Raw genomic sequence first — 57,671 nt, 5'->3', positions numbered from 1 at the left:
AGAAATTTGCTCCAGTCATTATGCCCAAGGTGGCATCGCGGCAAGCTTGGATAAAGAGGACTCTGTCGCTGACCATATCGCTGATACCCTAATCGCTGGCGCAGGGTTATGCGAAGCTAATAATACCAGGCGCATTTTAAGTGCCGGGCAACAGGCAGTGCAATGGTTATGTGAGCAAGGCGTGCCTTTTACGCAGATACCGCAAGAAGATAATGCAAAACCTTTCACCAAACTACAAACTGCTGACTTACATTTAACCAAAGAAGGCGGGCATGGTTGCAGGCGGGTTGCACATGCGGATGATGCGACTGGTCGACACATTATGGAAGCCTTGACTATAAAGGCGAAAAACGCTGCCAATATCACTATTTCACCTTATCATGAAGCGCTGAGCCTTTTAACAAACAGTGCCAATCCAAATAAGCAATGCCAAGGGGCGCAAGTTTTTGATCATAATAATCAACGACAACTGACTTTTTATAGTCACGCAGTCGTACTGGCTAGTGGTGGCATGGGTCAATTATTTAAGCGTGCCAGTGCACCAAATGTCTGTGTCGGCGATGGGGTTATGATGGCATGGCAAGCGGGCTGCCGCTTAGCAAATTTAGAATTTATCCAATTTCATCCGACGGGCTTAGCAGTGGCAGACAGTAGTTTTTTAATATCGGAAGCACTACGCGGTGAAGGTGGGCGGCTGACCTGCCCGCAAACCGGTGCGCGCTTTATGTTGGAAATTGATGAACGGGCAGAATTGGCACCACGCGATATCGTCGCTCGCGCCATCGCTGAGCAGATCAGTAATAACGGACTTGGCTACGTACATTTAGATGTCAGTCATTTGCCAGACCAATTTTTACGGGAGCATTTCCCACAGATTTATCAAACATTATTCAACCTCGGAATTGATATGACTAGGGAACCTATCCCCGTTGCCCCGACTGCGCATTATAGTTGCGGTGGCGTGGTTACTGACGCCAATGGTGTAACCGATGTGACAGGGCTTTATGCAGCTGGCGAAGTTGCCTATACAGGTTTGCATGGTGCGAATCGCTTAGCAAGTAATTCACTTTTAGAATGCGTAGTCGTTGGGCGCAATATCGCTGCTGACTTACCGCGATATTTAAAAGCATTAGACAATCTAGATACCGTTGACGTTTATGATAATTTACATTTATCAGCAACTGCCATCTGGACAGCACCAACGCTCAAAGATATTCAAGCTATTAAGCTTCCTTCTTCTCCTACCATTCTATTTAATTTATCTCATTGTGATGACACTGATATCATTACCCATGATTATGCTGGCAAAATAGTCACAGAATTAAAAGTTTTAATGACCTCCTATATGGGTATCACTCGAAATGCCGAATCATTAGAGCAAACATTAATACAGATACTGCAATGGCAACAGTGGCTTGAAAAAACCAGATTAAATCAGTCCAGTATGAGTACTTTAGATGGCACTATCACTGCTAATGAGCTGACACTATTTCAATTAGCACGACAATTACAATTAGCCACGTTGGTTATTCAGTCAGCTTATCAGCGTTATGAGAGTCGCGGTGGTCACTATCGTCAAGACTATCCATATTTGGCATCCACACCTCGAACCAGTGTGATTGCGCCATTATCGAAGTTGAGAGAAGCTGACAAAACAGGCAGCAAAGAGGGTGGCATTGATTGGCTGCTTCAGCCTATAATCGATAACACAGAGGCTAGAGTGGTAAATACAGTTGCTAACATCTAACAGCAATTGGAGGCTACCACTTTAGCCATGAAAAACGGTAATCCACCGTTTTCTATTGACCTCAAAGTGCTAAAAACATGGCTACTGATACGCTGTTTGTGATCGGACTTATGATGGTCGTCAGTGTGACGTGGGGCATGCTTGCCCTACCTCGCTTACGTCAGCGCTTACCGAAAATCTATTTGATCGCCCGCTCATGGTGGCTCATGTTAGCGGCGCTTTGCGCGTGTTATGTTATCGCTAAGATAACGGATAATAGCCAACCCTCACAGCCTCCTACCTACCCCTACCAGTGGCTGCTTATTGCTTTTTTCGTTTTAATTGGTCTGCGTGGCGGCTATGAGATCAAACGCTTATGGTGTCTGCGCAACAAAGCTGTGCTGATTGAGAAACTGCAAGCGCGCGGTTTACAACCCAAGATATTGCCTTTTAGCCAAACCTCTTCCCATTCTACTCAAGCTTATACGCGTCTAAATCTGTTAGACCTAATCTTTAGCTTTGCTTTTATCACACTGATTGTCAGCCTCATTGCCTTACAACAATTAATCTGGCAGCGCGAGCAGTATGGCGTTTTGTTTTTTGTGTTATTCGCCAGTCAATTTAATGATATTGCCCAGTATTTATGTGGACGATTGCTTGGTCACAAGTTGTTTAAGCGTGGTCTTGCCCCAACCATTAGCCCGAATAAAAGTATCGAAGGCGCTCTTTTCGGCAGTATGCTAGCGGCGATATTGGCAACGCTATTAGGCATTTGGCTCACGCCTTTTAACTGGTGGATTTGCTTATTAGCCGCTTACGGCTTAGCGGTCAGTGGTATCGCTGGAGATTTATTAGAATCCGCCTTTAAACGTCAGCATGGGGTGAAAGACACGGGTACGATACTCGCCGGACATGGCGGCGTATTAGACAGAGTAGATAGCTTACTCATTGGCGTGCCGCTATTTACCTTGTTTTATTGGCTGCTTGGGTAACCTATTATCAAGTAGTTTTATCCAACTTACTGCGTAATATCCAATTAAGCACAGGCTTAGGCAAATGATTGAGCGCTCGAGTGATATAACGCATGGAGCGCGGAAATACTGCCAGCTCAACATCATCATCAATGGCTTGCATAACATGCTTAACCGCCGTTTGTGTATTTATTATGAATGGCTTATGACTGGCATCGCCGTCATTCAAATCGCGTAATGCTTGGGTATCGATATAACCTGAGGCGATGCAGTTGACTTGGATATGATACGGCGCAAGTGCCGCTCGATAAGCGCTGGCAGTCGCAATCATGGCGCGTTTGCTTTTGGCATAAAGACTGGCATAAGGATACTCCATGGTACCGGCGATAGAAGCGATACAGATTATGCTCAGTCTAGAATTTTTGTCCATATCCAATAACTGACTTTGACGCTTCATCTGCTCACTTGCCCACCTAAAAACCTGCTCAAATGCTTGCAGATTAATCGTTAGTATTTTATCGCTGTCAGCTTGACTTAGATGATGAATACGCTCATTGGTGTAACTACCCGCGCTATAAATTACTCTTTGAAAACTAATATCTGACAAGTTATCTACCAACGTTTGTGTTTGCGCGCTATCGGTTAAATCACAGCAGTGAGTAACAATGTCAGGATGCTGACTATTGATATGGGCTATCTTCTCTACGCTATGACCAACCACGCTCACTTGCCAGCCAAGCACCTGATGATGCAGCGCCAACGCCAAGCCAAGTCCACTCGTACCGCCGAAAACGATAAGATGCGACGGCTTATGAGCTGAAGTCGACTTTATAAGATTTTTCATAGCTCATGCTGCTGTATATAGTCAGCCGTACGCTGATAGCCATATTGCCATTGCGCCTGCATTTGCTGCACAAAGCCATCATAGTCACTGTGAATGAGTTCAACCGTCATTTGCTTTATATTAAAACGCTTTTGTACATGCTGTCTTGCCAACTGCTGACCATTATCTGCAAAAGGTAACCAATGCAATTGATGGCTATTTCTTTCTGACTTCATAAGTGATGACGTTTCCATTGGCTGATAACCATGCACTTGTGCCAAGCGCTCATTTGGGTCAAAACCAAAAACACGCTGAATCGCAGGTGCAGCAAGATAAGAATCATAACCTGCCTTGGTCTCTGCAAATACCGTCTGTCCCAGTTGACATGCTAGCTCAATAGGAGTGAGATTAATAACGCCACCCAAACACCAGCCGAGCGTTACAATATGCATGGGCGGTAGATAATACATATCTGCCATAGAAACACGAACCGCTGAATTAAATTCCCACTGCTTTACGATATTTACTGACTGATGGATACGCCTATCGGCAAACGTATGCACTGGTGAGTTAAGCATTTGCTCAAAGTGCTCTGATGCTGCCAAACGCGGTGGCGCAAATAATAACTCTTGTAGTTTAAACTCATCGTAAACAGAACTATCAGCAGTAGGCGTTTGATTGCTGGGTTGATTGGGTGCTTGATACAGTCGGCTAGCGATAATGGCTATCTCTGGCACGGCGGTATTAAACGAATTATTATTCTGCTTGGGAGAAAAACAAGACAATTCATCGAGCCATTGCCCCTCGTTATCTATCCGAAACATCGCTAACTGCTGCAACTCATCTAATAGTCGCTCATAGTTATCTGCTTGCTGCTGTTTTTGGCGGTTAGACCGCTGCCGTGACAAGCGCCAACGTTTAAGCGCCTGCGTCATATAACGTATTTTTAAACGTTTATTGGTTTCGTCTGGCGCGACATGTCTGATTGCAGTGATGGCACGGTACAACTCACGGCTGCACATGAGCTCCTGCAAATCCTTGGGGTCAGGCGCTAGATTGACCAAATAAGCCGACAGACTGCCACCGCAAGTGCCGACGATGATATCTGGCGTCAAATCATGAGCAACCAATGCCGAATAACTGCCCAAATAATAGCCAAAACGTGCGCCGCCCCCTGAAAAAAGCTGCACACGCTCATAAGGCTTGGCGCTTTTAATATTTAAAGGCTTGGCACTTTTATCACTCATCTATTATTCATCTATCCCTTTTCAGCATTTGGTGCTGTTTTAATCGCTAGCGACACGGTAAAGATACCAAAACGATCGATACGCATAGCGACTTTCTTAAAGCCAGCATTCTCAACCAATTGATCCATTTCCGCTTGTGAGCGGCAGCGCATCACCCAACTACTACCACGATGATTGTTTAAGGTTTTACTGATAAACTCCTGCTCAGGATGCCACGGCTGATTGGTATAAAGTAAATAACCATCAGATTTTAAACTGTCATAAATGCCTGCCAATGCTGTCGCTGGTAGTGTATTGTCAGAAAATAATTCAAACACGCCAGAAGCAATGGCGATATCAAATTTTTTATCATCAAGGCTTTTATCATTGTCACTTGCCTTCTGTAAATGAGAATAACTGGCAGGGTCAAATGCATCTTTTTGACAAGTGATGAGTCGATTAGCAATCTCTAACTGCTCTGCTTTGGCTTGCAATGCTTGGATATTATGCATCTCGTAATCACGTAGCTCAGCGTGCAACTTGGTAAACTCTGTCAGTAAATCAAAGGCATAAAAGCCATGTCCACTAGCGATATCGAGTAGTTTTGGTTGGTATGGTTTAGTAATGCTCTGGTTTTTGTCTTCAATATCTGCCAGAGCTTCACGTGCTAGCTCCAATATATGCTCACGGCGGATACGAATTCCTTGCCAACCAATATTGCTCAAGTAAAACTTATCGACTGCCTGACCAAATTTATTCTGCCCGCTCGGTTGATTATAATAAACGTGATCGAGTGAGTGCCCCGAATCGAAGCCATGCTCCAGTCCTGTGGCAATCGCGTCGCTGACATGACCAAATTTTTGCATGGCAAATCGAGTAATGGCAAAGCTTGGGTTAAAGGGTTTAATCGCTAAACGGTCAACCTTATCTTTACTGGCACTATTAAGATGAGCCGCGCTTAAATCAGGCGCTTTAACGTCCTTACTGAATACTTGCTCAGCGAAATTAATACAATCCGCGAAGACGTCTGCTTTATTGGTCTCATGAAAGATTGCATGATAACTGTCTGGATATAATTGCCAGCGTTTATCGGTAGCATTAATCGCCTCATAAAAATCGCGTTCAGCTTGCTTATCGACCACGTAATCCTTGCCTGCACATAATACAAACGTCGGTACAGTAATAGCGCTAGCATCATCGAGCAAGCGTTGACCGGTTGCATGAGTATCGATAAGCAGATCAGTTGAAATACTATTAGAAATCAGTGGATCGGCATTATAAGCTTGCTGCGCGTCTTTATCATGGGTTAAGACTTGCGCCTTGACGTAGCTGCTCACGCGTGACATCAGTCCAAGCGCGCGAGCCACCTTTAGCGACGGTATGGCAAATGGCATGTATAAGCGAATACTCAACGCTGGTGTACCCAATATCATGCCGCGAATATTTGGAGCATAATCATGTACCCATGCTGCGGCGAGTACCGCGCCGATACTACTGGCGACGATTAAGGTATCCTCGATAGCAATGCCCGTTTTCCCGATAACCAATTGCACAAAGCCGTCTAGATCGCGCTCAAGCTCGGTGACGCTTTCGGCATGATCCTTGATACCACCCGAGCGCCCATTACCACGCGCATCCCAAGCGAATACTTGATAGCCTGCTGCCGCAAACTGTTGCCCAAGTTCTGCTAGTCGTCCCGAATGCTCGTGACCACGATGTAACAGAATGACTTGACGCAGAGGCTGACTGGCTTTTTTTATACCCTCTAAAGGCATCGTCAGCCAATAACGGTAATAAATCGCCGTGCCATCGTAAGCATTGTAGCAACTTTCACCGCTTATCAATTTGGAAGACGATAAATTGAGCGTATCGCTAACCTGCTCCACTTTTTCATGACTATCGAGAGGGGTGGTCGGCATTATCTTAGGCTCCAAAAAGGAAGTTTTAATAGCAAAATTTGATAAAGGGGCATTTAATGAAGAAAAATTTGATGAAACAGCATCGAAAAATAGCGTATTGGGTTGACCAACATTCTCTTGGCAACCAAGAAGAAAAACTGATTTATGCGATGACTCTGGTATTAACTCAAGAGTTTCTGAGTGATTTGAGCGAAGCGCGGGTGGTTTACGCATCAAGTATAAATCTGCCATATAACGCAGGCGATTCAAGCAGGTTTTTAGTAGCAGCGCCTCTGTCAGTATCAATAGTGGACCCACTTTGATGTGCGATAGCACGGTCGGTACTTTAGTCACCATAAAAGCGCCAAGCAAACCCAGTAAAAAAGCACGATCGCTTTTGCCTAAAGGTCCTTGGTTTGCTCTAATGTCTAATATCGTATTACTAGTGATACCTAGTAACTCAGTGCTGATACTAAGCGCAATCAGACCAATAATATGACGCTGATGGATTGATATACGGTTTGGTAAATTGACTGTCGACGCTTGTAAATTACCATTAGCAATATGCGGAGCTAAACTTGCGATAAGCGCCGTATCAGCCACGATATCACCCACTTCATTAAGCACTGCCCCAAGCCTTGAGGCTTGCCCATGCTCACGCGCCATCATGCCATCGATAGCATTGAGCGCCATACGCACAAACAGTGATGAAGGTAACAGCAACCATAATGCCTGCTGCTCAGTTGCGGGTTTGGCAATCATATAGGCCGTACCAAGGCTCAGTACTACGGCTGACACCGTCACTTGATTGGCAGTCACCTTTTGCTCGACCAACGCATCACTTATTGGGCGCAGCTGATCTTGAAACTGAGACTTGAGCTGATATAGCGACATGAGGCAAGCCAAATATAGTAAGTCTATTAATGTAGCAACAAAAGTTGGTCAGGTAAATACTTAAGCGTTGTTAGCAGTCAAATTATCATGAATGAAATCCTGACTTACGGCTTAGTGATTCACGATTTTATCTTAACGCTCAATAGTTCGTCGTCAAACAGTCGGCTTTTACAAGGAATCTTAGCCGCTCATGGCAGCATTGATCGTTTCATGTGATACAATTTCCAGCTTCTTAAAAACGCCTTTGAAAATGCCGCGAGCCAATCACCATGCAAAGCCTAGTTACCCTTGTTCTGGTATTAATGCCAATGTTTATTGGCTTTGCCATTCCTTCTCATCCAACCATGACAAAGCTTGCAGATAAAGGCTTATCTTATCTGGTATTTATCATCTTAGCGCTGATTGGTATCGAGCTGTCACAAGTTGAAGGACTTGGCAGTCAGATAGGCGAAATTGCCCTTTATGTGACTATATTATCGATATTGACAATTGGCAGTGGTTTATTTGCCCTGATGTTATTTGACCGACTGCGTCCATGGCATGCCAAAAAACCCAGCGTAAAATCTAAAGAACATCGCGTGAGTATCCGTGGTAGCCTCGCTCAAGTTATTTGTGTGGTCATTGGTATGGTGATTGGTTATTTCTTACCGGACAATTATATGCCGCCTGAAAATACCATGACGGTGATGCTGATGATATTAATTTTGTTGGTCGGCATTGGCTTAAAAGGCTCAGGTATTACGCTAAAAGAAGTGCTGCTGAATAAGCGCGGCGTTGAGATGAGTGTCATCTTTACACTAGCTGTATTGGTTGGTGGCTTGATATTTGCGCTGATGTTCAGTGAGGTATCGTGGACCAAAGGCTTGGCACTGGCGTCAGGGTTTGGTTGGTATTCGTTATCAGCGATTGTGATGACCGATGCTTATGGCGCGGTTTGGGGCAGTGTCGCGCTCTTTAATGACTTGGTGCGTGAGTTTTTTGCGTTGATATTTATTCCCGTGTTTATGCGTAAATATCCATCAGCAGCAGTTGGGCTTGGTGGCGCGACCAGTTTGGATTTTACCTTGCCAATTATTCAGCAATCTGGCGGTCTAAAAGTAGTGCCTTTAGCGATTAGTTTTGGCTTTATTATTAATATTGCCTCGCCAGTGCTGATGGTGGTATTTTCAGCGTTGGGGTAAGAATAATTTTTAACGGTTGAAGAAAATCAGTCGTTATTATTCGAACAGTTCACAGTGCTTGGCATATTCACCATATTTTTGCATATCAGAATCATATTCAAGATTCATCAAATCATGAACTTCACTACTCGCCATTAAAGTTGCGCGGCGTTGTTTTGCCTCAATATTTTTAAGATTGAGCTTTTCAAAACTTGGATCTATAAACGCTGTATCTGTAACTATAATCTTATTTGAGCACTCATAAGTACGGATACGCTCAGCATCGATATTATATTGCAACACTAAATTATTCTTAATAATTAGCGCGCGATTGCGTGATAAAGAATCGAAACCAAAAGTCGCTAAAGCATCTTTATCTATTTCACTTGTCGCTGCATGACCGAAAATAAAAACATTGGCTTTTGGGCGATCATTAAGACTTTCTGCTATTTTCACAAATACTGCATCATAGATATCAAATAGCTGACTGCTCATTTGCGAGAAAAACCCATTGAACTCCATTTCAAGTGCCTCGCCTTCCTCAATTATTATTTCACAGCCTTTAGCATCAATTACTACATTGGGTCGCGTTTCAGGGCATTCGTCTATAGCATCAAGCACACCATCGCTATCTGCCTGCATCGTTCTGATATTTTCATATTGAGGCAAGGTTTTAGCCGCTACGATTTCAGTCGTTTGACAGCCTGCTAAACCAATAAATAATGCCAGTAGCAATAAATTTCCATAGTTTCTATTTGTCATTGCTACTCTCTTTTCATTCAGAATAATTTAAGGCTTTATCTGTCATCACTTTCAGTTTTTTTGAAATGTTTAATATATTACTTAACATTACTAATAAGCGCATAGATACGCTGGTTGAGCCAACTGTTTTCGATATCATTTGGCGCAATTGGACGTTCTGATCCATAGTAAAAAGTCTTAATACGATCAGGATCAATATTATATGTCATGGTCATATAATTTTTAACTCCTTCCACGCGGTATCTTGATAATGTTTGATTTGCATTATTGTCTTCACGTTTGGATATATGCCCTTCGATATGCATAACAGCGTCCAAATGATCTTGCATTTTTTTGCCTGCGTTATCTAGCTGTTCATAATACTCACTTTTTATCTCACTGCTATTTTCATCATAATAGGCTCTAGCTTCCATCATAAATTCATTTTCACCAAAAAGTAAGGAATCTGGACACCCTCTTTCATCTATCACTACGTTAAAAGGTGTACCTGGACATTCATCTATAGCATCAAGCACACCATCGCCATCTGAATCAATCTCTGCTTGCATCGTCCTGATATTTTCATCTTTAGGTATCTTTTTAGACGGCGCAGTTGTAGTAGTTTGACAGCCAGCTAAAGCAATAGATGCTGTTAATAATAAAACGCTATAGAATTTCAAAGTAATTCTTCCTTAATGTGGTCCGAAGCTCATTCATATATTAAGTAAAATCTGAATTAAGCCATCGGTAACGCTTTATCCACTCGACAAGCCCTATCATGCCAATCGACCAAAGCCTTTATCGCTACAGACTGTAATTGATGACTGGCTTCCCTGCCAGCAAAACTCTCGACATAATGACAAGCACGATAGCCTTGGGTAAAACGATCATAGTCAACAATCCACTGCTTACGCGCTTTTAACTCATCTTGACGTTGCTCAATGCTATTATCCACATCGGTATTATCAGAGCCAAACCAAAAGTCCTTAGCAGGGATATCTTTAGCCAACTTATTATTTTCAACCTCACTCAGACGCCACGGCTTGGCAGTAATCCGTGCTCGAAAGCACTGCTGCACCTGACATAGACGCACATAATTGGTATCCGCATGGAAATACGCAAACCATTCCGCGACTAACCTATTACTTGGCAATACAACATCGTGAGTGGCGATAATACGAAAACCTGCGGGCGTCTGATATAAACGAAAGGACTCGGTAGGATGATTAGCAATACGTTTTTTGATTAAATCTGTCATATAAGGCAGTAACGAGGCGGCGTCATCGGCATATTTTTGCGCGCGGGCCTTGTCTTTAACACTGGCTTGTTGCCACAAATAAGCAGTCGCACCAATCATAACAGCCAATAACCACAACCATGATAGTCCTAGCCAAGCGATGACACTGGCAATAAGTATAAAGACAATAACAAAAGCCCAAACTTTTATTTTGGTTGTTGGATTGCTTTGATTAATGAGAAAGGCAGGCATAAAGCCATGATGGTTATAATCATAAGGATATTTTTGATGCAATAAATCATCATTATCAACATCAATAATGGCGATATTATCGACGTTAGCGACTTGTGCGCCGTAACTGTTACGCGTAACGATAAGCTTCGTTACTGCTGCACTATTATTCGATAATTTATTTTCTGGAAAATCATGCTCAGAAATAATCTCTTCACGAATAGGAATACTGTTGCCTTCGTTATACTCTTCCCTGCGCTCACGGCGTAAGATATCTTCACCTGCCAGCCAGCGCTTATGCGCCTCACTGACTCGCCATTTAGCATGGGATAGCGCTTCCATTTGGCTGATATCTGACCAACCATAACGTTTGATAGTGGCTTGCTTGGAAGGTTTACTAGACGTTTCTAGCGATTCAAAGCGCTGTTTGTGTTGCGCCCAGTATTTAGGGATAAGCATGAGATTTGCCTTCGAGTAGTTATTTTTATCTTATGGTTATTTATTAATAAATGACAAAAACTAAAACTCGATACACCTGTTTGAGCCTAGGTCATTTTGATGATAATTAGCTTTGTGGTTTTTTAAATCAGTTACTAAGCTATAAACTCTACGATTCATAGATCTGCCTTCCTCGGTGTCAGAAGGTGCAATAGAACCTTTAATACCGCAATCAAGAGTAGTCAGACGACTAGGCTCAATTCTGTGATTTAAAATTAGGTAATTTTTGACAATGAGTGCTCTATTCTTAGCCAGTGAGTTTGATTGCAACATTGAGGTAGAAGCTTTACTGACCTCATCCTTCGAGACATGAGATTCAATTTTTATAGTAGCCGTATCATAGTTATTCATCTGTTCTGCTACTCTATCAAGCTCATCATGATACTGTGGCAATAGCTCACTGCTATCCTTGGTAAAAAAAGCACGATACTCCATCAGTGGAGGCATACCAATAAGACTTGTAATCTCAGGACAACCTCTTTCGTCCACTACCACGTTTTCTGTCGTATTTGGGCATTGATCTAAATCATCAGGCACGCCGTCGCCGTCGCTATCCAAGTTAACCACAACCGTTGGCATGTTGATGGTTTGAGCTTTTTGGTTAGACAAGTCAGGCGTTTGACATGCGGATAGCGTTAAGACGCTGATCAAAACAACAAACGTACTTCTTAATAGCGTATTCATAAATTATTTCTTCTAAAGCTGCTGACAGACTTCTTTATAATACTTCAAAGAATGCTGCTCATCAGGGTAATTCCTAGAATATGCTTTATCAGCTTCTATTACCGCCCCAAAAACTCTTTGATTCAACGATGACATTTCAGCAGCAAGCTTTTCAGTTTCAATATTAGCACCTTCATTATTAACACCAAGCTGAATTTTATCCCTGCAATCAAACGCCAAAATTTTATCAGTAACAATCCCTTGCTCTACTAAATAATCTTTGACTAATTTCACGCGATTACTCGCTAAGCGTCTATTATTAGGCGTGGCGTTAGTGCCTTGACGGTTTTCAGCTTCAGCTTTGGAGATATGGCCTGATAAAATGGTAACTAAGTCAGGATTGTTACGCGTTTTTTCAGCGACCTTTTGTACTTCAGTTAAATAAGCTTCGTTGGTTAGGGTAATACTATCTGAGGTGAAATAGACTCGAATATCCATTACTAGTGACCCAATCAAATTGACCGCCACTGGACAACCATAGGGATCAACCTTGACCCCTTCAGCAGTGTTAGGACAGTTATCAATTTCATCGGGCACGCCGTCATTGTCTGTATCTGCAAGTGGTTCTATCAATACTTTAGGTGTGTTGTCTGCCTTTTTATCTATTGTATTATTTTTAGGTGTAGATTGGCAGGAGGCTAAAATAAAACTAGCTATTACGATGGCTATCGCCATCCATGACTGAGTCTTCATACGCCATCCTTAGTTTAGTTAATAACTTCATTCAAACCTCTAAACCCCACTCGCCTGTTTAGCAAACAAACGCATCAATGGCTTGATTTTGCCAACGCGATACATACCTTCATTACGAATTTGTTGAATAGGACGCATCTGTGCAAGTGACCCTGCAAATAGCCAGTTAAGCGCGGAAAAGCTGTGCATCATTAGACTGTTATGTGGACGGCGCAAACGCTCGTAGCTACGCAACGTTTGATTGCTGCCCCAGCTGGTTCCACCACTACGTTCAAAATCATGTGCCAATTGCTCGCTTAAAGCCTGTACATCGAGCATGCCCAGATTCAACCCTTGACCCGCTAAGGGATGGACGCCATGCGCTGCATCACCGATCAAGACTAGGTTGTCCGCGACGTAGCTTTTCGCTTGTTGCGCGGTCAGTGGAAAGCTAGCGATTGACTCAATCTGAGTGATAGCACCTAGCTCATAGTTACTGGCAGCAGCCAATTTATCAGCAATGACGCGCGCGTCCTCCTCTATCAACGCCAATGCTTGATTGCGCGGCAATGTCCACACGATCGACTGCCAGTGCTCTGGGTTGGCTTTATCTGCATCAGTAATATCAGCAAGCGGTAATAGTGCCAGCGTACCTGTAGGCAGCATTGCTTGGCGCGCAGTCGCTTGATGCGGTTTTTCGGTGTGAATCGCACAGCAAATAGCGGTTTGCTTATAATCAAGTGTATCGAGCCCAATCGCCGCTTGCTGACGCACAAATGAGCCACGACCATCGGCACCAACCAGCAGAGCCGCTGCTATAGCAGTATGATCATCTAAAGTCACACGGTAGCCTTGATCTGCACCTAACCAATCCATGTTTGTGACTTTTTGCCCCGCGATAATGGTTAGATAGTCACTGACATCATCTTCATACAGGCGTTGCCACAATGCATGTTCAATGACGGCAGGCTCAACCATGCTGCCGAGCATTTGCGGTAGCGTAGTATTAGAATGATTATCACCCCTGTCGCCAAATAATAGCTCGCCCATGCCGTTTAGCTGCCACACCTGCATTTGCGAGTAGTCCGCTTTACGCTCTGATGCTGCTATCTTTTGCCATGCGCCCACGCCTTTAAGTAAGTTAATACTGGCAAGACTCAAGGCATAAACGCGCGCATCCCGCTTGCCAAGCACCTGTTGCCATTCTGAGTCATCACGTGCAGGGCGAGCATCAATTAACGTCACGGGCATTTTTGCTTGTGCCAACTGTAAAGCAAGCGTTGCCCCAACAATACCGCTACCGATAATCAGCGTATGATTATTCTTCATAAGTTATTCCTACAGTTAAGTGCAATCGTATAGAACATTGGTCTAGACCGTTAATATACCGTGATATGGCAAACTAAGACTTTAACCCCATAGCATAGTTAGCGACTAGTGGCTTGATATTTGGCAGCTTGTCAAAGGCAACCAAGGCCACATTCCTTGCCAACTTGATGGCTGGGTTAGGATGGGTAAAACCATGTACCACGGCATCACAGAAGCGAATGACGCGTTTTTGATCGCTTAGACGTGCTTTCTCATAGCGTTTTAACAGTTGCGTATCGCCGATGTCTTCGCCTTTTAGCACTTGCGCGCTCATCATTTGTGCCAGCACATGGGCATCGCGCATACAGAGGTTAAAACCTTGACCAGCGACAGGGTGCAAGGTATGAGCAGCATTGCCCATGATGACACAGCGACCCTCTACTTGCTTGTCTGCCAGTACACGTGTCAGTGGATAAGCGCCGCGGCGACCGGCAGCGACAAACGTGCCAGCTCGCTCACCAAAGGCTTGCTGCAATGTCGCTAAGAAATGCGCATCGTCTGCTAAGTATTTATTTTCTTCCCCTTTTGGACAAACCCAAACCACCGAGCGTCTATAGCCTGTCTGATAGTCATCATTGCCATCATTGCCATCGCCTTCTGGATCGGTCAGTGGCAACACCGCCAATGGCCCTGCTGGACTAAAACGCTCAATCGCTACATGCGCGTGTGACTTGTCAGTTTCTACCACACCGACGATAGCGGTTTGCTGATAATCATAAGTCGTCGTGCCAATATTTAATAATTGGCGCACCGTTGAATCGCGACCATCACAAGCGACCAAAACGCTAGCTTGCAATTGCTGCTCATGTTCCTCTTCACCATAATAGTTAAAGCTGAGCGTCACGCCATCGCTTTGTTGGGTCACGGCGCTGACACTGGCATTATCGATCAAAGTGATTAATGGCTCTTGCTGCGCGGCTAATAAAAGCTTACGTCCGAGCCACGCATTTTCCATCACTTGTCCAAATGACTCGACCCGCTCTTCAGCTTTGTTTAATTGTGCACGCCCAAAGCTGCCTTGCTCACTAATCTGCACCGCATCGATACGACAAGCATGACTTTGCAACTCATCCCATAACCCAATCTCTTGATAAATCTGTACTGTACGACGTGACAGTGCTGTATTGCGGCTGTCTAAATAATGGCTGCGATTGCTGTCCTCATTTGGACTGATGGTTGGGTAGCTATTTTTTTCTAATAACGTGCTAGCAATACCATGATGTGCTAGTAACAGTGCAAAGGACAATCCCACATGACCACCACCAGCGATGAGGACTTGCTGCTCAGTAGCTGCCTTTTTGTGTTCAAACTTTTTTTTAGCATTCGATAAATTCACAACAGTATTTTGCATTATTATTCCTAATTTTCATGTCTATTTTACGCTGTTGGGCGCACGCACTATAAGCGATGAATGATCGCTAGAATTATTTTAATTTTTTAGGGCGTATTGAACATTCACACATCGGCATAGCCTTAGTCGAATACGTAATACGCCCTAACCTTCGTCAGCTTTCATCAGCCTTCATCATTTTATTCATATTTTAAACTCAGCGATAAAGCACTATGACATCACCCATAGATTACCACAAATCGCCTCCAACTCTGTCGCCTTAACAGTAGCCAAAACGTATAACTGAAACGCTTGATTTCGTCACGCTCTAAACGTCATTTGCAATGTCATAACCCGCTCAAAAATGGACATAAAAATATCAAAGTCGAAAAGCGGTTGCAATCGTCGTACAAAAACAGTGGCATCTGTTCGACGTATGGCTTGAAATTTAAAATCTATCGACCATAATAAAGGCAAGACCGTTACTTATCACCACTCCTAAAACGAATAATAATTCTACCGTCATTTCTATCTCTATAACGTAAAGCCAAGACCATAACGACCGACCATTTTATCTCTTAAACCCGCAATGCCATCAAAACCAAATCATAGCGTTGGGGTACATAATAAAAGGATAATCGCTTGACTGATTCCATGAGCCGCCGTATAAAGTTTGAATCATTGACACCCGCACAGCTCAAAACCGTGCTTGGTGAATACAACAACCACATGAAATATATCCAACAACGCCTCGATATCAAAATCATGCAGCGTCAAGGTGACTTCTGTTTGAGTGGCGACATATCGAATGTCGAGCGCGGTGAACGTATTATTTATAAACTGGTAGATGAGGCACAGAATACCAAGGACATTAGCGCAGCGGAGCTACATCTTATTATCCAATCGAGCATTTCTCGTGATGAAGATATGGAAGCGGATGAGCAAGAAGCCAAGGATAATGCAGACGCTGAGGCGGACTTAGAATCAGCTCACGAGTTTACGCCAGTTAGCTTACGCACGCGTAAAGGTCGTATCATTCCTCGCGGTGGCAATCAGCAGACCTACGTCCAAAACGTACTGAACTCTGATGTCTCATTCGGTATTGGCCCTGCTGGTACGGGTAAGACCTATTTAGCCGTGGCTTGCGCCGTGGATATGCTTGAGCGTAATGAGATTGAGCGGATTTTATTGGTGCGCCCGGCGGTAGAAGCTGGTGAAAAACTGGGCTTTCTGCCAGGTGACTTGACGCAAAAAATCGATCCCTACTTGCGTCCATTATATGATGCGCTATATGAGATGATCGGCGTTGAAAAAGTGGGCAAGCTGATTGAAAAACAAGTCATCGAAATCGCACCCCTTGCCTATATGCGCGGTCGTACGTTAAACAACTCGTTTGTCATCTTAGATGAAGCGCAAAACACCACGCCTGAACAGATGAAAATGTTTTTGACCCGTTTGGGTTTCGGTTCACGAGCAGTAATTACAGGTGATATTACACAGGTCGATTTGCCACGTGGTCATAAGTCAGGCTTAGCGCAAGCAATGGAAATCTTAAGTGGTATTGAAGAAATTCATATCACCAAGTTTGATTCAAAAGATGTGGTACGTCATCAATTGGTACAGAAAATTGTAGAAGCCTACGATGTTTATGATGAAGAACAAGTAGCGTTAGAAGAAAAGCGTAAGTTTGAGCGCAGAAAAGAGCAAGAGCGTAAACAAGTTATTGCTAATGCTGCAGCCAAGCTATAAACGGTCTAGCCTGCTACTTAATGTTATAAAAATGCAAAGCCGGATTACTGTCAGTAATCCGGCTTTTTACGGCTAAGGGCTTTTTAGCTTTAGTCATAGGTTCTATCAGATGATAAAGCACACCATCTTACAATAAAGTAAAAGGATAATGGCATGAGCCAAGAGAAGGGTAACAACAGTTTTGACAACCATGATGCAAATGAGCGTGCTGGCGATGATGCCAGTTTGGCAGCACTTGATATCAGTGCCACCAGTAGTATTGATGATGACATACTGGACACTTTTTATGATCGTAAGCACTTACAGTCTGTGATGATGGCAGCGTTGGATTATATCGATGAGCGTATCAAAGAAGGTCTAACTCTACCCTATTTTGTAGATATCGATCCTGAGCTGTGGCAAGAGAAATCTAAAGTATTAGACATATACATTACCGATGAAATTGAGGGTCAGGCATTAAATCTGGAAGCACGCGGTAAGGATTATGCGACCAATATTTTATCTTATCCCAGTGATCTGCCAGCCGCAATTATTGAGCTGATGCCAACGCTACCCCTCGGTGAGCTGGTCATCTGTCATGGCGTCATAGTACGTGAGGCCGCAGAGCAAGAAAAGACAACCGCACAGCACATTAGCCATTTACTGATACATGGTGTGCTGCACTTATTGGGTTTTGATCACGAGCTTGGACAAGCCGAGCAAGATGAGATGGAACAGTTTGAAATTGAGATTTTAGCAGGTCTCAGCCTTCCAAACCCTTATACTTAGTTCGAATTTTTAGCGACTAATCTTTGGTCATCGGTAGCTTTTGTGCTTGACTCATCTGATTAATCATCTGATCCAGTCCTTTGACATGGACATTACGCTGCGGGAATGGAATGTCGATTTTTTCATCATCTAAGGCGTATTTGAATTGCTCCAGCAAATCACACTGCATGGTCCACCAGTCAGCATTGGTTGTCCAAATATTGAGCGTCAAGTCTACTGAGTTATCACCCAAATTGGTGACGCGTACGATAGGTTCAGGGTCAGTAAAGGCCAACGGATTATTTTTTGCCAAATTCAACATCACGTTTTTGGCAGTTTTGATATCGGCATCATAGCCAATACCGACCGTGATATCGACACGGCGGTTGGGTAGCGCCGTATAGTTCGTCACGGCTGAAGTCGTAATATCACTATTTGGGATAATGATATCGTGATTGTTTATCGTCGTTAGGTGGGTATTGACCAAAGTGATTTCTGTTACGGTCCCTGTGTAGCTGCTGATTTGCACATAATCGCCGCGCACAAAGGGGCGAAACGTCACAATCATGATGCCAGCGGCAAAGTTAGACAACTGATCTTTTAGTGACAGACCAATGGCTACTGCGGCACCGCCCAATATAGCGACGACTGAGGTGGTCTGTACGCCAACCTTACTCAAGGCAGCTAATGCAACCACGACCAGTAACACTCCGTAGATTAAACGACCTAAAAAGTTCGCAACGGTGTCATCTAAGCGACTACGCAACATCATTTTGTGAGCAACGGTGACTGCCTTTTTGGCAAGCCAGCGACCTACGACGAATATTAATATCGCTAGCGCAACTTTAATGACCAAGCTTAATGCGTTACTGGTTAAGTTGGCAACATCTATTGTAAAACCTAAAAATTCCATACTGACTCTTTATTTTATAGCGGTGTGTGGTATTCGTTTGTTATAAATATTGGTATCTTATCTGTTTGCAGCGTAGCTAACGCTCATCATCTATATATTCAACACGCCCTAATAAGTAACATCCACTTTATCGCTGTAACGATAGGTACGTATCAAACGCAGCTCAACAATATCTTCCATGTCTTTGGTAAATTTACCAAAGGGCGCTGCTTGGCGTACCGATTGCTTTGCTGCTTCATCTAATAATGTGGAGTTGGAGCTTTCAAGCAGACGTATGGCTTTAATATTACCATCACTACTAATGATGACCATAAGGCGCACTTCGCCCGTGATACCTTGTGCCCGTGCCTGCATGGGATAATGCAAATTCCCAATGCGTTCGACATGCTCACGGAAAGTATTAATATAATCAGCCGCGGCACCACGCGTCGTCGAGTTGCTATCGACCGTCACTACTTTTGATTTGGTTGCATAGACTTGCTGACGTTGAGACAGCTGTGTCTCTAAAGTAGCAATTTGTTTACGCAGACGCTCTTCTTGCGCCATCATATCATCTTGTGCTTGCTTGCTATCATTATCAGACTCCACGCTCGCTTGACGCCAGCTTAAGGTGGTACGCAGATAGCTTTCTTGATAATGCTGCTGGCGTACTTGACGCTGCAGGCTAATCACATCTTGCGTCTCACTTATTTGCTCAGCAGACAATGGGCTGATTTGGTCGTTCTCTTGTCTTAATTGCTCCTCCACTGTGCCGCCACCTTCTTGGGAGGCATTAGCAATAAAGTGGGCGTCTTCATTTGGCTGCATGTTGTCGGTTAGCGCTTTTGCCACATCTTGCATCATTGCCGCAGGATCTTTGCCCATCGAAAAGCCAATACCAAAAATAATAATGGCGTGTACGGCCACAGCGATAATGATAGCCACTGGTAAACTAACATCCCGCTTAGGTGCTTGCGCGGAAAAATGATAGCTTTGTGAATCTTTGATATAGGCCACAATGGGTCTCAGCTTATGAATATGAGCTTATAAATACAAGACAGCAAGTAATAAGCGTTATGATAATGGGCAGGATTTATGCTGGCGCTATCATAACATGACATAGAATTCTGTCGCTAGCACAACCGTTGCCGACTCATTTTAATCCGCTCACACATTATTTGTCTCCTTTGGTCAATTTATTGACAAGCTGAACCAGCAAAAATGATATAACACCAATGCGGCTATGTCATCGCTAGACCGTATTTTGAACATATAAGCATTGCCAATTAAATGATTTGCGACAAAACCCATGTGTCCATTTTGAAGCCATCATATTTGTTATATACTGTTTTATAATTTTTGTGTCATTAGGGCGGGTTAAACAGGCGTAAATAGACAGGGCTGATTTAGCAAAAATGCTTGTAATGACCACTCGCCAGCTTTCATTAAAGAACAGTCTGTCATTTTTTAATCAGTCGCTCTTTATGCCATTGAGTCAGCTACCTCCCCTATAATTATAAGGATAATAAGTTTGAGTGATTTTGATAACAGGGATAATTCAGACAATTTTGATGAATTTTTTGAAAATATGGGCTATCGTTTCGACGAATCATTTAGCGATGGTTGGGAGCGCCTTACCCAATCAATCAAACAGATATATCATAGAACGACTGATAAATTCGAAGATGAGTTGTCGCTGCCAGTGGCACAGATCTATGTCAATGATGCGCTGCAGAAGTTCGTCACTGATAATGTAAAAGCCATCTTAGAGCTGCGTGTTGAGATGCATGATGGCTGGTTCCGCTTATACTGTACGGTCGATGCTGGTGGCATTTATGCAGAGGTGGCTAGTAATTTTAGTTTGATTCATGTACAGCTCGATCGTAACGTCCAGCGATTTGTCTTTGGTCAACAGACTTATACTGATGTGCTAAATCTACGTTGTGAGTCGTTTATTAAGCGCCAAGGTATCAAACTGTTTATTTGGTTTTATCACACTATTCTGAAAAAAGATCCTTTAGGCTTTATTCTCTCTTATATCAATATCGCCCGTGCAAAAGACGAGGTTATCTACCTTGATATCAATCGCTGGTTAAAAAAGAACAAAAAAATCATGAGCACTTTGCATAAAGTTCAAGTCAACTATGGCGAGCTTGAAGAAGAGCAAATGATTTTAAAAACTCAAATCAATTATCGTGATTTATTGGCTGCCAGCAGTAACGAAGATATTATCGGCGATGATGATGAGCCTGAGCTGATGCAAGGCCCTATTAACCCCATAGATGATGCGACCGAGCCGAGTCAGGTATAAACCCCTCAGTATACAAATGACGTTTTTTACTTAGCAAAAAAGCGCTGACACTTAGAGACTATTTTTGTCTTTTAGCGTCAGCGCTTTTTTATCAAGCAAATTTTCAATGGCTTCTAAAGCGTGCCGTCATCAATCATGCAACTACCAGTAATTTTCTACCGCAATATTGCCCTCGCCGCGACGATTCATCACCAAACCTAAAGTCTTGAGCGCTTCTTTGGTGTCTTCCACCATGTCTGGATTACCACATAACATGACGTGCGTGCTATCAATATCCAAGGCGATGCCCGCTCGCGCTTGTAGCGTACCATCCAGCAGCAGCTTGGGCAGACGCTCTGTCAGGGCGCCTTCGACAGGTTCACGGGTAACGATGGGAATAAAGATTAGTTTTGCAGGATTGTCAACCAAAGAACCAAAGTCTTCTTGCAAGCTTTCGATCTTTTCAACATAAGCAAGCTCTTCTATCGAGCGCGCACTATAAGCCAATATGATGTGCTCGTAATCTTCCCACGTCTGCAAATCTTGTAACATTGATAAAAATGGTGCCAAGCCCGTTCCAGTCGCGAGCAGCCATAAATCTTTTGGTAAAGGCTTTTGATAACGTGCTAACGTCAAAAAACCAAACGGCATGGTATTAAGCAGCAGCTCATCGCCCACTTCTAAATGCTGCAACTGCGACGTAAATGCACCATCAGGAATTACGATAGAGAAAAATTCTAATACTTCATCAAACGGCGAAGAGACGATGGAATAAGCCCGAAAGATGTCTTCGTTTAGTTTCTCATTCTGTTCTTCATTAGCGGCGGCATTACCTGCTGCACGCTGCTGTTTATAATATTTTAATTGACTGGGATTGACGCCCAAACGCACAAATTGACCCGCAGTAAACTTAAAGCTATCAGGACGGCTGACAGTGAAGCTAAATAGGTTTGGCGTCCACGTGGTCTTACTAAGCACAGTTACTGTCTGAATATTATCACTCATAAGAATTATCGACTCACTTTTTAGTAATCATTATTTTTATCAAGACTTTAAACGATACAAAATAAAAGATGCGCCAAGCTTATCACAAAGCTGGCGCATCTTGGGTTTCTGACCGTAATAACAGATAAGCAGCGGTATCAGCATACCCCTACTTACCCTTTTGCTATTTACCAAATACGTGCCAGACTTGCCCATTCAATCATGCTGTTTGGCAAGATACCAAAGAAGATAATCATCGCAGTTACCGCAATAACCATAATCCCGCCAGTACGCATCGCCCATTGGCTAGAAACGTCAAACTCAATGAACTGTTTAGGACGTTTAAAGAGGGTGAGCATCACGCGCAGATAATAGAATAAGCCGATCGCACTACCCAAGATAATCATCGCTGCCAAGAACCAATTAGTTCCTTGTACCGCTGCCAATATCGCAAATAGCTTGGTAATAAAGCCTGCCGTCAACGGAATACCCGCCAATGACAACATCATAATAGTCATAACCGCAGTCAATACGGGACGACGCCAGAATAGCCCTTGATAATGGGTCAGCTCATCAGCCTCACCAGATAAGCGATAAGGGCTCGACATTAAGGTTACAACGCCAAAGGCACCGATAGAGGTTAATGCATAAACAGCCATATACATACTAGAAATACTATCCGCTGCCGCGCCGATACTGACGATGACAATCAACACATAACCCATATGGGCAATGGATGAATAACCCAATAGGCGTTTGAGGCTCGTTTGACGTACTGCTAATAAGTTACCGATCAAAATAGATAAAGTTGCCATGACCATTAACAGCATTTGCACAGATGGTAATGCTAGCAAAGCAGTATCAATTAAGAAGCGAACCGCAAGCGCCATCATCGCAACTTTTGATACAGATGCTAAGAAAGTCGCGATAGGTGCTGGTGCACCCTCGTACACATCTGGCGTCCACATATGAAAAGGTGCAGCAGACAGTTTAAATGCAATACCAAACATCATCATCGCCGCGCCCAATATCAACAGTGGCGATTCAAAAATATTGCTCAATTCCACACTAATAGGCTTGAAGGCCAATGACCCTACTTCTGCATAAATAAATGCCATACCCATCAATAAGGTGGCTGACGCCGTCGCAGATAGCACTAGGTACTTTAGACCAGACTCTAGCGAGTTTTTACGCATATAGGTGTATGACAGCATACCGTACAGTGGTATAGACAGCATCTCTAAGCTCATAAAGAATGATGCTAGATGCTGAGCACTGACCATCAGCAAAGCACCAATCGTCGATAACAACATGAGCAAATACAGCTCTTCTTTATTATCCTTGAGGTTTGATAAATACGCATAAGACAACGTACAACAAGCCAATGCACAGATAAAAATGATTACCATATTAAACTGAGCAAAGTTATCAATCACGAATAACTGTTCAGCATTTGGTACCATGGTTCCACTATTCACGATGCCAGTCATTTGACCAAGCAAAGTAAATAAACCAATGTTTAAACCAACGACGGTAACGGTACCCGTCACCATATGTGAGCGTTTAACTGCGATGGCAATCATGACTACCAATACCGTAATCACTACGGTAATGATTGGCGCATAAGGCAACAATCCCATCAAATCATTCATCGTAATATCATTCATGACTTAACGTGCCTCCATTGCATCAAGCAGGTGCGATGCATCTACTTGTGTGACTTGACTATAGGTATACGCATTGTTAATCCACTGCATCGCATGACTTGACGTATCAAGGAAAGGCTGTGGATATAACCCAAGCCAGACCAGACCAGCAGCCAACATCAGTAGTAATGATAACTCACGTTTGCCCAAATCTTTGAGTTTGCGCGGTGGTAAACCATGTGATTTGGTTTCTTGTATGGCGACTTCTTGGATGTTGTTTTTACCAAATAACGCGCGATGAATAAGAATAAGCGAGTACAGACCTGCTAGTACCAAACTGAATGTCGCAAAAACCACAAACACAGGATACTGAGCGAACGAACCAAATAAAATCATAAACTCGCCAATGAAATTACCTGTACCTGGAATACCCAGTAACGCTGCGCAGAAGAACATCAATATCGGTGCATAATAACGGAACTGCCCCCACATGCCGCCCATCAAGGTCAAATCACGTGTGTGCAGGCGCTCATACAGCTGACCGGCCATAATGAACAATGCCGCTGAGCTAAGACCATGTGCGAGCATCTGAATCATCAGACCTTGCAAGCTTAATAAAGTACCCGCATAAATTGCTAATACTACAAAACCCATGTGCGAGATACTGGTATAAGCCAGCAGGCGCTTCATATCGGTCTGCATAAAGGCGAGCCATGCCCCATAAAAGATACCAATCGTACCCAAGGTCATGGCAATCGGGGCAAAATCTTGTGATGCTGCTGGGAATAACGGTAAGACAAAACGAATCAAACCATAAGCGGCGGTTTTAATCAAAACCCCTGCCAAATCCACCGAACCTGCCGTTGGTGCTTGCGCATGCGCATCTGGCAACCAGCCATGAAAAGGAATAATCGGCAACTTAACCGCAAAGCCAATAAAGAAGCACAGCATGATCGGATATTCCCAGCCGCCAAGTGACGTACCGAGTAAATCATTATAGTTAAAGCTGACCACGCCTTTTTGAGCGTAGCTGATAATGACCAATATCAAAATACCGACCAGCATAATAAGCCCAGACGCTTGAGTATAAATAAAGAACTTAGTCGCTGCGTATTCCTTGGTTTTGCCAACCACATCATGACCCCAAATCGCGATCAAGAAGTAGATAGGAACCAGCATCATCTCCCAAAAGAAGAAGAACAAGAACAGATCAATGGCTAAGAAAACACCAATGACGCCGCCCAAACTCCACAAAAGGTTGAGATGGAAAAAGCCGACTCGACGCTGAATCTCATTCCACGAACAAGCCACTGCAGCAATACCGAGCAATCCTGTTAACGCCACCATCATCAGTGACAAGCCATCCATCGCTAAATGGAAGCTAATACCAAAGCTCGGTATCCATGGCACACTAAATTCAGCGACCCAAGGCACAGCAGCGTCTGGCGCAATGACTTGCTTACTCATGCCACTAAAGTCGCCGTATTGCCACATCACTAGCGACAATACAAAGGTCAACGTCATACCGATTAGAGCAATCCAGCGCGGCAGACGTTTATTAAATCGCTCGACCAACCAACATAACAACCCGGCAATAAAGGGAATTGCAATTAATGCTGGTAGCATCCACGTTTGTTGTAACTCAATCATCTTATACCACCGTCATCATTACCAGCACTAGTAATACAGCCATGCCCAAGCCAAAGCTTGCAGCGTAACCTCGAAGTGACCCAGTTTGCGTCGCAGATAATACCTTATTACCAGCAGATGCCAGCTTAGGCAAGACGAGCCACGCTTTATCGATAGGGTCGGCTTTAAATAAGCGGCCGATGAACAAAAAGGGTTTTACAAAAATTACATCGTATAGCGCATCAAAACCTAGACCATGATAACACCAGTGATATAGCGCCCCACCAACACGTGAGCGCTTAAAGCGGGTGAGCATGCGACCTTTATCCACCACATATAATAGCGCCGCTATTATTAGACCAGCCAGCATCGCACCCATGGCGATAAACTCAGCCGTATGCTTACCATGCGCTTGACCAGCGACTTCCAATAAATGCCCAACACTCTCTGGCAATACGCCTTGTAATGGCGGGGTAATAAATGCGCCCACTGCCGTTGATAATACCAGCAACACACTAAGTGGTAGCCAATATGACACACCAGATAATTTGTGTGCATGGGTCTTCTCTTCACCAAAGAAGATAATCCAAATCATACGGAAGGTATAAAGCGCGGTTAAGAAAGCACCGAATACACCCATATAGAATAAAACCATGTGACCTGTTGCATAACTCTCCCAAAGAATCGCTTCTTTAGAGTAAAAACCGACCGTGACCCAAGGTATCGCCGCAAGGGCACCGCCACCGACGATATAGCACCAGAATACCAACGGTATCTTTTTACGTAGACCGCCCATCTTAAAGATGTTTTGCTCATGGTGTACCGCAAGGATGACTGCACCTGATGATAAGAATAACAGGGCTTTAAAGAAAGCATGGGTCATCAAATGGAAGATAGCGCCTTGCCACGCGCCAACGCCGAGTGCTAAGAACATATAGCCAATTTGGCTCATGGTTGAATAAGCAAGGATACGTTTGATGTCGGTTTGTGCTAATGCACAGAATCCAGCAACGACCAACGTCAACGCCCCTACGCCGCCGACCCAATATAATAAAATACCAGGCGTCAGCTCAAACAATGGATGTAAGCGAGCGATTAAATAAACACCTGCCGTGACCATCGTTGCCGCGTGAATAAGCGCTGATACTGGCGTCGGACCTGCCATCGCATCAGCAAGCCATGTATGTAATGGCAGCTGCGCTGATTTACCCATCGCGCCGCCAACCAACATCATCGTGGTCAACATCATCGTTGGATTGTTGATATCGAATACTTCTGGCGCACGGGTAATAATCTCTTGAATATTAAGCGTACCAAATTCACGGAATAATAAAAACAGACCAAAGGCTAAGAATACATCACCCACGCGCGTCACCGTAAAGGCTTTCATCGCTGCAAGACCATTGGCGCGGTCATGGTAATAAAAACCGATCAGTAAGTACGAACAGATACCAACGCCTTCCCAGCCAAGATAAAGCAAGAACAAGTTATCTGCCAAGACTAGCAATAACATGCTGGCGACGAACAAGTTCATATAGCTAAAGAAACGGGCAAATCCAGTGTCGCCTTTCATATACCAAGCGGCAAAGAGATGGATTAAAAAGCCAATCCCAGTGATGACACCCGTCATCGTCAGTGCCAAACCATCAAAGCTCAGACCGAAACTTGGGGCAAAATCCCCGACTTGGAACCATATCCAAAGCGGAATCTCTATGACTGTTCCTGCTGGATTATTGGTTAAAAAAGTATAACTAACGATTAGCGTGCATAGTGCTGATAACAGCATACTACCGACACCGACAATCGCTGCCACCTGCTCCGTTAGCTTGTCGCGCATAAAGGCCAAAATCAAAAAGCCAACGAGCGGGAATATAAAAGTTAATGGTAATAAACTCATGACATCATCCTTTCATCTCATTGGCGCTGTCGACATCGAGATGCCCACGCTGATGATAAAACCGCAATAATATTGCTAAACCAATGGCGGCCTCTGCTGCTGCCAAGGTCAAAATAAAGATAAACATAATCTGTCCATCTGGATCAACCCAACGACTACCTGCCACCACAAATGCCAATGCTGTTGCATTCATCATGATCTCAAGGCTCATTAGCATAAATAGGAAGTTACGTCGTACCATGACGCCGCACAGACCAATGGCAAATAAGATACCTGCCAAAATCAGTCCATGGCTCATGGGTATCATACCCAGTACATTCTGCGCCTCAGCAACAGGCTGTACTAAGCCGGCTACCTCGTGGGCAAACGGCACGTTTGACACATCTTGTGCCACGCTCGCTGCTAGTACCATTAGTCTGACTCCTTGCGCGTGACTTTATTCACACCCAGCTGCGTACTTGCATTCATACTTACATAGTCATGCGGGTCAACATCTTTATATTCGTAAGGTTCTGCCATTTTCGCCGCGTCAGCATCTATCGGCATGCCGTGATCATCGTAGTGTTTGATACTTGCGACATTAGCATTAGATCCTTGACTATCGTTACTGTGGTTTGCATTAACAGTAACCTCATCAGCGATAGACTCTTTACCCAAATGATAAGCGGCGACCAAGGCTGCCAATAGTAGCAATGCAGCCACTTCTATCAACATCACATATTTAGTAAATAGCACCGTACCGACTGCTTTGGCAGATATTGTCGAGCCACCAATCATTGCCGCTTCGTCATGACCCATACCAATCATCGCATACAGCACAACCGCGATAATAATCGTTAAGCCTGTCGGTAGCGCCCAAGTGCCCGCATCAAGCCAGCGCTCTTCACGCTCATCATTGCTCATGCCTAAATTAAGCATCATAATAACAAAGACAAATAGCACCATAATAGCACCGGCATAGACGACAATCTCTAACGCACCAGCAAATGGCGCGCCTAGGACAAAAAATATCCCTGCGATTGCCAGTAATGACACAATCATCGATAAGATAGCATGCACTGGATTGGCTTGAGTCACGACGCGCAGACTGGCAAATATGGCCACTGCTGCAAGCGAATAAAACCCAGCCAGTTCAGGATGGTTCAAAATATTCATCATGGTAGCAAGCTCCTTAGATCAATCGGTGCAGCTTCGTTTTGTGCTGCGCCTTTTGGTTTGTCCGCTACCGCCATACCCGTCACACGATAATAGTTATAATCAGGATATTTACCCGGCCCTGAAATGAGCAAATGCTCTTTTTCGTAGACCAAATCTTGGCGTTTATATTCACCCAACTCAAAGTCAGGCGTCATTTGAATGGCTGTCGTTGGACACGCCTCTTCACACAAGCCACAAAAAATACAGCGCGAAAAGTTAATTCGAAAAAACTCTGGATACCAACGACCGTCTTTACGTTCCGCTTTTTGTAAGGAGATACAGCCGACGGGACACGCCACCGCACACAAGTTACAAGCAACACAGCGCTCGTCTCCATCAGGGTCACGCGTTAGGACAATACGTCCACGAAAACGCGGCGGCACAGGTACCGGCACCTCAGGATAAAGGATGGTGTCACGCGGTCTGAGCGCATGACTATTGACCATCCACATGCTGCGGACAATGGTAAATAGTCCAATGACGGTCTTTTTTATGGTAGTAAACATGGGATTATTATCCTTATCAGCTTTACCCTAGTTCATCAATGATGGCTACTAGTGATGACTACAACGTTGGGGAAAAGATCAAAATGACCGCAGCAGTAACCAACAGATTAATCAGCGTTACTGGCAGACAAACTTTCCAGCCAAAGTTCATCACTTGATCATAACGCGGACGCATGAGTGAGCCTCGAGCCAAAATAAACATGGTCATAAAGAACAGCGTTTTAATCATGAACCAAAAAGCTGGTGGAATAAATGGAATATCTAAATTAAACGGCGCAAGCCAACCACCAAAGAATAAGCACGTCATCAAGGCAGAAATCAGTACAACGTTGACATATTCTCCGATAAAGAACATACCAAACTTCATGCCAGAATATTCAACATGATACCCTTCAGCCAGCTCTTGCTCTGCTTCTGGCTGATCAAATGGATGCCTATGCGTAACGGCAACACCAGCAACGACAAAGGTCAAAAAGCCGAAAAACTGCGGAATGATATACCAACCGTCGATTTGCGCTTCGACAATGGCGCGCAAGTTAAATGAGCCTGTTAGGGCAACAACTCCCATCAGTGATAAGCCCAAGAAGACTTCATAACTGATCGTTTGTGCAGCAGAGCGCAAACCACCCAGTAGCGAGAATTTATTGGCTGATGCCCAACCACCGAACATCACTGCATAGACGGCAATACCTGCCATCGCAAAGAAGAACAGAATACCGATGTCCCAATCAGCCACGCCAAGCGTTGGCGAGATAGGAATAATGGCAAATGAGGCCAATGCGGTGAACATCGCGACCGCAGGTGCCAAGGTAAACATAAACTTATCGGTAAAGTTTGGCGTCCAATCTTCTTTAAAGAAGATTTTGAGCATATCCGCGACTAGTTGCAACGAACCAAAGGGTCCGACGCGGTTTGGACCGTAACGATCCTGCCATAAAGCTAGCATGCGGCGCTCATAGACAATCATCATAGCGGCAACCATAACCACGACCAAGAAGATGACCAGTGATTGCCCGACCATAAATAAAATGGACCAAGCATCAAAGCTCATGCTACCAGCCAAGAAGCTTGGCACATCAGGGATAATACGGGTAACTTGCATATTACACCTCCTGTGTGGTGGTCGGTGCTGTGTTCATTTGCGCAGCATCGTTATTGTTCATCATATCGTTAGCCATGCTACCCATCATCGTCACTGTTGCATCCACTTTGCGAACCGACGCTGGCATTGATGGATGAATAATACTCACCTGCCCAACTGGGTAACCGATACAGCCTTCTGCTAAATAACCGACAATCTGTACTGGCAAGGTGATTTGTTGCTTATCAATCTCAATCGCTAAGTAATCGCCATTAGCGATGTTCCAGTCCTTAGCATCATCCATCCCGATACGCCATGCAGCAACAGGCAGTTGCTCCGCAACCACTGGGCTACGTGACGCCATCATAGAGCTGGCATAGATATTATGGATAGGCACCAGTTTGGCTTGTCCTTGCTGCATATCCGTCGTCGTCGCAGACATGGCATCTGGTGCAACATATTGACGTGTTTCTAAACGTGCTAGCTGATCGAACATGCGCACACCTGGATCACCATTTTTCAGATGACCACCGACTTTATCTTGATATTTGTTCCACGCTTGCGGTGAGTTCCAACCTGCCGCATTGGCAAAAGGAATCATCGAGCTTGGCGTTTCTTTACCGCTATAACCTTCCATTGAAAAGGTCAAACCGGTGTCTAAATCTTTTGGCTGCATCGGCTCATGCACAGATATCGGCGCACGCATGGCGGTACGGCCTGAATAACGACGCGGCTGACGAGCAATTTTAAGACCCGTCATACGGTAATCGGCATCAGGAGCAGCATTTTTAATACCAGCAAGCTTAGGATGTGTAGCAATTAATGCATTGATGACGTCATCTAGCTGCGTCCAATCGACATCACGACCTTCGATGCTGCTATGCACGGCATGTAACCAGCGCCAGCCTTCTTTGATACTGCTCATTGGATGGTAGTATTCGTTGTCGTAAACTTGGAAGAAGCGCTGTGCACGACCTTCAGCCGATATCAACGTACCATCCGCTTCAGCAAAGCTTGCTGCTGGCAATACGATATCGACATCTTTATGCCAATCAAGCAGCTGGTGATCTAAGGCAATGACAGTCTTATCGGCTAATAGTTGAGTCAACTTACTGGCATCGATGGCATCTGTTAGCTGATTTTCGGCAACAATCACCACATCAAAATCAGTGGCCAGTAGCTCTTCGACTGATTGACCGCCAAGCATGCAAACACCCATGCTGTTGGCATCGGTAACCGTTAGGTAAATACCTGCTTGTGCCTGATATTTATTGTTTACTTCTTTCAGCTCAAGTTTTTTAGCAGGAGCGCGTTCTACATTGTCTTGCGTTTCTGTATCAACACCGGTTTCAGGTTTGTTTGGCTTGGCAGATAGCTCTTTATCTTCTATTTGCGCTTGCTCATCACGGACTTGAGCATTATACGTGTCCACTTGCTGCTGTTCAGTCGCTTTAATGGCTGAGCGTTTTTGCGTCAATGCTTGAGTAATCTGCGCCGCTGCTTCGATCAACGTGGTAGACGATAAGCTGCTACCCGAGATAACCAACGGCTTATCAGCTTGAATCAAGTCATAAGCGATTTGCTTCGCTAATGCTTGCATACCGTCAGTATCAGCACTAGCATCAGCATTTTGTTCAGCTGTTTGTGGGTCTGTTATGTCTGCTAAATCATTAGCGAAATTGACAATTTCATCAGCCACTTTGAAACCAAGTTTAGTAATATCTTCAGGGGTCGCCACCACACTCACTTTACTGATGTCTTCTAGCTTAGTTTGCACTACATCGATGACATAAACTGGGCTTAACGCATCTTGAGCAATACGTTTAACAGGCTCGGCAAGCCACGGCTGTGTTTGTAGCGCCGCTGCCATTTTTAGGCCTTCGTTTTTTGCCGCTTGGCGTACTGACAGCGCGACACGCGATGAGGTTTGGGTGATATCTTCACCCAATACCAATACCGCATCATAGCTTTCGATAGCAGTCATGCTTGGGTTATAAATACCATCAGTACTCAATACTTCAATGCATTTATTGACCAGTGCTTGCTGCTGATGATTGAGACCTGTTGAAAACTTATCAAAGCCAACCAGATTTTTTAGTGCAAAGTTGGTTTCTAAACTGGCACGAGGTGAGCCAATACCAATGACTTTTTTATCTTTGATACGTTTGATAGTTTCATCGAGTGCATAGTCAATATTGATTTTGACATGCTTATCGTTGATACGCTCAAGCGCTTGGGTTGGACGGTCATCACGATTGACATAGCCATAACCAAAGCGACCACGGTCACATAAGAAATAACGGTTTACTTCACCGTTATAGCGGTTTTCGATACGACGTAATTCGCCGTAACGCTCACCCGGTGAGATGTTACAACCTGCTGAGCAGCCATGGCAGATGCTTGGCGCATACTGCATGTCCCATTTACGGTTGTAGCGCTCAGAATGCGTTTTATCGGTAAAGACACCCGTTGGGCATACTTCCGTTAAGTTACCTGAGAATTCGCTTTCGAACTGGCCATCTTTATCACGACCAAAGTAGACGCGATTGTTTGAGCCGTAAACACCCAAATCTTCGCCGCCTGCGTAGTCTTTATAAAAACGGACACAGCGATAGCAAGCGATACAGCGGTTCATCTCATGCGCGATGAATGGGCCAAGCTCTTGGTTATGATGCGTGCGTTTGGTAAAGCGATAACGACGACGGCTATGACCTGACATATAGGTCATGTCTTGCAAATGGCAATGTCCGCCCTCTTCGCAAGTTGGACAGTCATGTGGATGGTTGGTCATCAGTAACTCAACCATCGACTTGCGGAATGCTTTGGCTTCATCGTCAGTGACAGAGATATACATGTCATCGCCCGGAGCGACCATACATGACATCACAAGACGACCACGACCTGCTTCCATATCTTCTTTATTTTGAAACTGCTTGACCGCGCACTGACGGCACGAGCCTACTGAGCCAAGGGCTGGATGATAACAAAAATACGGCACATCAATGCCGAGTGATAAGCAGGCTTGTAGCAAGTTATCTGCGCTATCTACTTCGACAGTGGTTCCATCAATATGTATGACTGCCATGCCGCTCTCCTTATTTCACTTCTGGCTGTTGATTGGCTGCCGCATCAATGACATCGACACCAACCGCCTGCGCGATCTTTTGATCAAACTCTGGACGGAAATATTTAATCGCACTCATCAGTGGTTCCATCGCACCCGGCGCATGTGCACAGAATGTTTTACCAATCCATAAGTCACGCGTGAGGCCTTCTAGTTTTTCTACATCACCCACTTGCCCTTCACCATCATTAATAGCGGTAAGCAATTTGACACCCCAAGGCAGACCGTCACGGCATGGCGTACACCAACCACAAGATTCACGTTGAAAGAAAATCTCGAGATTACGAACGAGCGGCACCATATCTTGTGCTTCATCCACGACCATAATCAGCCCAGTACCCATACGGCTACCGGCTTTTTGAATGGTGTCAAAATCCACGACCACATCTAAATGCTCAGTGGTTAAAAAGTCAGTAGAAGCACCGCCCGGTAGCCAAGCTTTGAGCGTTTTGCCATCGATCATACCACCCGCTAAATCTTCAATGATTTCGCGTGCCGTATAACCAAACGGTAATTCCCACAGGCCTGGATCGTTAACTAAGCCTGAACAACCGAACAGTTTGGTACCCGGTGTCTGGCTCTTGCCTTTGATATTAGATAATGACTGATACCATTCGACTCCATGGTTTAGAATGGCTGGCATGTTACACAAGGTTTCAACGTTATTGACGACTGTTGGACGACCCCATGCGCCAGAGATTTGCGGGAAAGGTGGTTTGGTACGTGGGTTAGCACGGCGACCCTCCAAGCAATTAATCAGTGCCGTTTCTTCACCACAGATATAGCGGCCAGCGCCAGTATGCACATGCAGATTAAAACTAAAATCTGAGCCTAAAATATTCTTGCCCATGAGATTGTTAGCCAAGCATTCTTCGATGGCAGCGACCAAACGCTGGGCGGCTAAGATATATTCACCGCGGATAAAGATATAACCGTCAGTCGCACCAATCGCATGTGCGGTAATCAACATACCTTCAATCAGTTGAAGCGGTAGACGCTCCATCAATAGACGGTCTTTAAAGGTGCCCGGCTCCATTTCATCAGCATTACAAATGAGATAACGCGGTAGACCATCTGGCGGTGACATAAATGTCCACTTCAAGCCAGCATTAAAACCTGCACCGCCGCGACCTCTGACGTTAGCGGCTTTGATCATGTCACCGACTGCTTTAGGCGATTGACCCAAAGCTTGCTTCAATCCAGTAAAGCCTTTTAACGACTCATAAGTGGCCAAATCTAGTACGGCATCATGATACGCTAGACGCCATGTTAGCGGTTTGGTTTCACTAGTCGCGGTGGCTTTATCACCATAAATTGGAATGCGCTGCTCATTAAGCTGGCTTGGTGCTTTGCCTTGACTACGTTGAGCAATCTGCTCTGAAAGCGTTAATCTCATGCGTATAGCTCCAATAATTGCGTGACTTCTTCAGGCTGAACAGGACCATACGTGTCTTCGTCAATCAACACAGCAGGGCCTTTGTCACAGTTACCTAAGCAGCAAATTGGCAATAGCGTAAAACGACCATCAGCCGTTGTCTGACCATACTCAATACCCAGCTGCGATCTGATTTCAGACGATAACGCCTCATAGCCTGTCAAAAAACAAGCCACTGAATCACAGATAAGGATGACGTGGCGACCGACAGGCTGACGATAAATACGGTTAAAGAAAGTAGCAACCCCGTCCATATCTGACATCGGAATGTCTAGAATATTGGCAATGGCATTCACTTGTGCGTCATCGACCCAGCCGTTGCGCTTTTGCACAATCTTTAGCGCATCGAGCGAAGCAGCACGTGCTTGTGGGTAATGGTGCATAAACTCATGAATAGCCGCAATTTCCTCGCTAGTGAGGATGCTTGCCACATCTACTTTTGGCATTTTGTCGGAAACAATTTTCATAGTCTTCTATCTGTCCTCACTCATCACGCTTTATCAGCTAATAGCGACAGTCTTATAAGTGTCGCTACATGGCAAGATATCAGCATTTTGGTGTGCCATTTGGCAATGATATATTGATAAACGTATTTCTTTAATAACGATAATTTTCTGATCAAAGCATTAGAATAAAGTATTAGCGATCATAGTACTAACGATCACAGTCGGCCATCACGATATCAATCGATGCCAAATACATAATGGCATCAGAGACGAGCGAACCATTAATCACCGATGGCATCTGCTGCAAATGCGCAAATGTCGGCGTACGAATACGGGTACGATAGCTCATCGTCGCCTTATCCGAGGTGATGTAATAGCTGTTGAGACCTTTGGTCGCTTCTACAATCGTCGTACACTCACCCGCTGGCATCACAGGACCCCAAGATACTGAGATAAAGTGATTAATCAAGGTTTCAATATCGTTTAAGGTACGGTCTTTCGGCGGCGGTACGGCGAGTGGATGATCGGCTTTATAAGGGCCTTGTGGCATATTGTCCATACACTGGCGAATAATACGTAACGACTGACGCATCTCTTCGACTTTGACCATACAGCGATCATAAGCGTCACCGTTATAACCGACTGGCACTTCAAAATCGTAATTTTCATAGCCCATGTATGGACGTGCTTTACGCAAATCAAAGTCAACGCCTGTCGCGCGCAGACCAGCGCCCGTCACGCCCCAAGCAAGTGCTTGCTTGGCATTGTACTGAGCAACGCCTTGGGTACGACCTTTTAGCACGCTATTTTGCAATGCCGCTTTGACATATTCGTCCAAGCGTTTTGGCATCCAATCTAAGAACTCACGAACCAGACGCTGCCAGCCACGTGGCAGATCAGCAGCCGTACCGCCGATACGGAACCAAGCAGGATGCATACGATAGCCAGTCACGGCTTCGATGACGTCATAGGCTTTTTGGCGATCGGTAAACATATAGAATACCGGGGTCATGCCGCCCGCATCCTGAATGAACGTACCGACGAATAGTAAGTTATTGGTGATACGGAAAAACTCGCTCATCATCACGCGGATGGTCTCAGCGCGCGGTGGAATCGTAATTCCTGCCAGCTTTTCAACCGACATGATGTACGGTAGCTCATTCATCACACCGCCGAGATAATCGATACGGTCGGTATAAGGAATAAATGAGTGCCAAGTTTGACGCTCAGCCATTTTTTCTGCACCGCGATGGTGATAGCCGATATCAGGGATACAATCGACGACTTCTTCACCATCAAGCTGTAGCACAAGTCTAAAAGCACCGTGAGCAGAAGGATGGTTAGGACCGATGTTCAAGAACATAAAGTCTTCATCACGACCTGAACGCTTCATGCCCCACTCTTCTGGGACAAAACGCAGGTTTTCTTGCTCATATTGTTGCTTGGCGGTATTTAAGAAATACGGAGTAAATTCAGTCGCACGCGCATGATACTCTTTGCGCAGTGGATGACCTTCCCAGTACTTTGGTAATAAAATGCGGGTCAAATGCGGATGACCGGTAAAGACAATACCGAACATGTCCCACACTTCACGCTCATACCAGTTGGCATTTGGCCAAATCTGGGTGGCGCTCGGCACATTGACATCGTCTTCACTCAGCGCGACTTTAATACGTACGTCACTATTACGCTCAAGCGACATGAGGTGATAAAACACCGTAAAGTCACTGCCAGGTAAGCCTTGGCGATGCTGACGTAAACGCTCATCTATCGCTGACAAATCAAATAGCATGACGTATGGCTGGGGCAATTTACGCAGGTATAGAAGAATATCCAGCAAATCAGCACGTGCCACCCAAACCGTTGGAATCTCATCCACAGTGTGCTGCACGACAAACTTACCGGCATACTTCTGCTCCAGCTCGGTGATAACCGCTGGAACAGGCTTAATGTTAGGATCTATGTTTTCGACTACCGTGACCATGAATGATGTATTCCTTCATTAATCATCATTGAGCTATGTTGAGCCTAACCGAGCTATATTAATCATAACTGAACCATGTTAATCATAACTGAACTACGCTAAACATAAGCGAACTACGATGAATATATGCGTACTGAGCACTTTTACGGATTGTGTATGATTGAGCCAAACTAAAACATGATATAGCCAAATAATTGATGCCTAATATGCTGTTTCTCACATGCAGTTTGGCTACAGGCTCGCTGATTAAATACTGTCTGGGCTACGCAAGTTTTTCACAGCGATACGATCTGCTTGCTTACGGTCACGCTCAGGCGTCATTTGTGGCTGATAGATACCCTGATCATTGACATGAATACCTAGCGGGCGACGCTCTTTAGTAATCGACTCTTGCAGCAACATTAAGCCTTGGATCAACGCTTCTGGACGCGGCGGACAACCGGGCACATAGACATCAACAGGAATAATTTTATCCACGCCTTGCACGACCGAATAGATATCATACATACCGCCCGAATTGGCACAGGCACCCATCGAGATAACCCATTTTGGCTCAAGCATTTGCTCATAAAGGCGCTGAATAACCGGTGCCATTTTAACAAAACAAGTACCAGCGACGATCATCACATCCGCCTGACGGGGCGACGCGCGGATAACTTCGGCACCAAAACGTGACAAATCATGAACGGCGGTTAAGGTAGTGGCATATTCGACATAACAGCAAGAGGTACCAAAGTTAAATGGCCAAAGTGAGTGCTTGCGCCCCCAGTTTGCTGTTGAATGGACGAGGTCTTCGAGACGACCCATAAAGACGTTTTTATTCACTTCGTCTTCGATTGGATCATTGACCGTTTGACTGGTCTGTGCAGGGTAGACATCTGCATCAGGGTTGGCTTTTGTTAATGTGTATTTCATAACATACAACCTTTATATTAGGCGAAGCGCAGCAATCATCTTGCTTCCGCTATCGCCTTAACTTCTATTATTAATAAGCGACCATTTTACAGTAACGTGCCACAAGACCGTCAAAAGCGATTAGCGTTTGACTTTGTCTTGTTGCGCAGATGTGGCAAAATCCATGGAAGTCACATTACCAGTAGTATTAATATGATCGATATTTTGCAAGTGACGACGGTTGGTCTCGATATTGTTCGAGACATTAATCTGCCCTGAAGACTGGGCTGGTATCTTGCCAGTTGGATCGACCATCAGCTCATCAACGCCATCAAACTGCGTAATATCTGCCAAATTAAAACCTGCCGGAGCTGCATATAGACGTGGTTGCTTGCGGCGCTTGTCCGATGGTGCCCAATTCATCGCACCCAGACTGAGCTCGTATACCAAGCCTATGATCAAGATGGTAATGAATATCGCGGCAGCGGCGAAGCCCAACCAGCCTGCTTCACGTACTGAAACGGCATAAGCGTATAAATATAGCGCTTCTAAATCAAAGATAACGAAGAAGATTGCCACCAAATAGAATTTGGCAGACAAACGAATACGGGCGTTGCCAGCTCCGACAACACCCGCTTCAAATACTTCTTCTTTTTGTGAGCCTTGAGAGCGACCGCCAAGCAAACGCGGCACAACCAGCATAAAGACCACTAGCCCAATGGCGGCTAAGATAAAAGCAATGGCTGACCAATTAAAAGCAGACATGATAATACGTGCTCCTCACCCAATCGAGTGTCAAGCGCAGCGCGCATACTCACAAACTATAGAGTGGTAATAGCGACTGGCATAACGCAGACGAAAACACAAAGTAACTGCCATTGGGTCTTAATAACTCAATGGCTCATATAGATACTGTGCTGGTAATAACCAATTATCAAGCTTATTGACGACGATGTCAGACATGACCAACTATAGATACTCCGATATATAACGGAGAAAGGCTGGTCGCCTAACGCATCTTCTAACAACGTAAGATCAACGTATTAAATCAATATCATATTCGATAGTTTATTTAATTGATTTAATAGCTCATTACACGTGGTCAACAATGACGAGACAACTGGCATAAATTATTTACGTACTATACGCATATCAGTGCCTAAAAGCTAGTTTTTAACTGTATTGAACGGTCACTTTATAGGTGAAAAAAACATGTTTTTTTTGCCATAAATTATGATATAGACGTTACCTTATATTAAGCCCAAATCCATATTTTTGAATGGACGCTAGTATATATATAGTATAAGTCACGAAAAATTAACGCTTTTTTACTGGGTGCCGATCCTTGAACTCCTCCCCAATGTGACGGTTTTTGCTTTATAATAACCCGCCTAATTGCATGGTAGTATCAGCGGCTGTTTTAACGATGGCTCTCTTGATTAATTGTCACAAAATATTAACGGTCATGATCGTGATTAGCGGATAGGTTGATTAACCTTATCGACGCCATGTTTTGATATTGAGATGATGCAACCAACTATAATGCTATGTTGCCATTTTGCGCTATCGATCTGCCTCATACGTGCTGTTTTTATCTCACTGAGCAACGCTTGATATCAACACTCGCCTTTTTTGCTTTCTTTTTGCTTTTGTCTTACAGGTCACCTTATGAGTCAACTTAATCCCAAACAACAAGAAGCGATGCTCTACGTATCCGGTCCATTACTTGTGCTAGCAGGTGCCGGCTCCGGTAAGACATCGGTGATTACCCGCAAGATTGCGTATCTAATCGAAGAATGCAACATGCCAGCCGAGCGCATTACCGCGGTGACTTTTACCAATAAAGCGGCGCGCGAGATGAAAGCCCGTGTCAGTAAATTGCTGCCGAGTGAAAAAACTCGCGGGCTGACGGTGTCTACCTTTCACCAATTTGGGCTACAGTTTTTGCGTTATGAGTTGATTCATACCCCGCTCAAGGGTAACTTCTCCATTATGGACAGCGACGACAGTAAGCGTTTGCTGATGGAGCTGATGATGCGCGACAATTTAAGCGGCGCTGAAAGTCGTGAATTGGTCGGCAAAGCCATTAAAATGATTTCTGACTGGAAAAACGATCTGATTGAGCCGGATAAGGCGATGGAAACCTTAGACGATCCAGAAGACATGATCTTCGCTACCCTTTATGCCTTATATGAGCGCAATTTGCGTGCTTATAACGCCGTTGATTTCGATGATTTGATTGTCCTGCCGACCAAGATATTACGTGAAAACAGAGAGCTGCGCGATAAATGGCAAAACCGTATTCGTTACTTACTCGTCGATGAATATCAAGATACCAACACCGCCCAGTATGAGATGATTAAATACTTAGTCGGACCGCAAGGGCGTTTTACCGTCGTGGGCGATGACGATCAATCTATCTATGCGTGGCGCGGTGCAAAACCGGAAAACATGGCGCTACTCAAAGAAGATTTCCCAAAACTCAAAATCGTCATGCTTGAGCAAAACTATCGCTCGACCACGCGTATTTTGACCTCTGCCAACGCTGTTATTACCAATAACGAGCATTTATTTGAAAAGAAACTCTGGTCAGATAAAGGTCAAGGCGAAAAAATTCGCATTATTAACTGTCGTAATGATGATGATGAGTCTGAGCGTGTGGCAAAAGAGATTGTCACTCATAAACTGCGTTTCGGTAATGAGTGGGAGCAATATGCCGTTCTTTATCGCAGTAACTTTCAGGCGCGCATGCTAGAGGCGCAGTTGCGTCAACTGCAAGTGCCCTATAAGTTGTCGGGTGGTCAGTCGTTCTTTGCGCGTAGTGAAATCAAAGACATCATGGGCTATCTACGTTTGATTCTGAACCCTGAAGACGACAGTGCGTTTTTACGTATTATCAATACGCCTAAGCGTGGAATGGGGCCAGCAACGCTAGAGAAGTTAGGCTTATTTTCACAAGAGCATAGCATCTCGCTACTCGCTTCTTGTACGCATGCAGGGCTCGCGCATGTTTTACCGTCGAAGGCTTATGGTACGATAAAGGAGTTCGGTGAGTTTATTGAACATTATACGCGTGAGCTCGATCAGCATCCTGACCCTGTGCCTATCGTCCGCCAAATGATTGATGAAACGGGTTATATCGACTTTGTGCGTAGCGACGCCAAAACGCCGCAACAAGAAAAAAACCGTATCGATAATATTGATATGCTCTACACTAGTATTCAATCACTAATTAATCGCGCCGAAGAAGACGAAGATCGCACCATTGATACCATCATTCGTAAGCTGGTGTTGCTGGATATGCTCGAGCAACAGCAAGAAGAAGAAAATACCAACAAGGTTAACTTGATGACCTTGCATGCAGCAAAAGGTTTGGAATTTGATTTTGTGTATATCATGGGGCTTGAGGAAGAAATGCTACCGCACCGCAATTCTATCCTAAGCGAGACGGTCGAAGAAGAACGGCGCTTGATGTATGTGGGCATTACTCGTGCGCGTCGAGAGCTGACATTGACGCTAGCGACTCAGCGCCGTGCGGGCGGTCAGATGCGTGTCACTTCTGAATCGCGCTTTTTAGATGAGTTACCAGAAGAGCATATCGACTGGCCAGCCAAGGTGAAAAAGAAAAAAGCGACTAAAGACCCAGAAGCCGTTGCTGATGAATACTTGGCTAATATTCGCGCTTTATTGGGTAATCGTTAGCGTTAGGCTCAACGCTTGAGAGCATCACCAGTTAGCGACATGAGAAATTAGCACTTATTCGACATTTTAGTGTTTGTTATTATTTATACTTTCTAAAAACTTTGGAACCTTTATGCCTACCCCTATGCCTGATCAGGAACGACCATCTACGCTACAGGGAGATTACAATCCAGCAGAGTATAGCGGCGAATATAAGCTTCTATACCTGCAAAGTTTGGTTGCTGACAAGGCATACGAGGCGATTACTGAGTTTTTAGACAAGCAGTCCAAATATGAGATTGCGAGCCTATTAGAATCGTTCCCTAGCCAAAATCGCTTATTGATTTGGGCACAAGTACCAGAAAACATCAAAGGCGAAGTGCTTGCCGAGTTAGAGTTTGATACACGCCAGCCGCTGTTAGAAAACGTCTCATCGAAAGATATTTCCTTATTTACCCAAGACCTTGATGCGCAAGACATCTCTGAGATTTTAGACACCGTCACCGAAAGTGTGCGTACCTCGGTGATGGCAACCTTGGATGAAGACATCCGAGTGCAGGTCAATAAGCTCGATACCTATGCTGACTGGGAAGTCGGTCGTTACATGGATCCTGACCTCATTCAGATTAGAGATGATATCACTCTTGCAGAAGTACAAAACTGGCTACGAGAAAATGACGATTTGCTCGATGATGAAAGCCAAGAGCTGCTGGTCGTCGATCAAAGCCAACAATTACTCGGGCTGCTCAGTCTGGTCGATTTGATTAAACATGATCAAACTACTTTAGTCTCAGAATTGATTGATAACGCCATCACCATTAATGATCGCTTAGACATCCAAGATGCTGCAGCGATTTTCCGCTCAGAGGACATTCGTTTTGCCCCCGTTATTAATAGCCATGGTGAGTTGGTCGGTCAGTTAAATGGCGAGGACATCATGGAAATTATCCAAGATGATGTCGATAGCACCATGAAAAACCTCGCGGGTGTCAGCCAAGATGAAGAGCTGTTTGCGCCTATTTTAACCAGTGCCAAAAGCCGCAGTATTTGGTTAGGCATTAACCTGTGTACCGCCTTATTAGCGGCGGCTGTGATTGGTCAGTTCGAGGCGGTACTGGCAAAAGTGGTGGCGCTGGCGATACTCATGCCTGTGGTCGCAAGTATGGGCGGTATTGCTGGGTCACAAACTCTGACAGTGGTTATTCGTGGTATGGCAATGGGTCAAATCGGTGGTTCCAACCGTTTATGGTTATTAAATAAAGAGCTGTGGGTTGGCGCGATAAACGGTATCATATGGGCGATAATCATGGCGATTATTGCCCAACTATGGTTTCATGACATTAAAATCAGTGCCGTCATTGGTTTTGCCATTGCCATTAATATGACTGCTGCTAACGTTTCAGGCATTAGTATTCCACTGCTCCTAAAACGCATGAATATTGACCCTGCCCTATCCGCCTCGGTTATCTTAACCACTGTGACGGATATCGTCGGCTTTATGTCATTCTTAGGCTTGGCGAGTGTGTTGATACTATAATCACATAGCCAACGTTCAAACAATATTATTTAGAAACTATCCAACCGTTAAGTGAGTGCGTTATGCAAGCTGTACAAGTTAAAGTATTAAACCCTAAAATTACTGAAGATAAAGCGTTCTCGTTACCGACACGCGCCACTGATGGCAGCGCTGGTATCGACTTGCGCGCTTGTATTGATGAGCCATTGACGATTAAAGCAGGTGCCACGCACTTAATCGGTACTGGTTTGGCGGTTTATATCCAAGATCCTAACTTTGCAGGGATGATTTTACCACGCTCAGGTCTTGGTCATAAGCACGGTATCGTCTTGGGTAATTTGGTTGGCTTGATTGATGCCGATTATCAAGGTGAGCTGATGGTCAGTATTTGGAATCGTAGTAATGAAGACTTTGTGTTGAATCCTGCGGAACGTATGGCACAATATGTCGTCGTACCCGTTGCCCGCCCTGAGTTTGAAGTGGTATCAGAATTTAGTGATACCAGTGCACGCGGTGCAGGCGGCTTTGGACATTCAGGCCGCCAATAATCAGTTATCATTACTGATTTACCATGTTAATTATCTTTTAGTCATCACAAAATCACCATCACGTGAATCACGCCATAAGGAGAGTAAGCGATGCCGTCTTTTGCTGCGCAGCAATGCTTATTTCGTGCTTATGATATTCGTGGTTCACGCCAGCATTTTACCACTTACTTTATTCAAGCATTGGGCAAGGCATTTGCTCAGCTTTATAGTGCCACAGATTGCAACTCAACCGCAGCTCCTGCCAAAGCCTGCCTGCCAAAACCAAGTATTGACCGTAAAAGAACCGTCATTGTGCTTGGTTATGATGTGCGTCTCGGTAGTGATATTATCGCTCAGAGATTGGCTGATATACTGACTGAATATGGCTTACAAGTTATCCAGCTGGGGTTAATTACTACCCCCATGATGGTTTTTTGGGCAGAGCAATATTCTGGTCATGGCATCATCGTTACCGCCAGTCATTCTGCTAAAGACATTTTAGGTATCAAATGGTTGGTCAACCATCAATCTCCGAGCCATGCAGAGATTCAGTTGCTTTGGCAAAAAACACGGTCTACCTATGCTTGCCACCTCAATCACGCTCAAGCACAGGTTGATGCTCAAAATACGCTGAAAAATACAACTGCTAAATCTATTTGTAATCAGCCGTTTAATTTATCTGATACACAAGTCGCGACGACTTATATTGAGGCTATCGCTCAAGTCTTTAAGCAAATCCATCCCGGTAATAAACCACTTCTCAAAGATAACCAACAACCATCTGGCACCCTTGATGTAGTGGTCGTCATAGACTGCATGCATGGGGCGACCAGTAATATCGCCCAGCGTTTATTTGAGCATTTTTGCCAGCAGGTCATCATGATTAATGACACCGCAGATGGCAGTTTTCCCTCTGGCAATCCTGATCCTACTGAACCACACCGTCTTAAACAATTACAGCGAAGTGTGCGTCAACATCAAGCAAATATAGGTATCGCTTTTGATGGCGATGGCGACCGCTTAATGATCGTCGATAATAGCGGTAAAGTTGTCACGCCCGATCACTTGCTATATTTATTAGCACAAGTGGCGCTGACCGAACACCCTGAAACGCTGTGTTCTAAAAGTCCAAGCCATTCACAACTGCCTTTTCAAATCCTTTTTGATATTAAATGCTCCCATCATCTACTGAATCTCTTGTCTGAGCTTGGCGCAACACCTGTGCTCAGTAAAACGGGCAGCAGCTTTATGCGCCGACAGATGCAGCAGTCTGCTGGTCAAATTGTCTTTGCGGGTGAATTGTCAGGGCATTTCATATTTAACGATAGCCGCTTTATTATCTATGATGATGCCATGTACGCAGCCTTGCGATTGCTGCATTGGCTAACGGCTTACGATGCTCACGGTAAAAAATCTCTGACTGATATTACAGAGCAATTGCCTGCTATGGTCAGTACAGCGGATCATTATTTGCCGATGCCTAAAACCCTTAAAAAAGACGATACTATCGTCGAGCAGCTGACTAAATTTTGTCAGTATTTACGCCAACTCGTAGAAGCGACTGTAGCAAAAGATTCTGCTGATCATTGGATAGCTACTAGCCAGCCATCGCTTTGCCGTTGTTCGATGAGTCGGCAATATATGACGTCCAAGCAAGCCAAATGCTTATTGCCAGTGGGGACGAAGCTGAGCTGTATTGATGGCGTGCGTTTAGATTTCGCCCATGGTTTTGGGGTGCTCCGCCAATCAAATACCAGTCACAATCTTACCGCACGCTTTGCTGGTGATAGCATAGAAGACTTACGCGACATCCAAGCAAAATTTGCCGCTTTATGTCGCCCATTTGATAAAAAACTGGCGGAACAAATTGTCGCTATTCCTGCCGAATAGTTTTGAGCAAAATAGTTACCGTCAAAGTAGTTGCTGTCAAATAAAAATATGACTTTTTAATACCATAACTTAGGAGTTTATAATGACGCTTAATTTAGATGATGCCAAAAACACTGCTGAAGTATTGACCACAGCGCTGCCTTATATCCAGCGCTTTGTCGATAAGCTTATCGTGGTCAAATACGGTGGCAATGCGATGACGGACCCTGAGCTTGAGAGCTCATTTGCCCGCGACATCGTTTTGTTAAAAACTGTTGGCATTCATCCCGTGGTCGTGCATGGCGGTGGTCCACAAGTGGATAATTTATTAAAAGAGTTGGGGCGTCAGTCAGACCGTATCGATGGTATGCGCGTCACCGATAAAAGCACCATGGATATTGTCGAGATGGTCTTGGGTGGTAGCGTCAACAAATCTATTGTTAGCTTAATCAACAAGCACGGTGGCCGCGCTATCGGTTTGACGGGTAAAGATGCCAATTTAATCCTAGCCAAAAAACTGATGATGGAAAAAATTGGCGCAGATGGGATTGCTGTGCCCGTCGATTTAGGGTTTGTCGGTGATGTGGTCAGTGTCAACAAAGACGTGATTAACATGCTCATTGCCTCTGACTTTATTCCCGTCATCGCGCCACTTGGGGTCGATAGCGAAGGCAATACGTACAATATCAATGCCGACTTGGTTGCAGGTAAAGTAGCGGAATTTTTACAAGCTGAAAAGCTCATGCTTCTAACCAATATCAAGGGTGTGCTGGGTCGTGACGGCGAAGTCGTGACTGGACTCACGCCAAAGAAAGTCGACAGCCTCATTGAAGACGGCACTATCTCAGGCGGCATGATTCCCAAAATCCAATGTGCACTTGATGCGGTACGTAGCGGCGTAAAAAGCGCGGTGATCGTCGATGGTCGCGTGCCTCATGCCACGCTGTTAGAGATTTTTACCAATGAAGGGGTTGGTACATTAATCAGTCGTGATTTAGGTTCATCATTGGCCGAGTAGCAGGAGTAAATCATGGCATTATGGCTTTGGTGTCTACTTTTTATCTTAGAAAGCCTGTATTGCTGGTGGATTATTGGCTATGGTGGCGCAAAATGGATAGAAGGGTGGAAGTCATTTTTCCTCATTGAGTGGTTTGCTCTAGATTGGAATGCTGAACAAATTCGCTTTTACGTCTTGCTTATATGGCTCGCAAGTGTGATTTGGTTTATTTTAGGTGTTATAAAGCCCGAGCTAAGAGGTTCTTAGCTCGGGCTTTATTGATGGTAGCCGTATTCTTTTACGAAAAAACTTTATCAAAATCAGCTTCATCATAACCGCATAGTAATATATTCTTATTTTTATCAGTCAGTTCACCTTCAACTATCGGACGCTTAATCATGCTGGTATTTTCTAGGAGCAAATCAATGGCGTTATCTAGACTAGCATCAGCCGCTTGCTTTTGACTGTCGTCTAGTTTGCGCCATGTTGTGCCGCGCTTATTGAGCACTTTATCAATGCCTAATTCATCTACCCAACGCTGAACGCTATCTTTATCGATACCTTGTTTTTTATAATCATGAAAATCATAGCTGATACCTAGATCGTCTAGTTTGGTAAAGGCTTTTTTCATGGTGCTGCACGATTTGATACCGTAAATAGTGATGGTCATAAAAACTCCAAATCAATGATCATTATTCTGTTTATTATACCTAAGCCTATGGGTATTTGGTTTATGATAACCAAAACATTAAAAACCCGCTCAAATTTTCGAATTTGTATTCTTCGTCATGCGTAAACGCCCTATCATATCATCGCAATTTTTGCCAAATTACGCTATGCTATGGCATTGTGAAATTTCACCCAATTTATTCGTATTAATCAATCTCGAGCCAACTATGAGCAATACTGTGACATCTGACCAAGCTGAAAACAATCATTATAACCCACAAGCGATAGAAGCGGCGCAACAAGCCAAATGGGCAACTGACAAACGCTTTGAAGTGAGCAATGAGCCAAGCGATAAGCCAAGTCGCTATATGCTGTCGATGTTCCCTTACCCAAGCGGTAAGCTGCATATGGGTCACGTGCGTAACTATACGATTTCTGATGTACTGAGCCGTTACTATCGCCTCAAGGGCTATGAAGTCATGCAGCCTATGGGCTGGGATGGTTTTGGCTTGCCAGCAGAAAACGCGGCAATTGCTAATCAGACGCCACCTGCCAAATGGACGTTTGCCAATATTGACAGCATGCGCGCGCAGCTTAAACTGCTTGGCTTATCAATCGACTGGTCACGTGAATTTGCCACTTGCAGCCCTGAGTATTATCAGTGGGAGCAATGGTTGTTTTTACAGCTATACAAAAAAGGCTTGGTCTACAAAAAACTGTCAACAGTCAACTGGGATCCTGTTGATAATACCGTCTTAGCCAACGAGCAAGTCATCGATGGTAAAGGCTGGCGTAGTGGCGCTGCGGTCGAAAAGCGCGACATCCCAATGTATTACTTTAATATCACCGATTATGCTGACGAATTGCTCGATGATTTGGATCAGTTAGAAGGTCACTGGCCATCAGAAGTATTGACTATGCAGCGTAACTGGATTGGTCGTAGCGCAGGCATGGAAGTACACTTCCCTTATGAGCTTGCTGGCGAGACCAATACGTTAGATGTGTTCACTACTCGCCCTGATACTTTAATGGGTGTGACTTATGTGGCGGTCGCGGCCGAACATCCGCTAGCGCAGTATGCGGCTGAGCATAATGAAGCGATTGCGCAATTCTGTGCGCTTTGCAAAAAAGGCTCAGTTGCAGAAGCAGACCTAGCTAAAGCTGAAAAAATCGGCATGGCTACTGGTCTTACGGTCACGCATCCACTCACTGGCGAAGAAGTGCCAGTATGGGTTGCCAACTATGTGCTCATGAGCTACGGCTCAGGCGCGGTGATGGCTGTCCCTGCTCATGATGAGCGTGATTATGAGTTTGCGATTAAATACAGCTTACCCATCAAACAAGTCATCGATATCCCTGTTGGCTATTTCGATGCGTTAGAAGCAGATGCAAAGGCGAACGATACTGAGATTAATCGTGCTTATACCGAACGCAAGACTTTGGTCAATTCAGGTGAATTTGATGGGTTAGACTTTGAGCAAGCGTTTGAAGCCATGCTGACCAAACTAGAACCACAAGAGCTTGCTAAGAAAAAAATCCAATACCGTCTCCGTGATTGGGGTGTTTCTCGCCAGCGTTATTGGGGCTGTCCTATCCCAATGGTTAACTGTGAGCATTGCGGTACTGTGCCTGTCGAAGAGCAAGATTTGCCCGTTGTCTTGCCGACTGATGTCGTTCCTGATGGTCGCGGAAATCCGTTAAAAAACATTCCAGAGTTTGTCAATACGACATGTCCTAAATGTGGTAATCCTGCTGAGCGCGAAACCGATACCTTTGATACCTTTGTGGAGTCAAGCTGGTACTATGCACGCTTTGCAAGCCCAAATGATGCGCAAAGCATGGTCAATAAATCTGCCGCCAATAAGTGGCTGCCTGTCGATCAATACATCGGCGGTGTTGAGCACGCGGTGATGCATCTACTCTATGCACGCTTCTTCCATAAACTGATGCGTGATGAAGACTTGGTGTCAGGAAATGAGCCGTTTGCTAATTTGATGACGCAAGGCATGGTATTGGCAGGGACATTCTATCGCCTAAATGCGGATGGCAGTACCACCTACTACTTTGCAGAAGACATTGATATCGACTATGACGAACGTGGTCAACCGATTAAAGCCATCTTAAAATCTGATGGGCAGCCCGTGACCATTGGCAAAATCGAAAAAATGTCTAAGTCAAAAAATAACGGTGTCGATCCGCAAATTACCATCGATAAATACGGCGCTGATACCGTTCGTCTCTATACGCTCTTCACCGCACCTGCGGATCAAACGCTAGAATGGTCAGATGATGCGCTCAAAGGCCCTTATAACTTCGTCAAAAAAGTATGGCGTATTGCTACTGAACACATGCAAGCGCTTACTGCCGCGAACCTAAGTATCGAGACGCTGAACAATGAAGCTTTGAGCACTGATGGCTTAAGCAAAGAAGCCAAAAACTTACGCCGTAAAACCCATGAAACCATTGCTAAAATTGATAGTGATTTGGGTGATCGTTTGGCATTGAACACGCCTGTATCAAGTTTGATGGAGCTTGCCAACGAGCTGACTGGCTTTAAGGCCAATAGCAAGCAAGACCTACAGGTACAGCATGAGGCATTGACGGATCTGCTGATTATGCTATCTGTATATGCGCCGCACATTGGTGAACATTTACTTGAGCAATTGGGTTTAGATACCGTTACCTTGAATTATCCAGAAGTTGACAAAAGCGCTCTGGTACAAGACATGATCACGATGGTGGTACAGGTCAATGGTAAAATGCGCGGTAAAATGGACGTAGCCCCAAATAGCGATCCAGAACAGCTAAAAGCACAAGCACGTTCAATGGAAAGTGTGGCAAAATTCTTGACTGGCGACATCAAAAAAGAAATCGTCGTCCCTAATAAGCTGGTAAACATCGTGGTGGTAGGATAGATTTTTTAGGCTCAGTACTTTTTATTAGTTTAATGATTAGTCTGAGCCTTTTTATAATATTAGGATAGCGATTATGTCGTATAAATATCGAGCAGGTCAGTCACCCAAAGCCAGCTTAAGCAAAAAAGACGCTTTTGCTAAAAAATCAAACGGACAAAAACTGGCGGCGGCTTTTCTGACTGCCCTGCCAATGTTTACGCTACTAGGTGCAACGGCAGCTATTAGTGGCTGCGGCTTTCAATTACGTGGCTATGATGCGCCGATGCTGCTTGATGTCGCCAAAACAGCCGTGATTCTCGAAGACAATCGCACCTCATTTCCGCTTAAGCTGCCATTGACAAGACGCCTAAAGACTTTAGGTGTTGATGTCATTGACAACATGACAGCAGCTGATGTTGCGAACAATAACAAACAAGCAAGTGCTGAACCCATTGCCGCTATCACCATCAATAACGTCCGTTTTAAGCGTTATGAGCTGGTCGGTGTCTTGACAGAGATACGCTTGGTACTTTCAGCAGATGTCAGCTATCAGACCATGGAGAATGGCAAACCAATTACGCTAAGCAACCCTATCCAAGTCGAGCGTAGCTATCAATATAATGAAGCATCGGTGAGCACTGATGATCAGCAAGGCGATCAAATTCGTGACTGGCTCTATGACAGTTTGGCACGCCGAATTACTGATCAATATGTCGCCATCTCCCTACCAAAGGTCAGCTCTTCTGGAGTCAGACAATCTGTGCAAAGCGGTAATGGCTCAACATCGATCGCGGTGGTGGTGCCAAACCCATAGTTTATAATGCGCAACACATTCCACGTTTATTTTCATCAATCTGTGTACTTATTACCCTATGCAAGATACCTTTATACAAGCCTACCCAAAGCTACTACAGCCTTCCGTTGCAGTCGCGGGCTTGTGGCTGGCGCATGGTGATGAGCCACTACTCAGTCAATGGCTCATCGATGCCCTGCGACCACATTGGCGCGCGCAGAATTACGCGATTAAGCGTATTGAGCTGATATCAGTCAAGAGCTGGCAAGAAGTATTGTCAGAGCTTGGTAGCCAGTCTTTATTTGATGATGCCAGTGCACTCATCGTGACAGGCAATCATAAGCCCGACAAGGCGGTCATCACTGAGTTAGAACACTTTGCCGTTGAAGCTCAAACAGGGACGCACAGTCATAGTTTATTGTGGCTCACGCCCAAACAAGACAAACGAGCGCAAAGCAGCAAGTGGTTTACGCCATTTGCTCAATATGGTCATGTCATTGATTGCAATTTATATAATGAGCAGCAACGACAGCAGCTACTGCAAATACAAGCTCAGCAGTTTGGTTTACGGCTGTCTCAAGAGGCGTGGCAGCTGCTTATGTCGCATACTGAGCACCATCTGCTAAGCGCTTATCAGACCTTATGGCGGCTCTCCTACTTATTTGCGCCGCAGTTAGTCGCTAAGAATATTGAGGCTAGTCAACAGGCTGATCACTCTACACAACTCCCGAACAATGTTGCCTTAGACATTAAGGATCTACAAGCCGCGTTGGTCAGTGATGCACAATTTAGCGTCTTTGATTTATCGGATGCCATGCTTGCCGGTAACAGCGCGCAAGTCGCTAAAATCATGTTTCAGCTGAAAGCCACCGACGAGCCAACCACCTTGGTATTATGGGCGGTTAGTAAAGACATGCGACAAATTATGCAGTTAATGGATGGGCAAGATCCGCAAGCGCTTGGTATTTGGCGTAGCAAACAAGGGTTGTACCAGCAAGCTTGCCGTCGCCAGTCAAAAGCGCAAACGGCTGAATGGCCTGCCCTGCTTTATAAATGTGACCAAGCCATCAAAGGCCTCGTGCGTCAGCCAGCGTGGGAGTTATTATTGCAAGCAGCGCTTGAGTTATCAGGTAAGCGGCTATTTACTGCACGATAAATAGCAATTTTTCTTAGTATACGTCAACGTCTTCATTACTTGCGTAGTCGATTTTTAATCCCCTCCTATTATGATGGCATCCTATCTAAAATTTAATTTTGATAACTTTCAGCGCAGTGCTTGGTCTCCTTCCATAAAAACCACCTTAACCTTTCGTAAACTAATTTCCGTTCCCTTTTGCAGGTGAAGTCTCTACTATATCTACACTTGATTTAATTGTAATTGGATTGTTGTCATGCGCAAAATAAGCAAAAAGTCTGCTATCAAATGGGGTGTCATCGCCTTAATCATCGTAGCATTAGGGGCTTTGGCCTATACTTTTTTAAAACCAGAAGAAGAAAAACCCAGTTATTTAACCGCACCTGTTGAGGTTGGTGATATCGAAAACAATGTCATGGCATCAGGTAAAGTTAAAGCACTTAATACCGTTGATGTCGGTGCACAGGTTTCTGGTGAGGTCACAAACCTCTATGTAGAAGTGGGTGACGAGGTGAAACAAGGCGATTTGATTGCACAGATTGATCAAGTGACTCAGAAGAACAGCCTGAGCAATGAACAAGCCAGCCTTGAGCAAAGCGAAGCCGCGCTACAAAGTGCGCAAGCAGAATCGTTAAGCAAACAAGCTAGTCTAAAAAGTGCTTATGCTGATCTTGCCAGCCGTCAGTCTGAGCTTAAACAAGCACAGTCTGATTTTGCACGCCTGCAAGGACTACTCGCTATCGATGCGATATCACAACAGGATTACGATACACAGGCAACAAAAGTTCAAACAGCGCAGGCAGCGGTCGCCAATGCACGCGCTGCTATTGATACGGCAAAAGCCGCCATTGCAACAGCCACTGCAAACATTAATAGCCAACAAGCAGCATTACGAAAGTCTCAAACCAATGTCGCAACGGCTCAAGAAGACCTTAGCTATACAACGATTCGCGCACCAATATCAGGTACTGTCGTCTCAGTGACCACAGAGCAAGGCACGACGGTCAATGCCAATCAAACAGCCCCGACCATCGTAACTTTAGCAGATTTGTCTACTGTTAGAATCAACGCACAAATCTCCGAAGCCGATGTTATCAATGTCAATGCTGGTATGCCCGCCTACTTTAATATCATCGGTAATCCAGACCAACAGTATGATGCGACACTGACAGCTATTGAGCCGGCACCTGAGGAAATTAGCAAGACCAGCTCAACCGATTCTGCGATCTACTATGTTGGCTATGTTGAAGTAGCTAACCCTGAGCGATTATTTCGTATTGATATGACCGCCCAGATTTATATCATCATCGATCAAGCCAAAGACGCGTTGCTTGTGCCATCAGCAGCCATACAAGAAAGACCCGCGAGAAATCAAACTGAAGGTCAAGCAAAAACCAGCAAGGTTGTACGCGTACTAAATGATGACGGCACAGTAGAACCTCGCACAGTAGAAGTGGGCATTGATAACCGAGTAAATGCGCAAATTTTAAGTGGTTTAAAAGAAGGTGAGCAAGTCATCATCGGCGAAGGTAGTGCCAATGCTTCAGGTAAAGGTGGTGGTCGTACTCGTATACCTGGTGGTACTCCAAGGATGTAATTAATTCTTTGACTATGTTAACGATAAAAGGGCTTGAGCAACTTAGCCCTTTTCTCACGACACTCACTATCTTTGATTAAAGACATTGCTATGACTATATCTCAATCTACTAAACAGCCGACTGACAGCACTAGTGCTCCGATAGAAACCAACTCACCGAATAATATCAATACTGCAGCTACCGCTGACAAGCCAATTATGGAGCTGTCGGGTATTATTCGAGAGTTTGCTGCCGGCGAGCAAACCATTCGCGTATTGCACGAGGTTAATTTAACGATTAATCAAGGTGAAATGGTTGCGATTATCGGGCAATCTGGCTCTGGTAAGTCTACACTAATGAATATCTTGGGTTGCTTAGATCAGGCGACAGCAGGTGACTATAAGATTTATGGCCAATCAGCAAACAAGCTAGAGGCAGATGAATTGGCTGAGTTACGCCGAGAGCATTTTGGCTTTATCTTTCAGCGCTACCACCTGCTTGGTGACATTAGCGCTAAAGATAACGTTGCCGTCCCTGCCGTATATGCTGGTATGAACACTGAGGCACGAATCAATCGCGCAGAAAAGCTCTTGACTGATCTAGGTCTTGGTGAAAAGGTAAATAATCGTCCTAGCCAGCTCTCAGGCGGCCAACAGCAGCGTGTTTCTGTTGCTCGTGCCTTGATGAATGGTGGCGATGTCATCTTAGCTGATGAGCCAACTGGCGCACTAGATAGCAAATCTGGCGAAGATGTGATGGCGATCTTACATGACCTAAATGCTAAAGGTCATACCATTATTATGGTCACTCATGATCCCAAACTTGCCGCCCAAGCCGAACGGGTTATTGAGCTGAAAGACGGTTACGTCATTGCTGATTATAAAACTGAGCATTATAAACCGACAACTCAACACCCAGAATCTATCCTTGGTGGACATCGTAAAAGTGCCTTCGGCAGCTTTGTGGATCGTTTGCTCGAAGCTTTTAAAATGTCCTTACTTGCCATGCGTGCACACAAGATGCGCACCTTGCTGACCATGTTAGGCATTATCATCGGTATCGCTGCGGTTGTGTCTATCGTTGGTCTTGGTCAAGGCTCTCAGCAGCAAATTCTCGCAAATATTAGCTCGCTAGGAACCAATACTATAACAGTGAATGACGGCTACCCTAGAGGCGACCCGCGACGTAAATATAATGACGACAACCTCACACCAGAAGATGCAGAAGCGGTCAGCAGTCAACCGTATGTTATCAATGTGAGCCCTCAAGTCAATACCAGCTCTAGTGTACGCTATCGCAGCGTGCAGGAAGACTCGACCATCAATGGTGTTGGTGAGTATTATCTAGAGGTCACTGGTGAGACGCTGGCATTAGGTCAAGGTTTCGATTCGCAAAGTATCGACCTTCGCAGTCAAGATATTATTATCGATGACAATGCCAAGAGTGCTTTTTTTGCAAATATAGATAACCCTATCGGAGAAGTCATACTCATCGGTAGTGTGCCTGGACGAGTGGTTGGCGTCCTTGAGGCAAGCGACAGTGGCTTTGGACCAAGTAGCACGACACCCGTCATATATATGCCTTATACCACTGTGATGTCACGTATAACTGGTAGTGCAAATATTGATAGTTTTATAGCACTGTTAGATGATAGTGTCTCATCTAGTGTCGCTGAGTCAGCTATTTCCGACATAATAGAAGGTCGCCATGGTAAAGATGATTTTAATATTATTAACTCAGATTCTATTCGTCAGACCATTGAATCAACGACAGGTACTATGACACTGCTCATCTCATCGGTTGCTGTTATCTCGTTGATCGTTGGTGGTATTGGCGTGATGAATATTATGCTAGTATCAGTCACGGAACGCACTAATGAAATTGGGGTACGTATGGCAGTTGGGGCTCGTCAAAACGATATCATGCAGCAGTTTTTGATAGAAGCCGTACTCGTCTGTATTTTGGGCGGCTTATTAGGTATTGGACTGGCCTTTGCTATTGGTGAAATCATTAATAATTTTGCTGGTGATAGCTTTAAAGTGATTTACTCATCAACCTCTATTATTGCTGCCTTTATTTGTTCAACCTTGATTGGCGTTGTCTTCGGCTTTTTACCAGCACGTAACGCCGCCAAGTTAGATCCTGTTGAAGCACTGTCTAGGGACTAAAACGTCGCGACTGACGTTTTAAATAGGCATTTACTGCCATGAAACAGCCACCAATAAGCCAAATTATATAAAAAAACGCATTTTTTCGCATTAATTGCACTTTTTTTATATTACAGGGTTGTAATTGTCCTGATAGTGTATATAATGTGCTCTCACGTTTAGGGATAGAAATTCTTTAAACGTTGAAACAAACTTAATGCCTCTTTTAATGTTGATTGACCTAATATTAAAAATTAAGTTTAAAGACATTTTTTAGATGTCTAGTTTTAATAAGTTTGCCTTCAAGGAAGCTTATCTTGTAGTAGATATAAACCTAGTAAAGGTATAGAGTTTTTAGAATTTACGAAAATGTAAATTCTCTTGCACTCAGATGAAGTACTACTTCATTTTATCTTCGCTCAGGGCCGATAGCTCAGTTGGTAGAGCAGTTGACTTTTAATCAATTGGTCCCGCGTTCGAGTCGCGGTCGGCCCACCATATTTAGTATTATGCTTGTTATGTACATTGCTCTATCAGGTATTGGCATAATAAGTAACAAAGTTTAAGAAGCTTTCTTTTAGAAAACTTCACCGAATTTACGAAGTTGTAAATTCACTTGCAGAGTTAAAAAAGCCATGCTTTTTTATACACTCTTCAGGGCCGATAGCTCAGTTGGTAGAGCAGTTGACTTTTAATCAATTGGTCCCGCGTTCGAGTCGCGGTCGGCCCACCATATTTAGAAAACCCAGTCATTATATTAATAGTGACTGGGCTTTTTTTTGTTTAAAATTTCACTTTATTTTTTACGGTTTCGTTTAAAAATAGTGAAGTCAGCGTCTTTTCGCCACAGTAGCTTATGCTTAATCGTGTCTTTAATCGTCCGTGGATGCTTGGGTGCTTGCGTAATCAGCATATCAAAAGTTGCTGCATCTATTGCCAGCTCACACCCATGCGCCATCATGACCATAGAAGGTTTTAACGCCTTTATTCTTTGTAGTGACTGAATATAGACTTTAGGATCATAAATAGGAAAAGGCGCCACAAACTTATGACGCAGTTTGATAATGAGATCGGCCGTATAGACTTGCCGACTTGGTACATGAAATAGAGACAAGTCACGATCTGTATGTCCGGGTGTTTCCAGTACTTGCCATTCATCAAATTTCGGCACACTATCCCCATCTTTAACGATAATATCAGGCGTAAGATGGGCAGGATAACACAGGTTCTTAAGGGAGCGACCTTGACGTCTCGCCACATAATGCGCAAGGTTTATATCCACAAAATGCATGGCATGCCCACCGATACCGCTATACCATTGACGCTTTTTTTCTGCTGAAACAATGATACAGCCCGTCTCTTTTCTGAATTGATGAGCGCCACCTGCATGATCAGGATGCATATGAGTGACCACGACGACTTTTAGATCCGTTATTGGTCGTTGCAACGTTGTCTTAATATAGTCTAATACCATCAGCACATCAGGGCGACACGCCCCATCTAGCAGCATAATTTTATCTGGATATACCGCAAGATAAGTACTTTGGATATATCCTTCTAAACGTACAATTTCACATAAACTCATTTGCATTCCCTGCTACATGATTGCTCACTGTTATAGTATCCCTACTATAGGAGGCGCTTTTAACGCGCCTTAATAGAATTAAGTATAACGCCCGCCATTTAACTTGTAATGACTTTGAGTGAACGCTTGTGGCTATATACGAAGGCAATGAGGTTCATAGTTATTAATAACTGCATGCATAATTTTAGGGGCTGTCCTAGATAACTAGTTCAGTTCCTGTTTAACCCATTGTTTTAGCTGGTGTAATTGACGTTTTGGATCACTGTAGTTAAAACGCCACTC

Annotated in this window: 45 protein-coding genes, 2 tRNA genes and 1 pseudogene (1 of these 48 running past the window's edge); 19 read left to right on the top strand and 29 right to left on the bottom strand. The window is 44.4% G+C overall.

Annotated features, from left to right (window positions below; genetic code table 11):
- Positions 1-1,747: the 3' portion of an L-aspartate oxidase gene (nadB, locus tag C8D84_RS12485; RefSeq protein WP_109592561.1), read on the top strand. The gene continues 158 nt to the left of window position 1, outside the view; the window shows 1,747 of its 1,905 coding nt (coding positions 159-1,905); its start codon lies off the left edge, out of view; the stop codon is at positions 1,745-1,747.
- Between the two features lie 77 nt (positions 1,748-1,824).
- Positions 1,825-2,718, top strand: coding sequence for a phosphatidate cytidylyltransferase (locus C8D84_RS12480; protein ID WP_109592559.1), 894 nt, complete (start codon positions 1,825-1,827; stop codon positions 2,716-2,718).
- 7 nt (positions 2,719-2,725) lie between these two features.
- Here the strand turns inward: C8D84_RS12480 and C8D84_RS12475 are convergent, their stop codons facing one another.
- The 3 genes from C8D84_RS12475 to C8D84_RS12465 are packed head-to-tail and all read right to left on the bottom strand — an operon-like array spanning position 2,726 to position 7,538.
- On the bottom strand, positions 2,726-3,541 hold the full coding sequence (locus tag C8D84_RS12475) for an SDR family NAD(P)-dependent oxidoreductase (RefSeq protein WP_109592557.1): 816 nt from the start codon (positions 3,539-3,541) through the stop codon (positions 2,726-2,728).
- Positions 3,538-4,767 (bottom strand): patatin-like phospholipase family protein, encoded by a 1,230-nt coding sequence (locus C8D84_RS12470; protein WP_109592555.1) that lies wholly within the window; start codon positions 4,765-4,767, stop codon positions 3,538-3,540. Before C8D84_RS12470 ends, C8D84_RS12475 begins: the two co-directional genes overlap by 4 nt.
- Before the next feature lie 11 nt (positions 4,768-4,778).
- Positions 4,779-7,538, bottom strand: coding sequence for an alpha/beta fold hydrolase (locus C8D84_RS12465; protein WP_109592553.1), 2,760 nt, complete (start codon positions 7,536-7,538; stop codon positions 4,779-4,781).
- Positions 7,539-7,807: 269 nt separating this feature from the next.
- Between C8D84_RS12465 and C8D84_RS12460 the strand changes: the two genes are divergently transcribed.
- Positions 7,808-8,719: a lysine exporter LysO family protein gene (locus C8D84_RS12460; RefSeq protein ID WP_109592551.1), complete on the top strand. Its 912-nt coding sequence runs from the start codon at positions 7,808-7,810 to the stop codon at positions 8,717-8,719.
- A 36-nt stretch (positions 8,720-8,755) separates the two neighbouring features.
- Here C8D84_RS12460 and C8D84_RS12455 read toward each other — a convergent pair whose 3' ends face one another.
- The 7 genes from C8D84_RS12455 to C8D84_RS12425 all read right to left on the bottom strand — a co-directional run bounded on the left by C8D84_RS12455 (position 8,756) and on the right by C8D84_RS12425 (position 15,519).
- Positions 8,756-9,460 (bottom strand): OmpA family protein, encoded by a 705-nt coding sequence (locus C8D84_RS12455; protein ID WP_087813837.1) that lies wholly within the window; start codon positions 9,458-9,460, stop codon positions 8,756-8,758.
- Between the two features lie 77 nt (positions 9,461-9,537).
- Positions 9,538-10,119 carry an OmpA family protein gene (locus tag C8D84_RS12450; RefSeq protein ID WP_055124517.1) on the bottom strand — a complete coding sequence of 194 codons (582 nt, stop codon included), beginning with the start codon at positions 10,117-10,119 and terminating at the stop codon, positions 9,538-9,540.
- 56 nt (positions 10,120-10,175) lie between these two features.
- Positions 10,176-11,366 carry a hypothetical protein gene (locus C8D84_RS12445; protein WP_109592549.1) on the bottom strand — a complete coding sequence of 397 codons (1,191 nt, stop codon included), beginning with the start codon at positions 11,364-11,366 and terminating at the stop codon, positions 10,176-10,178.
- 60 nt (positions 11,367-11,426) lie between these two features.
- Entirely contained in the window at positions 11,427-12,089 is a 663-nt protein-coding gene (locus tag C8D84_RS12440; protein ID WP_109592547.1) for an OmpA family protein, read from the bottom strand.
- A 12-nt stretch (positions 12,090-12,101) separates the two neighbouring features.
- Positions 12,102-12,821: an OmpA family protein gene (locus C8D84_RS12435; protein ID WP_109592545.1), complete on the bottom strand. Its 720-nt coding sequence runs from the start codon at positions 12,819-12,821 to the stop codon at positions 12,102-12,104.
- 39 nt (positions 12,822-12,860) lie between these two features.
- Positions 12,861-14,129, bottom strand: a complete 1,269-nt coding sequence (locus C8D84_RS12430; RefSeq protein WP_109592543.1) for an FAD-dependent monooxygenase — start codon at positions 14,127-14,129, stop codon at positions 12,861-12,863.
- A 73-nt stretch (positions 14,130-14,202) separates the two neighbouring features.
- Positions 14,203-15,519 carry an FAD-dependent monooxygenase gene (locus C8D84_RS12425; protein WP_228244547.1) on the bottom strand — a complete coding sequence of 439 codons (1,317 nt, stop codon included), beginning with the start codon at positions 15,517-15,519 and terminating at the stop codon, positions 14,203-14,205.
- A gap of 633 nt (positions 15,520-16,152) precedes the next feature.
- On the opposite strand from C8D84_RS12425, the gene C8D84_RS12420 reads away from it, so the two are divergent.
- Together C8D84_RS12420 and ybeY are read left to right on the top strand one after the other, a co-directional pair.
- Positions 16,153-17,247, top strand: coding sequence for a PhoH family protein (locus C8D84_RS12420; RefSeq protein WP_045451672.1), 1,095 nt, complete (start codon positions 16,153-16,155; stop codon positions 17,245-17,247).
- 153 nt (positions 17,248-17,400) lie between these two features.
- Positions 17,401-18,015 (top strand): rRNA maturation RNase YbeY, encoded by a 615-nt coding sequence (gene ybeY / locus C8D84_RS12415; protein ID WP_109592541.1) that lies wholly within the window; start codon positions 17,401-17,403, stop codon positions 18,013-18,015.
- 16 nt (positions 18,016-18,031) lie between these two features.
- On the opposite strand, the gene C8D84_RS12410 is transcribed toward ybeY, so the two are convergent.
- On the bottom strand, positions 18,032-18,907 hold the full coding sequence (locus C8D84_RS12410; RefSeq protein WP_045451667.1) for a mechanosensitive ion channel family protein: 876 nt from the start codon (positions 18,905-18,907) through the stop codon (positions 18,032-18,034).
- A gap of 108 nt (positions 18,908-19,015) precedes the next feature.
- Positions 19,016-19,903 (bottom strand): energy transducer TonB, encoded by an 888-nt coding sequence (locus tag C8D84_RS12405; RefSeq protein WP_109592539.1) that lies wholly within the window; start codon positions 19,901-19,903, stop codon positions 19,016-19,018.
- A 514-nt stretch (positions 19,904-20,417) separates the two neighbouring features.
- On the opposite strand from C8D84_RS12405, the gene C8D84_RS12400 reads away from it, so the two are divergent.
- Entirely contained in the window at positions 20,418-21,197 is a 780-nt protein-coding gene (locus tag C8D84_RS12400; RefSeq protein ID WP_109592537.1) for a hypothetical protein, read from the top strand.
- Between the two features lie 141 nt (positions 21,198-21,338).
- Here C8D84_RS12400 and C8D84_RS12395 read toward each other — a convergent pair whose 3' ends face one another.
- From C8D84_RS12395 to ndhC, 14 genes are all read right to left on the bottom strand, one after another.
- Complete coding sequence (locus C8D84_RS12395; RefSeq protein WP_109592535.1) at positions 21,339-22,181, bottom strand: ferredoxin--NADP reductase; 843 nt, start codon at positions 22,179-22,181, stop codon at positions 21,339-21,341.
- Positions 22,182-22,348: 167 nt separating this feature from the next.
- The gene (nuoN, locus tag C8D84_RS12390; RefSeq protein ID WP_109592533.1) at positions 22,349-23,827 is read right to left on the bottom strand and encodes an NADH-quinone oxidoreductase subunit NuoN; all 1,479 of its coding nucleotides are present in this window, start codon (positions 23,825-23,827) and stop codon (positions 22,349-22,351) included.
- Between the two features lie 3 nt (positions 23,828-23,830).
- Positions 23,831-25,456: an NADH-quinone oxidoreductase subunit M gene (nuoM, locus tag C8D84_RS12385; RefSeq protein WP_109592531.1), complete on the bottom strand. Its 1,626-nt coding sequence runs from the start codon at positions 25,454-25,456 to the stop codon at positions 23,831-23,833.
- 1 nt (position 25,457) lies between these two features.
- Entirely contained in the window at positions 25,458-27,332 is a 1,875-nt protein-coding gene (gene nuoL, locus C8D84_RS12380; protein ID WP_109592529.1) for an NADH-quinone oxidoreductase subunit L, read from the bottom strand.
- Positions 27,333-27,336: 4 nt separating this feature from the next.
- Positions 27,337-27,645, bottom strand: coding sequence for an NADH-quinone oxidoreductase subunit NuoK (gene nuoK / locus C8D84_RS12375; protein ID WP_045445153.1), 309 nt, complete (start codon positions 27,643-27,645; stop codon positions 27,337-27,339).
- 98 nt (positions 27,646-27,743) lie between these two features.
- Entirely contained in the window at positions 27,744-28,490 is a 747-nt protein-coding gene (gene nuoJ, locus C8D84_RS12370) for an NADH-quinone oxidoreductase subunit J (protein WP_109592527.1), read from the bottom strand.
- The gene (gene nuoI, locus C8D84_RS12365; RefSeq protein WP_109592526.1) at positions 28,487-29,035 is read right to left on the bottom strand and encodes an NADH-quinone oxidoreductase subunit NuoI; all 549 of its coding nucleotides are present in this window, start codon (positions 29,033-29,035) and stop codon (positions 28,487-28,489) included. Before nuoI ends, nuoJ begins: the two co-directional genes overlap by 4 nt.
- Before the next feature lie 58 nt (positions 29,036-29,093).
- On the bottom strand, positions 29,094-30,086 hold the full coding sequence (gene nuoH, locus C8D84_RS12360; protein WP_045445151.1) for an NADH-quinone oxidoreductase subunit NuoH: 993 nt from the start codon (positions 30,084-30,086) through the stop codon (positions 29,094-29,096).
- 52 nt (positions 30,087-30,138) lie between these two features.
- Complete coding sequence (gene nuoG / locus C8D84_RS12355) at positions 30,139-33,201, bottom strand: NADH-quinone oxidoreductase subunit NuoG (protein WP_109592524.1); 3,063 nt, start codon at positions 33,199-33,201, stop codon at positions 30,139-30,141.
- Positions 33,202-33,211: 10 nt separating this feature from the next.
- A complete protein-coding gene (gene nuoF / locus C8D84_RS12350) occupies positions 33,212-34,636 on the bottom strand; it encodes an NADH-quinone oxidoreductase subunit NuoF (RefSeq protein ID WP_087815843.1) in 1,425 nt (474 codons plus the stop codon).
- Positions 34,633-35,142, bottom strand: coding sequence for an NADH-quinone oxidoreductase subunit NuoE (gene nuoE, locus C8D84_RS12345; protein WP_109592522.1), 510 nt, complete (start codon positions 35,140-35,142; stop codon positions 34,633-34,635). Before nuoE ends, nuoF begins: the two co-directional genes overlap by 4 nt.
- Before the next feature lie 187 nt (positions 35,143-35,329).
- Positions 35,330-37,105, bottom strand: a complete 1,776-nt coding sequence (gene nuoC, locus C8D84_RS12340; RefSeq protein ID WP_109592520.1) for an NADH-quinone oxidoreductase subunit C/D — start codon at positions 37,103-37,105, stop codon at positions 35,330-35,332.
- Positions 37,106-37,351: 246 nt separating this feature from the next.
- A complete protein-coding gene (locus C8D84_RS12335; protein WP_025653094.1) occupies positions 37,352-38,020 on the bottom strand; it encodes a NuoB/complex I 20 kDa subunit family protein in 669 nt (222 codons plus the stop codon).
- A 120-nt stretch (positions 38,021-38,140) separates the two neighbouring features.
- Positions 38,141-38,764, bottom strand: coding sequence for an NADH-quinone oxidoreductase subunit A (gene ndhC, locus C8D84_RS12330; protein WP_055124534.1), 624 nt, complete (start codon positions 38,762-38,764; stop codon positions 38,141-38,143).
- A gap of 903 nt (positions 38,765-39,667) precedes the next feature.
- Here ndhC and C8D84_RS12325 point away from each other — a divergent pair.
- From C8D84_RS12325 to C8D84_RS12300, 6 genes are all read left to right on the top strand, one after another.
- A complete protein-coding gene (locus tag C8D84_RS12325; protein WP_087815837.1) occupies positions 39,668-41,701 on the top strand; it encodes a UvrD-helicase domain-containing protein in 2,034 nt (677 codons plus the stop codon).
- A 112-nt stretch (positions 41,702-41,813) separates the two neighbouring features.
- Positions 41,814-43,217 carry a magnesium transporter gene (gene mgtE, locus C8D84_RS12320; RefSeq protein WP_109592517.1) on the top strand — a complete coding sequence of 468 codons (1,404 nt, stop codon included), beginning with the start codon at positions 41,814-41,816 and terminating at the stop codon, positions 43,215-43,217.
- Positions 43,218-43,279: 62 nt separating this feature from the next.
- Complete coding sequence (dut, locus tag C8D84_RS12315) at positions 43,280-43,744, top strand: dUTP diphosphatase (protein WP_045444733.1); 465 nt, start codon at positions 43,280-43,282, stop codon at positions 43,742-43,744.
- A gap of 90 nt (positions 43,745-43,834) precedes the next feature.
- Positions 43,835-45,613 carry a phosphomannomutase/phosphoglucomutase gene (locus tag C8D84_RS12310; RefSeq protein WP_109592515.1) on the top strand — a complete coding sequence of 593 codons (1,779 nt, stop codon included), beginning with the start codon at positions 43,835-43,837 and terminating at the stop codon, positions 45,611-45,613.
- Between the two features lie 82 nt (positions 45,614-45,695).
- On the top strand, positions 45,696-46,610 hold the full coding sequence (gene argB, locus C8D84_RS12305; RefSeq protein ID WP_109592513.1) for an acetylglutamate kinase: 915 nt from the start codon (positions 45,696-45,698) through the stop codon (positions 46,608-46,610).
- Positions 46,611-46,622: 12 nt separating this feature from the next.
- A complete protein-coding gene (locus tag C8D84_RS12300) occupies positions 46,623-46,856 on the top strand; it encodes a hypothetical protein (RefSeq protein ID WP_055124538.1) in 234 nt (77 codons plus the stop codon).
- Between the two features lie 31 nt (positions 46,857-46,887).
- On the opposite strand, the gene C8D84_RS12295 is transcribed toward C8D84_RS12300, so the two are convergent.
- Positions 46,888-47,259 (bottom strand): Spx/MgsR family RNA polymerase-binding regulatory protein, encoded by a 372-nt coding sequence (locus C8D84_RS12295; RefSeq protein ID WP_109592511.1) that lies wholly within the window; start codon positions 47,257-47,259, stop codon positions 46,888-46,890.
- A 226-nt stretch (positions 47,260-47,485) separates the two neighbouring features.
- On the opposite strand from C8D84_RS12295, the gene leuS reads away from it, so the two are divergent.
- The 7 genes from leuS (at position 47,486) to C8D84_RS12260 (ending at position 56,537) form a co-directional block, all read left to right on the top strand.
- Positions 47,486-50,173, top strand: a complete 2,688-nt coding sequence (leuS, locus tag C8D84_RS12290; RefSeq protein WP_109592585.1) for a leucine--tRNA ligase — start codon at positions 47,486-47,488, stop codon at positions 50,171-50,173.
- A gap of 73 nt (positions 50,174-50,246) precedes the next feature.
- Positions 50,247-50,966: an LPS-assembly lipoprotein LptE gene (locus C8D84_RS12285; protein WP_109592509.1), complete on the top strand. Its 720-nt coding sequence runs from the start codon at positions 50,247-50,249 to the stop codon at positions 50,964-50,966.
- Between the two features lie 58 nt (positions 50,967-51,024).
- Positions 51,025-52,101, top strand: a complete 1,077-nt coding sequence (gene holA / locus C8D84_RS12280; RefSeq protein ID WP_109592507.1) for a DNA polymerase III subunit delta — start codon at positions 51,025-51,027, stop codon at positions 52,099-52,101.
- A 235-nt stretch (positions 52,102-52,336) separates the two neighbouring features.
- Complete coding sequence (locus C8D84_RS12275; RefSeq protein WP_109592505.1) at positions 52,337-53,677, top strand: efflux RND transporter periplasmic adaptor subunit; 1,341 nt, start codon at positions 52,337-52,339, stop codon at positions 53,675-53,677.
- Positions 53,678-53,875: 198 nt separating this feature from the next.
- Entirely contained in the window at positions 53,876-55,825 is a 1,950-nt protein-coding gene (locus C8D84_RS12270) for a MacB family efflux pump subunit (RefSeq protein ID WP_228244549.1), read from the top strand.
- Positions 55,826-56,226: 401 nt separating this feature from the next.
- Positions 56,227-56,302 (top strand) — tRNA-Lys (locus C8D84_RS12265).
- Between the two features lie 159 nt (positions 56,303-56,461).
- Positions 56,462-56,537: transfer RNA gene (locus C8D84_RS12260), tRNA-Lys, on the top strand.
- Between the two features lie 63 nt (positions 56,538-56,600).
- On the opposite strand, the gene C8D84_RS12255 is transcribed toward C8D84_RS12260, so the two are convergent.
- Positions 56,601-57,389 carry an MBL fold metallo-hydrolase gene (locus C8D84_RS12255; protein WP_109592501.1) on the bottom strand — a complete coding sequence of 263 codons (789 nt, stop codon included), beginning with the start codon at positions 57,387-57,389 and terminating at the stop codon, positions 56,601-56,603.
- Positions 57,390-57,593: 204 nt separating this feature from the next.
- Positions 57,594-57,671, bottom strand: a pseudogene (locus tag C8D84_RS12250) (IS1595 family transposase); the annotation flags it as partial.

It is taken from the genome of Psychrobacter immobilis, from assembly GCF_003148585.1.
GTDB classification, from domain to species: Bacteria; Pseudomonadota; Gammaproteobacteria; order Pseudomonadales; family Moraxellaceae; genus Psychrobacter; species Psychrobacter immobilis.
Note: the sequence above shows the minus strand (reverse complement) of the source record. Positions and strands in the feature narration are given on the sequence as shown.

Bases quoted from the DNA above. Each gene is read 5' to 3' on its own strand.
- C8D84_RS12455 (WP_087813837.1), bottom strand. From the start codon at position 9,460: ATGACAAATAGAAACTATGGAAATTTATTGCTACTGGCATTATTTATT.
- C8D84_RS12295 (WP_109592511.1), bottom strand. From the start codon at position 47,259: ATGACCATCACTATTTACGGTATCAAATCGTGCAGCACCATGAAAAAA.
- C8D84_RS12300 (WP_055124538.1), top strand. From the start codon at position 46,623: ATGGCATTATGGCTTTGGTGTCTACTTTTTATCTTAGAAAGCCTGTAT.
- nuoE (WP_109592522.1), bottom strand. From the start codon at position 35,142: ATGAAAATTGTTTCCGACAAAATGCCAAAAGTAGATGTGGCAAGCATC.
- nuoI (WP_109592526.1), bottom strand. From the start codon at position 29,035: ATGTTTACTACCATAAAAAAGACCGTCATTGGACTATTTACCATTGTC.
- C8D84_RS12395 (WP_109592535.1), bottom strand. From the start codon at position 22,181: ATGAGTGATAATATTCAGACAGTAACTGTGCTTAGTAAGACCACGTGG.
- nuoC (WP_109592520.1), bottom strand. From the start codon at position 37,105: ATGGTCACGGTAGTCGAAAACATAGATCCTAACATTAAGCCTGTTCCA.
- C8D84_RS12335 (WP_025653094.1), bottom strand. From the start codon at position 38,020: ATGAAATACACATTAACAAAAGCCAACCCTGATGCAGATGTCTACCCT.
- C8D84_RS12410 (WP_045451667.1), bottom strand. From the start codon at position 18,907: ATGGAATTTTTAGGTTTTACAATAGATGTTGCCAACTTAACCAGTAAC.
- C8D84_RS12435 (WP_109592545.1), bottom strand. From the start codon at position 12,821: ATGAAGACTCAGTCATGGATGGCGATAGCCATCGTAATAGCTAGTTTT.
- nuoH (WP_045445151.1), bottom strand. From the start codon at position 30,086: ATGAGCTTTGATGCTTGGTCCATTTTATTTATGGTCGGGCAATCACTG.
- C8D84_RS12460 (WP_109592551.1), top strand. From the start codon at position 7,808: ATGCAAAGCCTAGTTACCCTTGTTCTGGTATTAATGCCAATGTTTATT.
- C8D84_RS12420 (WP_045451672.1), top strand. From the start codon at position 16,153: ATGAGCCGCCGTATAAAGTTTGAATCATTGACACCCGCACAGCTCAAA.
- C8D84_RS12440 (WP_109592547.1), bottom strand. From the start codon at position 12,089: ATGAATACGCTATTAAGAAGTACGTTTGTTGTTTTGATCAGCGTCTTA.
- leuS (WP_109592585.1), top strand. From the start codon at position 47,486: ATGAGCAATACTGTGACATCTGACCAAGCTGAAAACAATCATTATAAC.
- C8D84_RS12445 (WP_109592549.1), bottom strand. From the start codon at position 11,366: ATGCTTATCCCTAAATACTGGGCGCAACACAAACAGCGCTTTGAATCG.
- C8D84_RS12470 (WP_109592555.1), bottom strand. From the start codon at position 4,767: ATGAGTGATAAAAGTGCCAAGCCTTTAAATATTAAAAGCGCCAAGCCT.
- dut (WP_045444733.1), top strand. From the start codon at position 43,280: ATGCAAGCTGTACAAGTTAAAGTATTAAACCCTAAAATTACTGAAGAT.
- C8D84_RS12430 (WP_109592543.1), bottom strand. From the start codon at position 14,129: ATGAAGAATAATCATACGCTGATTATCGGTAGCGGTATTGTTGGGGCA.
- C8D84_RS12480 (WP_109592559.1), top strand. From the start codon at position 1,825: ATGGCTACTGATACGCTGTTTGTGATCGGACTTATGATGGTCGTCAGT.
- nuoL (WP_109592529.1), bottom strand. From the start codon at position 27,332: ATGAGTTTATTACCATTAACTTTTATATTCCCGCTCGTTGGCTTTTTG.
- mgtE (WP_109592517.1), top strand. From the start codon at position 41,814: ATGCCTACCCCTATGCCTGATCAGGAACGACCATCTACGCTACAGGGA.
- C8D84_RS12275 (WP_109592505.1), top strand. From the start codon at position 52,337: ATGCGCAAAATAAGCAAAAAGTCTGCTATCAAATGGGGTGTCATCGCC.
- nuoJ (WP_109592527.1), bottom strand. From the start codon at position 28,490: ATGATGAATATTTTGAACCATCCTGAACTGGCTGGGTTTTATTCGCTT.
- C8D84_RS12465 (WP_109592553.1), bottom strand. From the start codon at position 7,538: ATGTCGCTATATCAGCTCAAGTCTCAGTTTCAAGATCAGCTGCGCCCA.
- C8D84_RS12325 (WP_087815837.1), top strand. From the start codon at position 39,668: ATGAGTCAACTTAATCCCAAACAACAAGAAGCGATGCTCTACGTATCC.
- argB (WP_109592513.1), top strand. From the start codon at position 45,696: ATGACGCTTAATTTAGATGATGCCAAAAACACTGCTGAAGTATTGACC.
- nuoG (WP_109592524.1), bottom strand. From the start codon at position 33,201: ATGGCAGTCATACATATTGATGGAACCACTGTCGAAGTAGATAGCGCA.
- C8D84_RS12270 (WP_228244549.1), top strand. From the start codon at position 53,876: ATGGAGCTGTCGGGTATTATTCGAGAGTTTGCTGCCGGCGAGCAAACC.
- holA (WP_109592507.1), top strand. From the start codon at position 51,025: ATGCAAGATACCTTTATACAAGCCTACCCAAAGCTACTACAGCCTTCC.
- C8D84_RS12425 (WP_228244547.1), bottom strand. From the start codon at position 15,519: ATGCAAAATACTGTTGTGAATTTATCGAATGCTAAAAAAAAGTTTGAA.
- ybeY (WP_109592541.1), top strand. From the start codon at position 17,401: ATGAGCCAAGAGAAGGGTAACAACAGTTTTGACAACCATGATGCAAAT.
- nuoF (WP_087815843.1), bottom strand. From the start codon at position 34,636: ATGAGATTAACGCTTTCAGAGCAGATTGCTCAACGTAGTCAAGGCAAA.
- ndhC (WP_055124534.1), bottom strand. From the start codon at position 38,764: ATGTCTGCTTTTAATTGGTCAGCCATTGCTTTTATCTTAGCCGCCATT.
- nuoN (WP_109592533.1), bottom strand. From the start codon at position 23,827: ATGAATGATATTACGATGAATGATTTGATGGGATTGTTGCCTTATGCG.
- C8D84_RS12310 (WP_109592515.1), top strand. From the start codon at position 43,835: ATGCCGTCTTTTGCTGCGCAGCAATGCTTATTTCGTGCTTATGATATT.
- C8D84_RS12475 (WP_109592557.1), bottom strand. From the start codon at position 3,541: ATGAAAAATCTTATAAAGTCGACTTCAGCTCATAAGCCGTCGCATCTT.
- nuoM (WP_109592531.1), bottom strand. From the start codon at position 25,456: ATGATTGAGTTACAACAAACGTGGATGCTACCAGCATTAATTGCAATT.
- C8D84_RS12255 (WP_109592501.1), bottom strand. From the start codon at position 57,389: ATGAGTTTATGTGAAATTGTACGTTTAGAAGGATATATCCAAAGTACT.
- C8D84_RS12285 (WP_109592509.1), top strand. From the start codon at position 50,247: ATGTCGTATAAATATCGAGCAGGTCAGTCACCCAAAGCCAGCTTAAGC.